Source organism: Bradyrhizobium tropiciagri (genome assembly GCF_001189845.1).
GTDB classification, from domain to species: Bacteria; Pseudomonadota; Alphaproteobacteria; order Rhizobiales; family Xanthobacteraceae; genus Bradyrhizobium; species Bradyrhizobium tropiciagri.
The window spans coordinates 1-46,400 of the sequence record NZ_LFLZ01000069.1 but is presented as its reverse complement, the minus strand read 5'-3'; the positions used below and the strand labels follow the sequence as shown (position 1 = coordinate 46,400).

Here is a 46,400-nt window from a genome sequence, read left to right as displayed (position 1 = left end):
CGGCTCTCTCGTGGGACCTGCGCCCCCTGACCCGCGCCTTCGGCGCGACCTCTCCCCGCTGGGGAGAGGTGGGAATTCGCGGCGCCGCCTAGTACATCAACCAACACCTTGCTCGTAAGGAGCGTAGCGCATGGACCAGTCGATCGGCGCGCAGGAGCAGCCCCGCTACATCAAGCTCAACGCGCGCGACAATGTCGCGATCGTCGTGAATGATTTTGGCCTGCCCGCCGGCTCGCGCTTCGCCTGCGGCCTGACGCTGCGCGCCTTCGTGCCGCAGGGCCACAAGACGGCGCTGGAGGACATCGCCGAGGGCGCGGCGATCATCCGCTATGGCGAGGTGATCGGCCATGCGCAGTCGCCGATCCTGGCCGGCGAGTGGGTCGACGAGGCGCGCATCCAGATGCCGGACGCGCCGCCGCTCGACCAGCTCGAGATCGCGACCGCGGTGCCGCCGCCACTGCCGCCGCTCGAAGGTTTCACCTTCGAAGGCTTTCGCAATCCCGACGGCTCGGTCGGCACCAAGAACATCCTCGGCATCTCCTCGTCAGTGCAATGCGTCAAGGGCACGATGGAATATGCCGTCAAGCGCATCCGCGCCGAGCTGCTGCCGAAATATCCCAATGTCGACGACGTCGTGCCGTTGACCCACGCCTATGGCTGCGGCGTCGCCATCACGGCGCCCGACGCCGTGGTGCCGATCCGCACCCTGCAGAACCTCGCGCTCAACCCGAATTTCGGCGGCGAGATCCTCGTGGTCGGGCTCGGCTGCGAGAAGCTCGCGCCGGAGCGGCTGGTGCCGGAGGGCGTCAATGATGCCATCGTGCGGATGCAGGACGAAGCCTTTGACGGCTTCGGCGCCATTGTCGATGCCATCATGACCCAGGCCGAGGCCCGGCTGAAGGTGCTCAACACCCGCAAGCGCGAAACCTGCCCCGCCGCCGATCTCGTGATCGGCCTGCAATGCGGCGGCAGCGATGCGTTCTCCGGCGTGACCGCGAACCCTGCCGTCGGCTTCGCCGCCGACCTGCTGGTTCGCGCCGGCGCCACCGTGATGTTCTCGGAAGTGACCGAGGTGCGCGACGCGATCCAGCTTCTCACCCGCCGCGCGGTCAACGAGGATGTCGGCCGCGCGTTGATCCGCGAGATGGAATGGTATGACGCCTATCTCGCCCGCGGCGGCGCCGATCGCAGCGCCAACACCACGCCCGGCAACAAGAAGGGCGGGCTCGCCAACATCGTCGAGAAGTCACTCGGCTCGATCGTCAAGTCCGGCTCCGGACCGATCGCGGGCGTGCTGTCTCCGGGCGAGAAGGCGCGGCAGAAGGGCATGCTGTTCGCGGCGACTCCGGCGAGCGACTTCATCTGCGGCACCTTGCAGCTCGCCTCCGGCATGACCTTGCAAGTCTTCACCACCGGCCGCGGCACGCCCTATGGCCTTGCCGCCGCGCCGGTCATCAAGGTCGCGACCCGCAGCGAGCTGGCGCGGCGCTGGAAGGATCTGATCGATTTCGACGCCGGCTGCATCGCGACCGGCGAGAAGACCATCGAGGAAACCGGCTGGGACCTGTTCCGCCTGATCCTCGACGTCGCCAGCGGCCGCACCAAGCCGTGGTCGGACAAGTGGGGCATCCACAACGATCTGACGCTGTTCAATCCGGCGCCGGTGACCTAAGCGCACCCAGTCCCGGGTTAACCGCCTGTTAGCCACGTCCTTGCTGGCCGGGGAACGTCGCAATTCGATTCAAATTGTCTGGGCATGGAGGCAGCCATGAGCCGGACATTCGACGATCTCAAGGACAAGGCCGACCGCGCTGAGCGGCTGGTACGTACGGGTTTGGACCCGCTGACCGCCGAGCGGCTGCGGGCATTCGCCGAGGAATGCCGCCGCCAGATGGCAGCGACCGAGCGGGACGAGCGCGGCGCACCGCACGCGGCGTGAGCCATCGCTTCATGCGAAAGCCGCGACGAGACGGTGCATGCCCTAGAACGGCTTCAGTCCGCGCACTTCCTGCGCGGCGATCTTGATCAGCGGCTTGACCGCCTGCTCCTCGCGGCCCAGTACCACGCCGGATGCGAAGGCACGGTCGCGTTCCCTGCGATGCGGTGCCTTGAGCGCAGCGTCGACCGCCAGCTTGCGGTGCGCGACGAAATCGTTGAGCGAGCCGAGCGCATCCTGGATCCGCTTCAGCTGCTTTGACAGCCGCTTGAGCTGCTTCCGCTCGCGCTTACCCGCGAACAGACTCTCAAAGAAGTCGATGGCGTATCTGATCTTCTTGGCCCTGATGCGCACCTTGTGCCGCTGCCGGGCCGACAGTTCGTCGATATGGCGGCCGTCCTTGCGCAGCTTCCTGATCCGGCGATGCAGCAGCGCGGCGGCGAACTCGCCGATCGGGCCGCCTTCGTCGTCGGCCGCGATCGTCTGCTTTGCTTCGATCCATTGCATGGTATCGATCAGCATCGACCGGTAATGCTGCGAATCGACCGCCTGCCTCGCGCGCGCGAATGCCCGGTCGCGGCGGACGGAGAATTCCTGCCGGATCGCCCTGCCGCCCCGTCGCAACAGCGCATCATGCGACGCAGGCTCGATATCTTCCTTGACTAACACGTCCAACTCGCGTGCCGGCGCGAGCGCGCTGGTCAGCCACTTCAACTGCGTCTTGACCTCTTCGGTCGAAGCCTTGGGCAGGATCTTCGAGAACAACGAGATCGCGGCGCGCAGCCGTCGCAGGCCGACCCGCATCTGGTGAACACCTTCGTGCTCTCCCTCGCGGACCGCATCCGCATTCGAAGAGAAGTGCCGGAACGCTAAACGCGCGATTACCCGAAAGGCCTCACCTGCCGTGAACTCGGAATCAAGCATGACGCTCTCGGCGGAGACGGAGCCATGCTGATCATGACCTGCGAGCTCATACCCACGCTCGGCCTTCGAGCAGAGATCGAGTTCAGCGCCGGACCGCCGCTCCAGCGCTCTGGCAACCCGGAACAGATCGAGCATCCGACCGCTCTTCAGCTCGAGCTCGACCTCCCGGATCGGACGGGACCGATGGCCAGCTGTCGTGTGACCGCGATCGATGGCGAGCTCGATCTCGCTGCGCTTGGTCCGAAGCGGCACCATGATACGCTGCACCGATGTCTCGAACACCGGCTTCAGCTTGCGGCGCAGTCTGTCCGACGCGAGCTCCTCGAGCGGCGTGCCCTCGGACTTTTCGAGGTCGAACGCATCATCCCTGAGCTCGCTCTCCCATTCGCCGCGCTCGAACTGTGGGCCCGCCCCGGACTTGATCGTCTGAACATAGTCATGGCCGTCATAGCGCACGCGCAGCGTAAGCCCATGCCGCTTTAGCTTGTGCTTCGCGGTATCAAAATAGGTCGAGACGAGATCGCTCGTGGACGGCTCGCCGCTCTTGGTGCCGGCGATCCGCGGCTTCTCCAGCGCCTTCAGCTTGCGTGCTGGAACGCGAAACTTGAGCTCTGTCTCAGCGGCCATGGCCTCTCCACAGATTAGCCGTCGCGATCAGGCTACACGCAAAAGTCCGCCGCGACGGGATCGCAGCGGACTTTGGATCACACGGCCGTTCAGCCGTTAATCGTCATCGTCATGATGAATGACGGTCTTGCTGCGATTGCCGAATTCATCCCGCTTCTTGATGACCGTGGTCCGGTCAGGACGCGGCTCACGCTCCCTGATCACCGTGGTGCGGTCACGATCGCGGTCGCGATACTCGGGGGCCCGACCCACTGTCACGTCGCGCGACGGGACCAGCACGAACACCGACATCATCGGCGAGCGCAGGCGAAGCGATCGCGGTCACCATGGCCGCGGCGAACAGATACTTCCTCATCGCGTCTCTCCTCCTCCAGTTGCGACGTGAAGGACGAACGTTGGGTGCGACATACAGTTCCTATGCCGGCTCTTCTGCGAACGCTCACGTGCAATGGGGGCATCTCGCAGGGAACTCAATGAACACCCATTCACCTGTGTGGCGAAATGCTCATGTTCCACGCGTTGAATAGCCTGATTTGATGTCCCACGTCCTCATTAACAGGAGGACGTTCCATGAAGCAATCACAGCACTTCCTCGACAATGCGGAGAACTGCGCGCAGCTTGCCGAGCGCGCCGACGACGAGCCGACCTATAATCGCTTCAAGCGAATGGAAGCGGCCTGGCGTGCGCTGGCCATCGAACAGGACTGGCTCGACGGCGAGACATCGCCATCGCAGACCGCAGCGTAATTCGGCGCTCGTGGCGGCGGATGCGGGCGCCGCCACGAGCCTCGCCTATTCGGCGCTGCGCTGCCGCTGCCAGCGCAAGAGATAGGCCTGCAGCCGCCAGATGATCGCCGACAGCACGACGCCGACCAGCATCAGCACCACGACCGCGACCATCATTCCGGAGGCCTCGCCGCGCGCCTCGGACTCGATGATGAGGCGGCCGATGCCGCGCTCGGCGCCGATGAATTCGCCGACGATGACGCCGATCAGCGCGAAGGAGATCGCTGGCGTCAGCGAGGCGAACACCCAGGCCATGGTCGAGGGGATCACCACCGTGCGGGTGATCTGCCATTCGCTGGCGCCGAGCAGCCGCGCCGCGTTGGTAAAACCCTCGTCGATCGAGCGCGCACCCTCGAAAGTGTTGAAGAACACCAGGAACACCACAACGATCCACGACGTCACGATCTTCGACATGTCGCCGATCCCGAACGCCAGCACGATGATCGGCGCCAGCGCGATCCGCGGGATCGAATTCACCGCGGTGATGAAGGGCTGAAAGATCGCGCTCAGGCGATCGGATCGTCCGAGGATCAGCCCGGCAACGAAGCCGCTGACCACGCCGGTGACGAAACCGAAGAAGGTGTTCTTCAAGGTGATCGCGGTCGCGGCCCAGAGATTGTTCTCGTTGCGCGCCAGGCACTTTGCGAACTCGCCGTTGAACCAGCCGTTGAAGACGCCGAGCTTGGAGGTCATGCAGCTCTGGATCAGGAAATTGTCGAAGATCATCGACGGCTTGGAGATGAAGTACGGATCGAGCAGATCGGGCACCAGCCACGGCAGTTTGGTGCGTAGGTCATAGCCCCATTGCCACACCGACAGCACGACGGCGCAGATCAGGACCTGCCAGCCGACCGTGCCGAGCGTGCCGTATCGCTTCATGTGCTGCGGCCCTTGACGAATTCCTCGCCGAGCGAGTGCCAGATGTGCTGGAACAGCTCGGCATAATGTGGGGTCTCGCGCACCTTGACCGCATCGCGCGGGCGGTCGAAGTCGACTTCGAACATGTCCTTGATGCGGCCCGGCCGCGCCGAGAACAGGATGATGCGGTCGGCCAAGGTCAGCGCCTCGCCGAGATCATGGGTCACGAACAGCACGGTCTGCTGCTCGCGCTCCCAGATCCGCAGCAGCACCTCGTGCATGTCGATCTTGGTGTGGGTGTCGAGCGCGCCGAACGGTTCGTCCATCAAGAGGATCTGCGGCTCGACGATCAGGGTCCGCATCAGCGCCGCACGCTGCCGCATGCCGCCCGACAGCGCCGACGGATAGGCGTGCTCAAATCCTCTCAAGCCGGCCTGCGCGACGCATTCCGCGATACGCTCTTTCCGTTCGTGCGCGGGCACGCCTGACAGCTCCAGCCCGTAACCGATATTGTCGGCAACCGTCCGCCACGGAAACAACGTATCGCGCTGGAAGACGTAACCGACATTGGGCGTCGCCTTGCCGGCGACGACGCGCTTGCCGTCGATCAGGATCTCGCCGCCGGTGGGACGGATCAGCGAGGCGATCATGTTGAGCACCGTACTCTTGCCGGAGCCCGACGGCCCGAGCAGCGCGACGAACTCGCCGCGGCGGACGTCGAAGCTGACGTCGCGGACGGCCTCAATCGTGGTCTTGGCGAGCTGGAACGACTTGCCCAAGCCCTTGACCTCGACGCGGCGCTCGGCCGAGGCGCGCGGCGATGTGGTTACGCTCGTCTCGAGCGCGCTCAACCCGGATAGGCCTTTCGCGCCGCGTCGATGAGATTGGAGTTGACCACGTCGGCAATCTTGAGCGGCTTGATGCCGGTCATCTCGCGGAACCAGACCTTCTCGCCCCGCGCAAAACTCGCCGCGTCGACCGAGCCTTCATAGTCCGCGACCTTCTGGATCGCCGTGATCTCGAGCAGGTTGGCGTCGCGCGAGGTGCTGCCGACATAGGGCTCGATGGCGTCGTAGACCTCGGTCGGCTTGTGCGCCTTGATCCATTGCGAGGCGCGCCACAGCGCCGTGACATAGGCCTGCATCTTGGCCGGGTCCTTGTCGATGGTGGCCTGCAACGTGAAATGCGCTGTCACCGGCACCTTGCCGCCGATATGCTTGTTCCAGATCGCCTCATCGGTGCCGTCGAACAGCAATTCGCCCCAGCCCTGCTGCTGCGCCTCGTTCAACAGCGACAGCGAGCTGACCAGGATATCGACCTGCTTCGACTTCAGCGAGCCCAGCATGGTGTCGACATTGCCGGTGCCGATCCAGGTCACCTTGTCGTCGAGCCCCATGGTTTCCATGTAGTAGGACGCCCAGACATGGTTGGTGCCGCCGAGCGATGAGACCGAGACGATCGGCTTGCGGCCGTCGGGCCGCTTCCATTGCGTGAAGGCCTCCAGCGAGTTGATGCCCTGGTCCTTCAAATCCTTGCGCAGGATGAACATCACCGAGCTCGACCTTGTGTCGACCGGCAGCAGCACGCGCGCGGGGCGGCCGTGATTGGTCAGCTGCATCGGATGGGTGACGTCGCCGATGCCGATGTCGCCCTGCGATGAGGCGATGATCTCGCGGGTCTTCACGCCGCTGCCGCCCTGCACCAGCTTGCAGTCGAGCCCGGCGTCCTTGAAGTAGCCGATACGATCCGCGACGAATTGCGTCTGATAGATCGGCACGGCGACCGGATAGATCGCGCGGCCCGCGGTCGCCTGCGCCTGTCCACGCCCGCTCGCCAGCGCGGCACCGCCGGCAGCGATCACCGTCAGCGCCGTTCGCCGCGAAATGTGGGGCGTGGCTGAGTGCGCCATCACGCGTGCTCCTTGGCCCATATCTTGTCCAGCGCGCTGAGCACCGCGTCGCCCATCTGGACGGTCGACAGTTTCTTCGCGCCGGCTTCCGCAATGTCGGCCGTCCGGGCACCGGACGCAAGCGCGGTCTGCACCGCCTGCTCCAGCAAATCCGCATCCTCGGGCCGGTTCAATGTCAGGCGCAGCAGCATCGCGACGCTGAGAATCGAGCCGAGCGGATTGGCGATGCCCTTGCCGGCGATATCGGGCGCGCTGCCGTGCACCGGCTCGTAGAGCGCCTTGCGCCGGCCGAAGCGGTCGACGGGGCCGAGCGAGGCCGACGGCAGCATGCCGAGCGAGCCCGAGGCCATCGCCGCGCAGTCGGACAGGATGTCTCCGAAGATGTTGCCGGTCACCATGACGTCGAACTGCCGCGGCTCGCGCACGATCTGCATCGCGGCGTTGTCGACATAGAGATGGGTCAGCTCGACGTCGGAGAACTCCTCCTTGTGCAGCCTGATCACCTCCTCGCGCCAGACCACGCTGGTCTCCAGCACATTGGCCTTGTCGACCGAGCAGACCTTGTTGCGCCGGGTCCGCGCCAGCTCGAACGCCGAGCGCGCCACGCGGCGGATCTGGTTCGTCGTGTATTGCTCGGTGTTGAAGCCGCGGCGCTGACCGTCCGGCAAGGTCTCGATGCCGCGCGGCTCGCCGAAATAGATGCCGCTGGTCAATTCCCGGATGATGACGAAGTCGACGCCGTCGAGCACCTCGGCTTTCAGCGGCGCCGACGCCGACAGCGCCGGGCTCGCCATGATCGGCCTCAAGTTCGCGTAGAGATCGTATTTGCTGCGTAGCCCCAGCAGGCTGCCCGCCTTGCGCGCCGCTGCCGGCACTTCGGTGGTCTCCGGTCCGCCGGTCGCGCCCCACAGGATGGCGTCGGCCTCGTCCATCGCCTCTGCGGTGTCCTCGGGCAGCACCTTGCCGGTCGCCAGATACGGGATCAGGCCGTACTGCGCCTCGCGCAAGGTCATCGGCACGTTGCGCTTCGCAGCGAACCAGTCGAGCACGCGGCGCGACTGCGCGGTGACCTCGGGGCCGATTCCCTCGCCGCCGACGACGGCCACCTTGACCATGTTGGATTGCGTGCTCATGCGGATATCCTTGTCGAATGAATCCAGGGCCGCGCGGTGCGGTCGGAAGCCTGGAAGGCGTGGATCTCGTCATCGCGCTGCAATGTCAGCGCCACCTCGTCGAGCCCCTTCAGCAGCCCTTCGCGCCGCCGCGGATCGATCTCGAACGAATGCCGCGCGCCTGACGGCGACACGATGGTTTGCGCTTCCAGGTCGATCGAGACCTTGCCGGCACCCTGTGTCGCCTCGATGTCGGCCGCAAGCTGATCGACCACCGCCTTGTCGACGATGACGGGCAGGATTCCATTCTGGAAGCAGTTGGCGAAGAAGATGTCGCCGAAGCCGGAGCCGACGATGGCGCGGATGCCGCGTTCCTGCAGCGACCACACCGCGCCCTCGCGCGACGAGCCGCAGCCGAAATTCGGTCCGGTCACCAGGATCTCCGCCTCCCGGTACGGCTCGCGGTTGAGGATGAAATCCGGATTCTCCGAACCATCTGGCAGATAGCGCAGCGAGCCGAACGCCCATTTGCCGAGCGTGCCGCGGATCGAATTGCCGACCAGCCGCTCGATGCGGATGATCACGTCGGTGTCGATGTTGCTGCGCATGATCGGCGCGGCGGTTGCGGTGAGTCTGTCGAACGGTTTCGGCATCACGAGCGTCCCATCATCCTGACATCGGCGATCGCACCGGCAATGGCCGAGGCCGCCGCGCTCGCGGGGCTCGCCAGATGGGTCCGCGCCCGCGGCCCCTGCCGGCCGACAAAGTTGCGGTTGGAGGTCGAGACCGAGCGCTGCCCCGGCGCCACCACCTCGCCATTGGCGGCAAGGCACATCGAGCAGCCCGGCTCGCGCCATTCGAAGCCGGCCTCGATGAAGATCTTGTCGAGCCCTTCGGCGACCGCCTCGCGCTTGACGTTTTCCGAGCCGGGCACCACCCAGGCTCGGACGCCGGCTGCGACCTTGCGGCCGCGCGCGACCTCGGCCGCGGCGCGCAGATCGCTCAAGCGGCTGTTGGTGCAGGAGCCGATGAACACCCAGTCGACCGGCGTGCCGGCGATCGGCGCGCCGCCTTGCAGGCCCATATACTCCAGCGCGGTTTCGATCGCGGCGCGCCGCGCGGGATCATCGACCGCCTTCGGATCGGGAATGATGCCGTCGACGCCGACGACATGCTCGGGGCTGATGCCCCAGGTGACCTGCGGAATGATCTTCTCGACATCGATCACAACCTCGCGGTCGAACACCGCGTCGGGATCGCTCGGCAATTCGCGCCACGCCTTGACCGCGAGATCCCACATCTCGCCTTGCGGCGCGTAGGGCCGGCCGCGCAGGAATTCGAACGTCTTCTCGTCAGGCGCCACCATGCCCATCTTGGCGCCGAGCTCGATCGAGAGGTTGCAGATCGTGAGCCTTCCCTCGATCGGCAGCGCCCGGATCGCACTCCCCGCATATTCGACCGCATATCCTGTGCCACCGGCCGCGCCGATCTGACCGATCAGCGCCAGGATCATGTCCTTGGCGGTGACGCCGAGCGGCAGCCTCCCCTCGAAGCGCGCGCGCATCGTCTTCGGACGGCGCTGGATCAGCGCCTGCGTCGCCAGCACATGGGTGAGCTCGCTCGATCCGATGCCGAAGGCGAGCGCCCCCAAGCCGCCATGGGTGCAGGTATGGCTGTCGCCGCAGACGATCGTCGCGCCCGGCAGGCTCAGGCCGAGTTCAGGACCGATGACGTGAACGATGCCCTGGCCGGGCTGATCGACATCGAACAGCGTGATGCCGCTCGCCGCGGTCTCGACCCGCAGCGCGGCCAGCAATTCCTGTCCGATCTTGCTGGTCCCCGCACGGCCGGGCGCCGTCGACAGCGCGTGATCCGGCGTCGCGAACGTCAGTTCGGGATTGTGAACCTTGAGGCCGCGGCTCTTGAGATCGAGCAGGCCGCGCGAGCCGCCGAGATCGTGCAGTAGATGGCGATCGATATGAAGGAGATCGGTGTCCTCGCTCAAACGGGCAATGACATGCTGGTCCCAGATCTTCTCGAGCAAACTTCGGCCGGGCATCCGCCTTCCCCTGCTCTCTGCGTTTCCATGCGGCTTGATCTTATTGGCGCCAATCTGTGCCAAACTTGTCGTCAAGTGAAGCAGTTTCGGCCTAACATCACATATGTGATGGAGGCGCGGTACCTGCCCCGCCGCGGAGACAGCCATGCCGAACGCGAACAAGACGGCGATTGTCAAATCGGCGATGCGGGTGTTTGCAGTTCTGGAGTTTTTTCGGGAAACCAAGCGGGCAGCTTCCGTGACGGAAATTGCTTCCGCGCTGGCGATGCCCCAATCGAGCACGTCGGTGCTGCTCCGCACGCTCGTTGAATTGAACTACCTCGAATACGAGCGAAAGACGCGGCGCTTCATCCCAAGCTACCGGGTCAATCTGCTCGGTGACTGGATCCGTCGTTCTCCGTTCCGCGACAAAAAGCTCACCGATCTGATGGAGGAGCTCTGGACCGCAACCGGCGGCGAAACCGTCATGCTTGGGCAACAGGCCGGCGCCGCCGGGATGCAATATCTGCACGTTGTCCCCGGCGGCTCTCAGCTTCAGTACACTGCGCATGCCGGTCAAATACGACCGATGGTTCGGACCGCGCTCGGACATGTGCTGCTGAGCCAAATGCCGAACACCAGGATTCGCGGCATTATCCGGCGCAACAACGCCGAGGAGCCGAACCAGCCGGCGCGGGTTCGCGAAGCGGCCTTTCTCGAGGAGGTCGAGCGCATTCGCCGCCGCGGCTTTTCCGAGTCAGGCGGCCGCACGACGCCGGGCGCAAGCACCATAGGCATGCTTGTTCCCCTGCCAAAGCGACGCGCTCCGCTCGCGATCGGCATCGGCGGACCAATCGAACGGATCGCAGCAAAGCGCGCGCACATCATCGAGGTGATGCAGAGAGGGCTGAAGGAACTGACAGATGAAGCCGGGTCAAGGCTCGTCGAGAAATGACCCCACGGATGCTTGACGCGTCGTGTGGATGACAGAAGCGTAGCCCGGATGGAGCGAAGCACATTAGGTGTCGTCCCGGCGAAAGCCGGGACCCATAACCACGAACGCCCATTGTCTTGCTCAGCTGTGTCGACGAATTCCCGTATCACATCCGCCGCGGAGTATGGGTCCCGGCTTTCACCGGGACGACAGCGGGAAAGCTGCGAAGGCTCGCAAATGTTACGACGCCAGCGCTTCCTCCGGCATCACGGCCGACAGATGCTGGCTCTCGGCGACGGCACGATTGGTGATGCGGCCGCGATGGACGTTGAGGCCCGCACGCAGATGCGGATCCTCGACCAGCGCGCGCAGTCCCTTCGAGGCCAGCGCCAGGCCGAACGGCAGCGTGGCGTGGTTGAGCGCGTGGCTCGAGGTCACCGGCACCGCACCCGGCATGTTGGCGACGCAATAATGCACGATGTCGTCGACCAGATAGGTCGGCGCCTGGTGCGTGGTCGGCTTCGAGGTCTCGAAGCAGCCGCCCTGGTCGATCGCGACGTCGACCAGCACCGCGCGGCGTTTCATGCCTGAGAGCTGCGCGCGCGAGACCAGCTTCGGCGCGCTGGCGCCGGGCACCAGCACCGCACCGATCACGACATCGGCGGCGACGATCTCCTGCTCGATCGCCTCCAGCGTCGCATAGCGGGTGCGGACACGACCGATGAACAGGTCGTCGAGCGCGCGGAGGCGCGGCAATGAACGGTCCAGAATAGTAACGTCGCTGCCGAGGCCTGCGGCCATCCGCGCCGCATGGGTGCCGACCACGCCGCCGCCGATGATCGCAACCCGCGCCGGCGGAACGCCCGGCACACCGCCGAGCAGCTTGCCCATGCCATCGGCGGATTTGCGCAGCGCGGCGCCCGCCGCCTCGATCGCAAGCCGGCCGGCGACTTCGCTCATCGGCGCCAGCAGCGGTAGCCCGCCATGCGCGTCGGTGACGGTTTCATAGGCGACCGCCGTGCAGCCGGAGGCGATCAGCCCCGTGGTCTGCGGCACGTCGGGCGCAAGATGCAGATAGGTGAACAGAATCTGTCCCTCGCGCAGCTTGATCCATTCGGACGGCTGCGGCTCCTTCACCTTGACGATCATCTCAGCGACGGAGAACACCTCTTCGGCGGTGTCGGCGATCCGTGCGCCGGCCTGGGTGTAGGCGTCATCGCCGGCACCGATGCCGTCACCGGCGCCGCGCTGCACCACGACCTCGTGGCCGTGCGCCACATATTCCCGCACCGAGGCCGGCGTCAGCCCGACCCGATATTCCTCGACCTTGATTTCCTTGGGCACGCCGACGCGCATGGTCCGCTCCTTGCAAAATTGGTTTCCGCCAACCACAAGGCTATGCCCCGTCACACGGCGTTTCTCAGCGAATTCCGGCTTGCTCACAACCAGATACGCTCATATCCTTCGTCATCGGCTTCGCTCTTGAAGGAAAACTGCGTGGACGGTCTCGATCGCATCGACCTCAGAATCCTCGCCGAGCTGGTCGCCGATGCCCGCGCCAGCCAGATCGAGCTTGCCGAGAAGGTCGGGCTGTCGCCGACCGCCTGCGCGCGGCGCATCCGTCATCTCGAGGAGATCGGCGTGATCCGCGGCTACCGCGTCGACCTCGAACCATCAGCGCTTGGCCTCGTCACGACCGTCGTCGTCACCATCACGCTGGGGAAGCAGAGCGAGGATTATCTCGCCGCCTTCGAGGCCGCGATCGCGCGCTGCCCCGACGTCGTGTCATGCCATCTGATGTCGGGCAGCGACGATTATCATCTGCAGGTGATCGCCCGCGACATCGCCGACTTCGAGCGCATCCACAAGCAGCATCTGTCGCGCATGCCGGGCGTCGCCCGCATCCATTCCAGCTTCGCGATGCGCGAGGTGGTCCGCCGCACCATTCCCGAAACCGCGCTGCGCGGTTAGTCCGAAACAGTGATGCCACGATGGGATTGCACTCCCTCTCCCGCTTGCGGGGGAGGGTTGGGGTGGGGCTCTCTCCACGAGTCATTTTTTTGAGAGACGCCCCCACCCGGCGCTACGCGCCGACCTCCCCCGCAAGCGGGAGAGGTGCAGCAAAGTTTGCCGCTACACTGATCTAACCTGAACTTCAGGATGGATTGCGGCTCGCGCGCGGCCACATCCGCGCCAGCGTCTCGTCCTTCTTCACGACGACATGCCAGAACGTCGCGGCGATATGCAGGGCGACCACGGCATAGACGACATAGGCGAGCGCGCCATGCGCAAGCTCGCCGGCCTCCGCCACCGCCTTGTTGTCGGCGAACAGGCGCGGCCAGTTGAAGGTCCAGAAATAGCGCAGCGAATAGCCGCCGGCCGACGAGAACATGTAGCCGGTCACCGGCATCACGAACAGGATGGCGTAGAGCGCCCAGTGATTGAGCTTTGCTGCAATCCGGACCAGCGGCGAGAACGATCCCGGCTCCGGCGGCGCCGTGGTCGCCGCGCGCACGATCAGCCGCAGGATCGCCAGGAAGAACAGGGGGACGCCGAGCGACTTGTGCAGCTCGAGCAGTTCGCGCCGCGGCGAGGTCCCCGCCGGCTGCAGCCCGCAATACAGCCCGATCAGCATCGCCGCGATGAACAGCACCGCCGTCGCCAGTGGATCCTGCGCAGCAGCGGGTCGTAACTGGCCGTCATGTCCGTCGTCACAAGGCGCCTTCGCGTGAAGCCAGCCCGTGCGGGTGCGGCCCGAAAAAGGAAGCCGTTCTGTAGAGGATCGGGCGGAGCCTGCCTACCCGCCGCCGATGTCACATTCGATCACGATCGCGAAGGCCGGCAGGCCAAGTCTCTCCCGTCGTCATTCCGGGGCGCGCAAAGCGCGAGCCCGGAATCCATCCAGCAGCAACACGGCGGCCCGATGGATTCCGGGCCTGCGCCTTCGGCGCACCCCGGAATGACGAGAGGAGGTTTAGCGGGCCGCTCGCTGTCACAAACGCCGGGCTGTCACAAACGCTGTCACAATCCGTAGCCGCCCGGCCGTGCCACACGCATTTTTTAGTCGTGATTCGCCGCCTTCTATGACAGAATTACTACAGTTCAATATCAATTCGGTTACACGCGGAGCGGTGAATGAGCATGGAACGGCGGGCACGGCCGGTTTCGCTGGCTTGGTCGAATCCAGTGGTCCGGTGGTGGGGTCTCTTGAGCCTCGTCAGCGCCGCCAATATCGCGATCTGGTTCGCGCTGTACCGCCAGTTCCATGAGCAGGCGAGCGGCAGCTTCAGCAACACGTCCGGCATCGGCCTGATGCTGCTGCTCTGCGCGGCCTATGTGTTCGGCTGCGCCTTCCGCTCGGTGCTGCCGCGTGCCGACGTGCAGCGCATCTGCCTGTTCGACACCTGGCTGTCGAGCGTCGTGGTCGGCCGCACCGTCGCTACCGTCGCCGAGGTCTGCTTCGCCGCGCAATGGGCGATCATCCTGCATCAGCTCGGCACCATGACCGGCGCCGAGACCACCGTGACCATCGCCTGGATCATCGTGCCGCTGATCGTGATTGCGGAATGCTTCTCCTGGTATGCGGTGCTGACCACGCATTATCTCTGCAACGCGATCGAGAATTCGATCTGGGCCGTTGTTTTCTTCCTGGTCGGGATCGCGCTGTGCCGGCTGCTGCCGGAGTTTCACGGTCCGGTGCGCTGGGCCTTCATCGTCGCGATCGTCGGCATCGCCGCGTTCCTCGCCTTCCTGATGACCATCGACGTGCCGATGTATCTGAACCGCTGGCGCGCCAACCTCGCCGCCGGCGGCACGCTGCTGCATCCGCTCGACGGCCTGCGCGACGTCAGCCGGCGCTGGGTCGTAACCCATGACATCGCCGAGTGGCGCGAGGAGATCGCCTGGATGTCGCTGTATTTCAGCATGGCGGTATGGTCGAGCCTCGCGCTCTGCGTCGGATATTCGCTCGAGGACCAACTGCCGCGCTACCGCACCGAGCCCGTCATCGTCAGCACTGGGCCGGCGAGCGTGACGACGCCTGTGATCGCCGGCACGACACCGGCAGCGCAGCATACCGCGACGATCGACGCGGCGGCACCGTCGCAGAATTGATCGGCGGCATCCCCGTCATTGCGAGGAGCTCGCGACAAAATTGCAAAGCAATTTTGCGCTGAAGCGACGAAGCAATCCATCTATCCGCTCGCGGAGCCATGGATTGCTTCGCTTCGCCCGCAATGACGGCTGTGCAGGGTGGCTTCTGCTTGTGTCTATCAGCGCTTTCGGAGTAAAGGCTGGGTCGTCCCCGCTCCTCCGTCAGCGCGTTTCATGCCCCGCATCACCATCATCGAAACCGGGCTCGTCAGCCCGCAATACCGCGAGCGCCACGGCAGCTATCCGCAGATGTTCCAGCGGATGGTGGCCGCATCAGATCCATCGGTGACTTGCGACGTCGTGAGCGTCGCCAAGGGCGAGGCGCTGCCGGATCCAGCCACATTGGACGCGATCCTGATCACGGGATCTGCGGCAGGCGTCTATGACGATGTCGAATGGATCGCGCCGCTCGAAGCCTTCGTGCGCGCGGCCCATGACAAGCATGTTCCGATGGTCGGCGTCTGCTTCGGCCATCAGCTGATCGCGCAGGCGCTCGGCGGCACCGTGCGCAAGTCCGAGAAGGGCTGGGGCATCGGCCGGCACGTCTATCAAGTCGCGCCGGACAACGGCCTGCTCGATGGCGAGACGATCGCGGTGGCCGCCTCGCACCAGGACCAGGTGATCACTCCGCCCGCCTCCGCACGCACCATCATGGCATCCGACTTCACGCCGCATGCCGGCCTGCTCTATGCCAACGGCACCACGCTGTCGGTGCAGCCGCATCCGGAATTCACCGCCGACTACGCCGACGCGCTGTGCGACCTGCGCCGCGGCCTCGCGCCCGATGCCGCGGTCGACACCGCCAAGGCGTCGCTCACCGAGCGGCTCGACCACGCCGCACTCGGCGGCGTGATCACGCGCTTCCTCACGCGCCGCACGCCTGCATGAGACCGCGCCTCAGGTCATGCTGCCCGGCATGAAGCAACGCACGCGCGGGTGGCCGTCGATATAGTGCTTCCACACCATGGTTCGCCCGATCTTGTTCGGCTCGGTGATCAGGGCCTCGTTCGGCACCACGACCCATTCGCTGTCGATGCGCACGCGGTAATGGCCGTGATCCGACTCCCAATCCGGATCGGCAACCACCGATCCGTCGGCGTCCGAGCAGCATTGTCCGTAGCCGCTGTGCAGGCTTTCAAACCAGGGCTTTAGGGGTGAATTGGCGTAACGGCCGTCGTCGCGCGCCAGGGTCGGCGATGCCATCCACATCGTGGATGTCAACCACACCGCCCCAAGCAGGACCGCCGCACGTGTGAGAACGTGCATGTTGTCGTCTCCGCAGATCTCGATCAGCTGCGGGCGCGCATCACCAACCATTCGCCCGCGACATTGCCGTCGCAGGCGAGACCACGAATCGGCGCCCCAGCACCTGAGATTCAGCTATGCAAGTGCAGCGCCAGACTGCATTCCGGGAGACTACTGCCAACGAAAGTATGGGGTGCGCGGACCGTCGCGTGCGACGCCCGCCTTCCGCGTAGCGCGATCAGCGGCTCGCTGCTGCGACCTCGGGGACGAGCGGCGGTGCGCTGCGCGATGCCGCCTGCAATGCGCATTCGACGAACCGGCGCGGCAGCAGCGAGGCGTTCGAGCGCATCGCCACCAGCATGCGGCTTTCGGCATCCGGCGTGTCCAGCGCTTTCGCGACGACGTTCATCACGCCGGCCTGCTGATAGCAGGACGGCAGGATCGAAAGCCCGATCCCGGCTGCGACGAGACTGAGCACGGTGCGCAATTCATGCGCCTCCTGCGCGATCCGCGGCGCAAAGCCCGCGCGGCGGCACAGCATCGCGGCCTGGTCGCCGACGCCGCAACCGCTCTCCGCCATGCCGACGAATTCGTGCTCGGCAAGGTCGGCAACGCTGAGCTTGCCTAGTGCTGTGGCGAGCGGATGATCGATCGGCAGGAACACCATCAAGCGGTCGCGCCAGACGACATGCACCTGCAGATCGGCGGCCGGCCGGAAGTCGAGCGGCGGCCGCATGATCGCGACATCGAGCTCGGCGTCGGCGAGGGCCTGGAGCTGCTTTGCCGTCGACATGTGCCTGAGCTCGATCTTCACCCGCGGATAGCTGGCGCGGAAGCTGCGGAACAGCTCGGCGAACATGTCGAGCATCGGAACAGAATCCGTGAAGCCGACACGAACCGCGCCCGCCTCACCGCGCGCGGCACGCCGCACGGTCTCCGATGCGAGGTCGAGCTCGCTGACGGCGCGGCGCGCGTGCTCCAGCAGCAACTGGCCGGCCTGGGTGAGCTCGACGGCACGCCGCGTCCGCGACAGCAGCTGCGTGCCGAGTTCCTCCTCCATCGCCTTGATCTGCGTGCTGAGCGGCGGCTGGCTGACATGCAGCCGTTTGGCGGCGCGGCTGAAGCTGAGCTCCTCGGCCACCGCGATGAAGTAGCGAAGCTGCCTGTAATCCATCGCTTATTCCGATTCCCTATAAGTGACGGGTCAAAGCGGTATTTGACCTCCCAGGACCGTTTCCCGATCTTGGCGCCAAAACGCGGTCCCTCCAAGGGGCTACACGCGCAGCCGGTCAGCCATGCGAAATCGCCGCGAATAACAGGCGCTCCGCCCGGCTCGGATCACAGGCGCGACAACAAAAAGCAAGGGAGGAATCCAATGGGCCAGGCGTCCGTCAGCGAGCTCGAACAGCAAACCATGCGCCGGGTCTATTGGCGGCTGATCCCGATCCTCTTTATCATGATGTTCTTCAACTATCTCGACCGCATCAATCTCGGCTATGCCGGGCTGACGATGAACAAGGATCTCGGCCTCAGCCCCGCGATCTTCGGCTTTGCCGCCAGCATCTTCTTCCTCGGCTACATGGTGCTCGAGGTGCCGAGCAATCTGATGCTGCACTGGCTCGGGGCGCGGATCTGGCTGGCGCGCATCCTGATCACCTGGGGCCTCGTCGCCACACTCACCGCCTTTGTCTGGAATCCGCTCAGCCTCTATGTGATGCGGTTCGGCCTCGGCGTCGCGGAAGCCGGCTTCATGCCGGGCGTGGTGCTGTATCTGACCTACTGGTTCCCCTCGCGCTACCGCGCCCGCGCGGTCGCCGGCTACATCATCGCCGGCTCGTTCTCGGCCGTCGCCGGCGGGCCGATCTCGACCAGCATCATGACCTGGTATGACGGCACGGCCGGCCTGCATGGCTGGCAATGGATGTTCATCGCCGAGGGCGTGCCGACCATTCTGCTCGGCCTTTTCACGCTCTATTATCTGACCGACCGCCCGGCCAAGGCGAGCTGGCTCACCAAGGAGCAGGCCGCCTGGCTGGAGGGCGAGCTCGCCGCCGAACGGGCCGAGATCGAACAGCAGGGGCAGCACAGGTTGATCGAATGCGTGCTCGACATCAGGGTCTGGCTGCTGGCGGCACTGTTCGGCTGCGCGCTGGTCGGCATCTACGGCCTGTTGCTGTGGCTGCCGCAGATCATCAAGAGCATGGGCGATCTCAGCAACATCCAGGTCGGCTTCCTCTCTGCGATCCCGCCGCTGCTCGGCGTCGTCGGCACCATCGTGGTCAGCCGCAGTTCGGACAAGACAGGCGACCGCAAGTTTCATCTCGCGGCCGTCTATCTGCTCGCCGCGGTCGCGATGCTCGGCAGCGCCTATGTCGCGAGCCCGGTGCTGGCCTTCGTGTTCCTATGCATCGTCGGCTTCAGCCTGAACGCCGGCAATCCATTGTTTTGGAGCATCAACGCTTCGCTGCTGACCGGCGCGGCCGGCGCCGCCTCGATCGCCATGGTCAACACGCTGGCGCAGTTCGGCGGGCTGATCGGCCCGTGGTGCATCGGCCTGATCAAGGATTCCACCGGCAGCTTCTCCTGGGCGCTGGTCGGCATCGCCGGTTTCCTGTTCGTCGCCTCCGCCATCGCCGCCACCATGCGCGTCAAGCCGCGCGAGACGGAACTTGCGGGCGCGATCCCGTCGACCGTCGCACACTGACAACCTCGTAAGGAACCAACCATGATCATCGACTGTCACGGCCACTACACCACCGAGCCGGCCAAGCTGCAGATCTTCCGCGACAAGCAGCTCGCCGGTCTCGCCGACAGATCGCGCCGGCCGCTCACCACCAATCTCGGCATCACCGATGACGAGATCCGCAGCAGCGTCGAGGGCGCGCAGCTTCGTTTGCAGAAGGAGCGCGGCACCGACGTCACCATCTTCTCGCCGCGCGCCGCCGGCATGGCGCACCATGTCGGCAAGGAAGCAACCAGCCGTGAATGGACCACGATCTGCAACGACCTCGTGCACCGCGTCTGCACGCTGTTTCCGCAAAACTTCGTTCCCGTGTGCCAGCTGCCGCAGAGCCCAGGCGTCAAGCCCGCCAACTGCATCGAGGAGTTGGAGCGCTGCGTCACCCAGCTCGGCTTCGTCGGCTGCAACCTCAATCCCGATCCCGCCGGCGGCTATTGGTGCGATCCGCCGCTGACCGACGAGTGGTGGTATCCGCTGTACGAGAAAATGGTCGAGCTCGACGTACCGGCGATGGTCCATGTCTCCTCGTCCTGCAATCCCTGCTTCCACGGCACCGGCGCGCATTACCTCAATGGCGACACCACCGCCTTCATGCAGTTCCTGACCTCGGACCTGTTCAAGCGCTTCCCGACTTTGCGGTTCATCATCCCGCATGGCGGCGGCGCGGTGCCCTATCACTGGGGCCGCTACCGCGGCCTCGCGCAGGACATGAAGCTGCCGCCGCTGTCGGAGCATCTGTTGAAGAACGTGTTCTTCGACACCTGCGTCTATCATTTGCCCGGCATCGAGCTGCTGACCCGGGTGATCCCGGTCGAGAATATCCTGTTCGCATCCGAGATGGTCGGCGCGGTCCGCGGCATCGATCCGGAGACGGGTCATCACTTCGACGACACCCGCCGCTACATCGATGTGCTGCCGCTGAGCGCCGAGGACAAGGCCAAGATCTTTGAGGGCAACGCCCGCCGCGTCTATCCTCGCCTCAACGCCCATCTCGACCGCCGCGCGCATTGAGCAATGTATGCAGCCCCGTCATTGCGAGGAGCTCGCGACAAAATTGCAAAGCAATTTTGCGCCGAAGCGACGAAGCAATCCATCGCGCCGCATAAGCGGAAGCATGGATTGCTTCGCTTCGCTCGCAATGACGGCGATAGTCCTGCGAGCACAGTATTTCCGTCATCTTGATTGCAAACGCGCAATCACGCCCAACACAAACTCCGGAGAAAACCGATGGCCATAGGATTTGCAATTCACAAGGCGAAGCGGAAAGTGTCGCCCGAGCTCGTCGCGCGCTACCGCACGCTGCCGGTCGCCAATATCAGCGATGTGATGTCGCGGATCGCCGGCACCAACCGGCTGCGGCCGATGCATAAGGGCGGCTGGCTCGGCGGCCCGGCGCTGACCGTGAAGACCCGGCCCGGCGACAATCTGATGGTGCACAAGGCGATCGACCTGGCTCAGCCCGGCGACGTGATCGTGGTCGATGCCGGCGGCGTGCTGGTCAACGCCATCATCGGCGAGATCATGTCGACGCTGGCCGAGAAGAGGGGCGTCGCGGGTTTCGTGATCGACGGCTCGATCCGCGACGCCGGCGCGATCCGCGCCGGATCGTTCCCGGTGTTCGCCGCCGGAGTCGCCCATCGCGGCCCCTACAAGGACGGCCCGGGCGAGATCAATTGCGCGATCTCGATCGACGGCATGATCGTCGAGCCCGGCGATCTCATCGTGGCCGACGATGACGGTGTGCTCTGCGTGCCCCATGACGACGCCGAAGCCATCTGCAAGCTGACCGAGGCCAAGAAGGCAACCGAGGAGAAGGCGATCCAGCAGATCCTCGCCGGCACCAGTGACCGCCGCTGGGTCGATGAAGCGCTGCAGCGGCTCGGCTGCGAGTTCAAGGACTAGACCGTCACCGTTGCCCAAGAGGCGGGAATGCCCGCTTCTTGAGCACGAATCTGCGTCAAGCTGGCCGGAATCACCCGCCCCGGCTGTCCGTCCATCGGCATCGGGAATTTTTCCCGATCATCGACGGAAAGAATCCCGCCCTCCCGGGACACATCTCGTTTGCCAAAGCACCGGCGCTCCCGCAGTCTCAACGCTAGGGTTCGTCGGGGACAACAGCCGAACCGCGACAACAGGGTGGGCGTTATGGCTGGTGCGTTGTTGCGTACGGCAACACGATTTCTGTCTTCTTCGGTCCATACGCGCGGCGCTGCGGCCGTGCTCACCGCCATCGGAGCCGCAGCGCCGCTGACCGCGGGCGCCCAGACCCCCGCCCCGACCGAGCTGCCGCCGGTTACCGTGATTGCCCCCTCGCCGCTGTCAGGCACGCGCAGCATCAAGCCGGCCTCGCGGCCGGTGGTGCGGACCTCGCGGACCGCCCTGACACGGGCCGCGCCGGTGCAAACCGCGGCGGCGCCGGAGGGCGGCGCCGGGGTGCCCGGCCCCTCCGAGCGCGACTCCAGCCTGCTCGACCGCGACAAGATCCCGTCCAACACCGAGGTGCTGACCTCGGCGGATTTCAGCCGCAACTACTCGACCAATTTTCTGGACTCGGTGAACCGCAAGCTGCCCGGCGTCACGCTCACCGACCAGACCGGCAACCCGTTTCAGCGCACGCTTGATTACCGCGGCTTCGTCGCCTCGCCGGTTCAGGGCACGCCGCAGGGCATCGCGGTCTATCAGAACGGCGTACGCATCAACGAATCCTGGGGCGACGTGGTGAACTGGGACTTCATCCCGGAAAAGGCCATCGACCGGGTCTCGCTGGTGCCCAACAACCCGATCTTCGGCCTGAATGCGATCGGCGGCGCGCTCAGCATCCAGATGAAGAACGGCTTCACCTATCAGGGCTCCGAGGTGGAACTGTTCGGCGGCTCCTACGGCCGCGTGCAGGGCAGCGTGCAGGCCGGCGGCCAAAGGGACAACATCTCCGCCTATGCAGCGTTCGAATCCGCTTACGATCGCGGCTGGCGCGACCATGCGAATTCCTCGCACATCAACCGGATGTATGTCGACGTCGGCGCGCGCAACGATGACACCGAATTCCACGTCAACTTCACCGGCGCCAGCAACCTGCTCGGCAACGTCGCGGCAACGCCGGTCGAGATGCTCAACCAGCGCTGGTCGAGCGTCTACACCTGGCCGCAATCGACGCTGCTGCAGCTGGCCTTCGTCAACGCGACGTTGAGCCACAATTTCTCGGACACCTGGTCGTTCCAGGGCAATGCCTACTTCCGCGGCTTCCGGCAGACCCACGCCGATGGCAACGGCACCGACGTTGCACCATGCGACGATCCCACGACCTTGTGCATCGGCGACGGCCTTCCGGTCTTCGGTCCAGCCGATGGCCCAGCCACTCCGAACACGCTCGGCAACGCCTTCCTTGGCGAAATCGACCGCAACCGGGCCGCCACCAACAGCTACGGCGGCACGGCGCAGTTGACCAACTCGGACAAGCTGTTCGGGCATGACAACCACGTCGTGATGGGTGTCAGCGTCGACCACGGCAATACGAAGTTCACGGCGACCAGCGAGCTCGGCACAATCGATCCCAACAACCTGTTCGTCACCGGCACCGGTGTCTTCATCAACCAGCCTGATGCAGGTCTCAGCCCGGTCGATCTGCGCGCCACCAACACCTACACCGGCATCTATCTCACCGACACATTCGATGTGACGAACAAGTTCTCGGTGACCGCAGGCGGGCGATTCAATTACGCCCAGATCGATCTGCAGGACCAGACCGGGACCAACGACCTGCTCAACAGCAGCAATCGCTTCCAGCGCTTCAACCCGGTGATCGGCGGCACTTACAAGATCACGTCGAACCTCACCGCCTATGCCGGCTATTCGGAAGCCAACCGCACGCCGACGCCGCTGGAGCTCGGCTGCTCCGATCCCAACCATCCCTGCATGATCGACACCTTCCTGGTCGCCGACCCGCCGCTCAAGCAGGTGGTGTCGCACACCGTCGAGGCGGGCCTGCGCGGCGGCTGGGGCCGCGATGCGAAGACGGGCGTGCTGAGCTGGGGGCTGGGCGCGTTCCGCACCCTGTCGGACGACGACATCGTTCAGGTGGCAAGCCCGCTCGGCGTCAACAATTTCGGATTCTTCCAGAACGCCGGACGGACCTTGCGCCAGGGCATCGAGGCCAAGCTCGACTATCGCATCGATCGATGGAACGCCTACGCCAACTACACCTATGTCGACGCGACCTATCAAAGCGCGATCACGCTGTTCTCGCCGAACAATCCGAACGCCCAAATCGACCCGAACAACGACAGCGTCTCGTTCGTCAACGTCAAGCCGGGCGACCACATTCCGGGCATTCCCGCGCACCGCTTCAAGGCCGGCGTCGACTACAACGTCACGGATGCATGGAAGGTCGGCGCCGACCTCAACGTCGTCGGCAGCCAGTGGCTGATCCATGACGACACCAACCAGAGCCCGAAAGTGCCGGCCTACTCGGTCGTCAATCTGCACACGTCATATCAGATCACGAAGAACATCGAGGTGTTCGGCCTGATCAACAACGTGTTCAACCAGCATTACTATCTGAACGGCGCGTTCTATCAGACCGGCGGCTTTGTCAGCGCCGGAGGTGCCCCCAACCTGATGGCACAGCTGAGCGATCCCCGCGCCTTCGTACCCGGCATGCCGCTCGCCGCCTATGCGGGTATCCGGGCGAAGTTTTAGCCCAGACCCGCGACACTTTCGACGCTGTCATTGCGAGGAGCGAAGCGACGAAGCAATCCATCTCTCGTTTGCGGCGCGATGGATTGCTTCGCTGCGCTCGCAATGACGTGGATGGAGCAACGCACTCCGCCCTCTGATTGATGCCACGCGTCACGCCACCGTCCCGCCGTCGACCGGCATCGCGATGCCGGTCACGAACGAGGCCTTGTCCGACAGCAGGAACACCGCGACCTCGGCGATCTCCTCGGGGCGCGCGGCGCGGCCCATCGGGTTGCGGGTGATCGCGGCCTTGATCAGCTCTTCCGGATCGGCCTCGTTGTGGCCGGGCTGGTCGGGCCGGTTGACGAACACCCGCAGCATCGGCGTGTCGATTGCGCCGGGACAGATCGCATTGACGCGCACGCCGTCCTTGGCGTGGCGCTTGGCGAGCGCCCGCGCCAGACCGATCACGCCGGCCTTGGCCGCCGAATAGGTCGGACTCCAGGGCGAGCCGACCAGGCCCGAGGTCGACGCGGTGAACAGGATGCTGCCCTTGCGCCGCGCCGTCATCTCGGCGAGCGCCGCATTGGTCGTGATCAGCTGCGAGCGCAGGTTGAGATCGACGCTGAGATCCCAGCCTTCGAGATCGTCGATGACAGACGGTCCGGGGATGCCGAGGTGATTCCAAACGCAGTCGAGCGTGCCGAATTCCTTCACCGTTGCGGCGACGATGTCGCGCGAGAACTTGTCGTCGCGAAGATCGCCGGTCAGCGCCAGCGCGCGTCCGCCGCCTTTCTTGATCTCGTCGACCACCGCCTTCGCGCCGGCCTCGTTCTGGTCGACCACCGCAACCGCCGCGCCCTCGCGCGCGAGGATGAGCGCACCGGCGCGGCCGGCGCCCGATGCTGCGGCGGTGACGAGTGCGATCTTGCCCTGCATGTCCATGTTTCGATCCTGATTGTGCCCGTGAGCCCGAGCCTTCTTGGTGCTGGTTGGTTGAATCAGGACCGCGGCGCCGCAGTCTTGCGCTGAAGCGCTAGCGGCCGCCGAACAGAACCGGGGACTGGCCGGGCAGCAGCTGCGAATGAATGTCGCTGTCCATGCGCTCGGCCCCTTGCTGGGTGAAGCTCGCTCCGAACGACAGGCTGACATTCGAGCTCGGGCGGAACTCGACACCTGCACGCGCCGAATAGCCGGCGTTGACGCCGGGATTGCCGCTGAACGGCGCGAGCGGGCCGCCGGCGCCGGGAGGATTGTATTTCAACGAGTCGAAGCCGGCGAAGAACGTCACGGGTGTATTGCCGACGCCCTTGAAGTTGTAGCCGACCTGCGCGCCCTGGTATTCGAGCCCACCGAACGCCGCCGATTGGCCGAGCGTGCTCCAGCCGGCGCGGCCGCCTTCGCTGCCGACGAACCAGCCGTCCGGCCGGCCGTTCAGATACGAGAAGTCGCCGCCCTGCGCACCGGCGGCGTCAAAGCTCGGAAAATTGCCGTAAGTGTCGGCCTTCTGGCCATCGGCCAGGCTGCCGCCGAAGCCGAACAGCGAGCCCGGGGTCCAGTAGCGCACCGGTCCGGCCTGGGCATCGGCCTGCTGAGCGCCGAGGCAGAGCACTGCGGCGATGACTGCGAGACCGGTTTTGCTTGCGAGGGACATTCCGACTGACCGCCACGTTGGGCTCAAATTATACGTCCCGAACGCCGGGAATGCCAGCGCGGCACGCTGATCTTGGGCCGTCAGCCCAGGAACAGCCCCGCAACGATCATGAGAATGCCGATCGTAGGCACGTTCCAGACCAGCGAACGGAGCAGCACGATATTCCGCCAGATACACAATGGCGTAAACGAGGCGACCCCAGAAATAGCAATGGGCTCCCCACATTGTGAGCCCGTTGTGCGTGCCAGTCACCGCGGCCGCAAGAATTGCCGCCGCGAACAATGGAAACGTCTCGAGGAAATTGCGAAGGGTCCGCTCAGCTCTTCCGGCAATGCCGGTGAGCGGGGCAACAGGCTGCTCCCGCGAGCTGGCCGTCCATCGATACCCCCGCTGCTAGCTCTGCAGATGCGACGCGACGAGGATGTGCGCAATGCCAAGTACAACGCTTGCCGCAAGCAGCTCAAGTTCTACACTCATGCAGGCAGCATCGCATCAGCCACGCCGATGCACGATGTACGCTCGACTTCCGCCGCGCCCATCGCATAAGGCGCACCTAGAGAGCGCTTTGCCGCCTCTAGCGCGATGTTGCAAAATCGTCCGATCGCCCGGAAATTGATCGCATTGCCCAGCAATGCGGATTGACAGGCTGGTGGGTTTTCGAAACTGTGCGGCATTGCGCCGCATGGGGCTGTGGGCTTCACGCCAACTGGCCGATCCCGCCTGGCGCCGAATGGCATCGTCATGAAGTGGTTTCGTTCGAACATCAGGCACGGGACTCGGCTGGCGCTGTTGGCGCTGTCGATCCAGTTCGTGCTGTCGTTCGGGCATTTTCATGCCATCGCGGCGGCGCAGGCGACGCCGAATTCGTCGTTGCAGCGGTCGCACGCTTCTATCGAGGCCGCCGTCACTTCGCTCGCGGCGCATGTCGAGAGCGCCTCGCGCGACGAGCCGCGCTCGAATCGCGATTCCGATCAGGCCGCGGACCTCTGCGCGATCTGCGCCGTCGTGGCGATGGTCAATTCGGCGATGCCGGCACCGGCGCTGCCTCCCTTGCAGCTGCCGGATTCCGCAGCTCTGCTCTCTTGGCACATCGACAATTATGCGGCTCCGGTCGACATCGGCCGGCTGCACCATCAGCCGCGCGCGCCTCCGGTCGCCTGACATCCCAGCACGACTGAACTTCGAACGCTGCCGTTAGTTCGGCTGCTGCTTGATCGATGGGAATCTGGCCGTCGCGCAGCGACGGCGGGCTCGACCGCGTCTTCCTCAGAAGGATCCGGATCGCCGCCTGACGAGATCGGGAACCAACATGTCAGGATATATCAGACGACACGCCGCCGGTGCGGCCTCACTCTTGTTCTACGGGATGAACGGCGCCGCACTCGCGCAGACGACGGCGCCGACCACCACCCTTCCGGACGTCACGGTGACGGCGCCGCAGAGCCACGCCGCGCCATCAGGGCCGAAAAAGCCGAAGACGCGCGTTGCGGCCGGTGGCGGTCACCGCGCGCGCAGAACAGGTGCGGTGGCGGCTTCGCCGGAATCTCCAGAACAGACCGAGACTCAAGCCGTAGCGAGCCAGAACACGCGGCTCGACCAGGCCCGCGCCGCCCTGCTCGCGCCGACCGGCGCCAACAGCTACCAGATGAGCCAGCAGTTCCTTCAGTCGCTGCCCCAGGGCACCAACACCACGCTGGACAAGGCCCTGCTGCAGGCGCCGGGCGTCTCGCAGGACTCCGCTGCCAGCGGCGAGTTGCACGTGCGCAACGAGCACGCCAACCTGCAATACCGCATCAACGGGATCATGCTGCCGGACGGCGTCGGCGCCTTCGGCCAGATCATCGACACCGGCATCGTCGGCAGCATGGCGCTGATCACCGGCGCGCTGCCCGCGCAATACGGCCTGCGCACCGCCGGCGTGCTCGACATCCAGACCAAGACCAATGCCTTCAACAATTCCGGCAGCATCAGCGTCTATGGCGGCAGTCATGGCAACTTCACCACCAGCGTCGACTATGGCGGCACGGTCGGACAGACGCAGTACTACGTCTCCGGCCGCTATTTCGGCAGCGACGTCGGCATCGAGAACCCGACACCGGCCTACAACGCGATCCACGACCGGACCGATCAGGAGAAAGGCTTTGCCTATATCTCGACGACGATCGATCCGACCAGCCGGCTGACCTATATCGGCGGCGTCTCCAACGGCAACTACCAGATCCCCAACAATCCCGGCCAGACTCCCGCGTTCACCGCTTACGGCGTCTCCAATTTCGATTCCGCGCTGCTCAACGAGCGGCAGCACGAGTTCAACCAGTTCAACGTCGTTGCCTATCAGAAGTCGGGCGACGGCTTCGACTACCAGGTCGCCTATTTCAATCGCTACAGCCAGCTGCACTTCATGCCTGACCCGGTCGGCGACCTCGTGTTCAACGGCGTGGCCTCGGATGTTTACCGCCAGAGCTTCATCAACGGCATCCAGGAGGACACCTCCTACAGGCTGGGCTTCGCGCACACGCTGAAGTTCGGCATGGCCTTCAGTGCCGAGCGCTCGCTCGTCAACAACGGCTCGACCGTGCTGCCGCTCGACGATTCCGGCAACCCGATCGACGCACCATTCTCCGTGTTCGATTCCAACACCAAGACCGGATACCTGTTCTCGACCTACATTGCCGACGAGTGGAAGATCACCAACCAGCTGACGCTCAATGCCGGCCTGCGCTTCGACCAGATGTGGCAATTTGTCGACGCCAACCAGCTGAGCCCCCGGGTCAGCCTGACCTGGAAGCCCGTCGAGGGCACGACCTTCCATGCCGGCTATGCGCGCAACTTCACGCCGCCCGAGCAGGTGCTGGCCGCCCCGACCAATCTTTCGCTGGTGCAGAACACGACGGCGCAGCCGGCGATCTCGACCAACGATCCCGTGCTGCCGGAGCGCTCGCACGTGTTCGACATCGGCGTCACGCAGAAGGTCTATGCGATCCCCGGCCTCGAGGTCGGCATGGACGCCTATTACAAGATCGCGACCGACCTGCTCGACGACGGCCAGTTCGGTCAGGCCTATGTCCTGACCGCCTTCAACTATGCGAAAGGCACCAATGAAGGCGTCGAGCTGACGGCGAGATACGACCACGACAATCTGCACCTCTACGGCAATGTCGCGATCGCAAGGCAGGTCGCCACCAACGTCGTGTCGAACCAGTATCTGTTTGATCCGGACAAACTGGCCTACATCGCCAACAATTACGTCAACACCGATCATGCCCAGGCGGTGACCGCATCGGTGGGCGGCTGGTATCAATGGCACGACACCAAGTTCAGCGCGTCGCTGATCTACGGCTCAGGCCTGCGCGACGGCTTCGCCAACACCGGCACGGTGCCGCCCTATTCGCAGGTCAACGTCGGCGTTTCGCACGACTTCAACATCGTCGCGCCGAACAAGCCGACAACGCTGCGCCTCGACGTGATCAACCTGTTCGACACCGTCTACCAGATCCGCGACGGCTCCGGCATCGGCGTATTCGCGGCGCAATACGGCCCGCGCCGCGGCGTCTATGCCGGCATCACGCAGAAGTTCTAGCCCGCGACAAGCAGCTTCTCTTTCAACAGAGCCGTCAGCCAATCGGCAAATACCTGCAGCCGCCGCGACAGATGCTGGCGGTGCGGATAGAGCAAGGTCATCGGCATCGGTGTGGCGCGGTGCTGCGGCATCACCTCGACGAGGTCGCCGGCATCGAGGTGCCGCTTCACGTCGTAGGCGGGGATCTGGATCAGGCCGAGGCCGGCGAGGCAGCACGCGATATAGGCCTCGGCGTTGTTGACGGTGACGCGGCCGCGCATTGCGATGCTGCGTGCCGCGCCCTGCTCGCGCCATACCCACTCCTCGATCCGTCCGGTGGATGGCGAGGCGTAGTTGACCGCCCAATGCGCGGCGAGATCATCCGGCGTCTGCGGCGTGCCGTGGCGCGCGAGATATCCTGCGCTCGCGACGTTGATCAGCGTGAGGTTGCCGAGCGGCCGCGCGATCAGGCCGGAATCGCCGAGCGGGCCGACGCGCACCACGCAATCGGCGGAGTCCTCGATCAGATTGATGGCGCGATCGGTGACGCCGAGATCGATGTCGATCTGCGGATAGCGATCGAGGAAGGCCGGCAGCGCCGGCGCGATGATCAGACGCCCGATCCGCCCGGGCACGTCGACCCTGAGCCGGCCCGACGGTTCGGCGGCGGTATGGCGGAACAGGGTCTCGGCTTCCTCGACGTCGGCAACGACGCGCAGGCACCGCTCGTAGAACGCCGCGCCATCATGCGTCGGCGATACTTTCCGTGTCGTGCGATGCAGCAGCCGGGCGCCGACGCGCTGCTCCAGCTCCGCGACGGCTGACGAGACCGACGAACGCGGCAGCCCCAGCGTGTCCGCCGCCCGAGTAAAGCTCGCGCATTCGACGACGCGGGCGAAGATGCGGAAGAGATCGATGCGGTCCAAGATCGGGCCCAGATTGTTCGCCATTCCTGACAAGTGACGTCAGAATGCACAGCTTTATCGGCAAATCCTAGACGATATCGTTGTCTCCAGAAAGCGGCCGCAGGGCGTAGCCGCGAAACTCTGGAGAAGCGAACGCCATGACCGACCACAGCATCAAGGACAAGACCGTCATCATCGCCGGCGGTGCCAAGAATCTCGGCGGCCTGATCGCACGCGATCTCGCGGCGCACGGCGCGAAGGCGATCGCGATCCATTACAACAGCGCCGCAACCAAGGCCGATGCCGATGCGACCGTCGCCGCGATCAAGGCTGCGGCGCCAACGCGGTCGCCTTGCAGGCCAACCTCACGACAGCGGGCGCGATGGAGAAGCTGTTCGCAGATGCCGTCGCCGCGATCGGCCGTCCCGACATTGCGATCAACACCGTCGGCAAGGTGTTGAAGAAGCCGATGGTCGAGATCTCGGAGACGGAGTACGACGCGATGAGCGCGGTCAACGCCAAGTCCGCGTTCTTCTTCCTCAAGGAAGCCGGCCGTCACGTCAACGACAATGGCAAGATCTGCACGCTGGTGACGTCGCTGCTCGGTGCCTACACGCCGTTCTACGCCGCCTATGCCGGCACCAAGGCGCCGGTCGAACATTTCACCCGCGCGGCCTCGAAGGAATTCGGCGCACGCGGCATCTCGGTCACCGCGATCGGCCCCGGCCCGATGGACACGCCGTTCTTCTATCCGGCCGAAGGCGCCGACGCGGTCGCCTATCACAAATCGGCAGCGGCGCTGTCCGGCTTCTCGAAGACCGGCCTCACCGACATCAAGGATATCGTGCCCTGGATTCGCCTGCTGGTGTCGGAGGGCTGGTGGATGACCGGCCAGACAATTCTGGTCAACGGCGGCTACACGACGAAGTGAACTGCTGCCGTTCCCTGCAGCGGCCCCTCGCGCATGTTTCCTTGCAGCGGCGCCCTCGCAAAGGGGGGGCCGCAACGCCCCAAAAGCAGAGCGCAACGCGCGCCGTCCTGGCTTGTTGGCACCGTGCACAATGCTGCATTTGTTACAGCCGTAACAGGCCGATGACGGAATTTGACCGCCACTTCGGCCGGCGATATCCTTCGAGCGCTGGGGCCTTGTGACATTCTATTCGAGGCGCGCATGGAATGGTCGACCAGGCCGGCCCGTCCGGATCAACCCTTCGGCAGTTGGGCGGACGACCTCGCCGCTGCCTTCGTGCGATTGGAGCCGCGCAGGATTGCAGAGGATTCCTTTGCAGGCGCGATCTCCAAGGTCGACGCTGCTCCGCTCCAGATATCGCTGGTCACGGCGAGCGGACACACCGTGCACCGGCTCGCGTCGCACATCGCTTCAAGCACGGATGACCTCTGCTTCGTCAACCTCCAGCTCGAAGGACTGGGACGCACCTCGCAGCGCGGCCATGAGCAGATCAGCGCGCCCGGTGATCTCGCGATTGCGGATACGACCCAGCCGTTCGAGATCGCCCACCGCCACGCCTTCAAGCTTTTTTGCTTTGCCGTGCCGCGCCGTCTGTTGCCGGACGCGCTGTTCGATCACCCGCAGCTCGGCCTGTCCGCGACAGAAACCGGCCGCGCGCTGTCCCGAACGCTGGCGAGCTACGCCGAGCTCTGCCTGAGTGGCGGTCAACACGCAAAAACCTCCGCGCTGATCGGCGCGCACGTCGCCGAGCTGATTGCCCATGCGCCGGATATCCTCGCCGACCTGCCGGCGGAGCACGTGCATACGCCGGTGCTTTTGTCGATGATGCTTGAGCATATCGCGCGTCACAGCGATGCTCCCGAGCTCACGCCCGGGTTCTGGCCACCAGGTTCCGCTGCTCCGAGCGCTACGTGCATCGCCTGTTTGAGACCACCGGCCGTTCCGTGGGCGAACAGGTCAACGAGGAGCGGATTGCCGCGTGCACGCGCGCGCTGCTCGATCGCAACTCTGCTCACAAGACCATTGCCGAGATTGCCTTCACCGCCGGGTTCCGTGACATCTCGCATTTCAACCGCCTGTTCAAGCGCCGCACCGGCCTCGCCCCGCGCGAATTTCGCCGCGCCGTCGCGAATTGAAGCGCCGAGACCAGGTTCACTCCACGCCAAGGATTCGGGCGCTGCCGTCCAAGATTTCCTGATCGCGCCAAGCTAGCGATAGCCAGGCGGCCGACACGGAGCCGGAGGGCATTGGCATGGCGATCGATTTCACGCTCACGGCGCAGCAACGCGAGCTGCAGCTGGCCTCCCGCAAATTTGCCGGAGAGGTACTGGCCGAGGCCCGGGCGGCCGAGTTGCTGGCGACGCCGGAGCAGCGCTTTCTCGCGACCAGGCCGACCTACGAGGCGATGGTCGCGGCCGGCTATCTGCGCAAGTGCATTCCGGCACCGGCAGGCGGCGACAATGCCGGAATGATCGACATGGCGATCCTGGCCGAGGAATTCTACAGCGTGAATCCGAGCGTGACCCTCACCATGCTCGGCACCGTGCTCGGCCTGCTGCCGCTTCTGCTCGGCGGCACGCCGGACCAATGCAAGCGGCTGCTGGCGCCGTTCCTGAAGACCGGTGGCGCGCCGCTGGCCGCCTTCGGTTCCAGCGAACCGGGCGGCAGCGCCAACGCCGCCTCGCCGCCGCCCGGCGAGGGCGTCCGCACCACTGCCCGGCGCGAGGGCGACAATTGGGTAATCAACGGCCGCAAGAAATGGGTGTCGTCGGCGACCGGCTGGAATCGCGAGGGCGCGGATCTGCTGACCATCGTATGCCGGACCGATCCGGCGGCCGCGCCCGACGCGGCGATCTCGATCATCGCCGTGGAAGGACCGGTGGCCGGGCTGGTCTTCGAACGCGCGATCGACAGCATCGGCCATCGCGCCCATCTCGTCCCGCAGTTTGGCCTTCAGAACGTCGTGGCGCCGCACCACAATCTGCTCGGACAACAGGGTGCCGGCCTGGCGCTGACCGCGGCGGCATTCACCGGCACCGCGGCACTGGTCGGCATCTTCGGCGTCGCGCTGATGCGGGCGGCCTTCGCGTTCGCGCTCGATTTTGCCCGTACTGAAAAGCGCGGCGGCGTTCACCCGATCATCGAGCATCAGGCGGTCGGATACGCGCTGGCCGATGCCAAGACCACGATCGAGGCGGCGCGTTATCTCAGCTGGCGCGCCTGCCACGCTCTCGACACCCAGTCGCCGGCGGCCGAGGAACTGGCGGTACAGGCCAAGATCTTCGGCTCCGAGGCCGCCGTCCGCGTCATCACCGATCTGATGCGGGTGGTCGGGATCGACAGCTACGATCATGAGACGCCATTTGGCGGCTTGCTCCAGGACGCGCTCGCACTGCCGATCTTCGACGGTGGCAATCTGGGCATCCGGCGGCGGCAATTGCACACGATGTTCAAGAGCCGCGACTACAGCCCGCTTGCTGCAAGCGGGGCGGCTTAGCGCGAAATCTTGAAGGAGTTGAATCATGAGCACCGAGCGGAAAGTGGCAATCGTCACCGGCGCATCGCAGGGGATCGGCGCCGGCATCGTTCAGGCCTTCAGGGATCGCAATTGCCGGGTCGTTGCGACATCCCGTACGATCAAGCCGTCCGCCGATGCGGATATCGTCACGGTGGCGGGTGACGTCGGCGCAGCCGATACGGCTGAGGACGTGTTCAAGGCGGCGCTGGAGCGTTTCGGCCGCGTCGACACGCTGGTCAACAACGCCGGCATCTTCATGGCGAGACCGTTCACGGCCTACTCACAGAACGACTACGACACCTACATCTCGACCAACGTGACCGGCTTTTTCCACATGACCCGGCGCGCGCTCGAACTGATGAGCAAGCAGGGCCACGGTCACGTCGTCACGATCACGACAAGTCTCGTCGACCAGCCGATGAGCAGCGTTCCGGCCGCCCTCACCTCGCTGACGAAGGGGGCCTTGAGCGCCGCGACCCGCGCGCTCGCCATTGAATATGCAAAGAGCGGAATCCGCGTCAACGCGGTGTCGCCGGGAATCATCAAAACCCCGATGCACCCGCCCGAGGCGCATCAGGCAATGGCGGCCCTGCACCCGGTCGGCCGGATGGGAGACGTATCCGACATCGTCGATGCGGTGCTTTACCTCGATGGCGCAGGATTTGTGACCGGAGAAGTGCTCCACGTCGACGGAGGACAGGCGGCCGGCCATCATATGCCCAACGCTATTTGAACGTGCGTCAGATTCACGCCCGTCATCCTGAGGTGCGAGCGGAGCGAGCCTCGAAGGATGCACGGCCCCCTGGTGACCGTCGATCCTTCGAGACGCGCGGAGCCTGTCATCGGGCCGCGCTTCGCGCGGACCCGGTGGCGCTCCTCAAGATGACGGGTCTGATAGCGTCGCAGGGACGACATCGAGAATGTATCCGCAAGCCCTCCGCACCGAGAGAACTCCGCGACATTGCGCCGCGAAGCTCGTTGCGGCGCAACAATCAAAATGAGACTGCCCGTTAAGCACCCCCGCCGCGACGACATCCGCGCCGCGCCTCCCTTCGGCTAGCTTTGCCGGCAACAACCGGACGCCCATCAGCCTTCTCGCCACGTGGACGCCGGCGACAACACAGAGGGAGGAAGCGATGTTGAAAAGCAGTTTGGGACTGATTGCGTTGAGCAGCCTGTTGCTTTCGGGCACGGCGTTCGCCCAGGAGAAGATCAAGGTCGGCGTCACCGCAACGCTGGAGGGCACCTATACGGTGCTCGGCGAGGACGGCATGCGCGGCCACCAGACGGCGCTCAACGTGCTCGGCAAGAAGATCGGCGACAAGGAGCTCGAATTCATCGTCGCCTCGACCGACGCGACGCCCGACTCCGCGGTACGCGCGGTGCGCAAGCTGATCGAGCAGGACAAGGTGCAGATCCTGCTGTCGCCGCTGTCCGGCGACGAAGGCATCGCGGTGAAGAATTTCGCCAAGACCCATCCGGAGCTGACCTTCGTCAACGCCGCCTCCGGCGCGCAGGAGACGACCTATGTCGATCCGGCACCGAACTTCTTCCGTTACAACATGGACGGCGCGCAGTGGCAGGTCGGCCTCGGCAAATACGCCTATGAGACCAAGGGCTATCGCAAGATCGCGACTGTGGGCGAGGATTACTCCTTCATCTACACCCAGGTGTTCGGCCTGGTGCTGGAATTCTGCGGCGCCGGCGGCCAGGTCACCAACCGGCAATGGGTGCCGCTCGGCACCAAGGACTTCGCCTCGGTCATTGCTGCACTGCCCGACGATGTCGATGCGATCTATCTCGGCCTCGGCGGCGCCGACGCGGTCAATTTCCTCAACCAGTACCAGCAGGCCGGCGGCAAGGCGCATCTGATGGGCGGCTCGATCATGATCGACCAGACCATCCTGTCGTCGAAGGGCAGCGCCAAGAACGCGTTGATCGGCACCATCGCGGCGAGCGGCCAGGCCGATACCTGGGAGGATCCGGGTTGGCAGAAATTCGTGAAGGCCTATCAGGACTCGTTCCCGGAGAGTAAACGCTTCCCGAGCCCGTCGCTGCTCGCCACCAATTATTACGGCTCGACCATGGCGCTGATCCTGGCACTGCGGCAGGTCAATGGCGATCTCTCCAACAACCAGGCCAAGCTGAAGGACGCGCTGGCCAAGATCGAGATCGACGCGCCGAACGGCAAGATCAAGCTCGACGCCAACCGCCAGGCGATCGGCACCAATTTCGTCACCGAGGTGGTCGATGACGGCAAGGGCGCGCTGTTCAGCAAGGTCGTGAAGGTGATCCCGAACGTCAACCAGACGCTGGGCTACGATCCGGCTGTTTTCGCCAAGATCGGCCTGCCGAGCCGCACGGTCCCGGAGTGCAAGAAGTACTGACGTATTTGTTGCAGTGCAGGCAGAGCGGCCGCGGCACGGCGCGCGGTTGCATCAAGAGCCCTGCTCGCCCTTGCTTTCCGCGGGCGGATGATGAACGCTTGTCGAAAAGACAAGAACATCCCGCGGGAGGGGAGGCATGAGCAGGGCGCTTGCCGTCTTCCACGGCCGGTTCGGTCGCGCGACGGTCTATCAGTTGAACCGTCCCTTCAACGTGCATGCGCACCGCGAGGGGCACCTGATCTTTCATGTCGGCGGCACGCCGGCGCAGATCGATGTCGCCGAGCAGCGCTGGCTGCTCAAGGACGACACTGTGGTTGCGGTCAACCCGTGGGAACCGCACAATTTCCTGCCGACCGATATGGACCACGGCGCGATCTTCTTCGTGCTCTATGTCAACGCCGAGTGGTTCGCCCCGCAGCCCGCCAGCGCGCAGGGCCTGCGGTTCGGCCGCACCTTCTTTCCGCGCACCGAGGCGCTCGACCGGCTGATCCGCCGCACCGCAGCACTGGTCTGCGGCGCGCCGTCGCTGCGCAGCCTCGACTGCGAGCTCAGGCAGCTGATCGACTCCTGCTACGAGGAGAGTTGGCAGGCGGCCGAGGGCGCGCCCGCCGCCGCTGCGGTGACCGATTTCCGCGTCCGCAAATCGATCAAGCTGATGTCGGAAAGCCCCGGCGCCGAGATCGAGCTCGACGCGATCGCGCGCGAAGCGGGGCTGTCGCGGCCGCATTTCTATCGGCTGTTCCGGACGCAAACCGGCGTCACCCCTCACCTCTACATGAACACGCTGATCATGGAGCAGGCGCTGGATGCGCTGGTCGCGACCGAAGCGCCGATCGCCGATATCGGCTTCGATCTCGGCTTCTCCTCGCAGAGCGGCTTCACCCGCTTCTTCGCCGCCAATGTCGGCATGGCCCCGACCGACTATCGCCGCGCCGCCAAGGTGTTGCGGCCGTGAGCAGGTTCCAGATCAAACGATAAAAGATACTCTCGATCAAATCCGACGCTTTCGCCCTCGGTAGGATGATGGATACGCGGCCCGCCAGACGGTCGCGACCGACTGAGGGAACGCGACTGACATGGCCAGGTTCATCGAACGCCATCCGGCCTGGGCGCTGATCGTGATCATCGCGGTCGCAGTACTGGCGTGGCTGGTGTTCGCGATCTGGCCGCCGGGGCTGGAGGCCGCGATCGGCCGCAAGCGCGTGTTCCTCAACGCCGTGCTCAACGGCATCACGCTCGGCGGGCTGTATTTCCTGGTGGCCAGCGGCTTCACGCTGATCTTCGGCCTGATGCGCAACGTCAACCTCGCGCACGGCTCGCTCTATCTGTTCGGCGGCTATATCGGCTACGCCATCAGCACCTGGACCGGCTCGTGGATCCTCGGCTTCATCATAGCCTTCATCGCGGTGGCGCTGGTCGGGGTGATCCTGCAGCTCGCCGTGTTCCGCCGCATGGAGGGCCAGGACCTCAGGCAGACCATGGTCACGATCGGGCTCTCGATCGTGTTCGCCGATCTGATGCTGTGGGTGTTCGGCGGCGACTTCTACCAGGTCCAGACCCCAAGCTGGCTGATCGGCCCGGTGCAGCTGCCGCTGCTCACCGCGATCAAATCGTCCGGCGAGCCGGTCTATCTGCAGTATCCGCTGGTGCGGCTGGTGATCTTCTTAGCCTCCGTCGTGATCGGGATCGCGATGTGGCTGGCGCTGAACCGAACCCGGATCGGCATGATCGTGCGGGCCGGCGTCGACGACCGCGACATCCTGGCTGCGACCGGGGTGCGGATCCAGCTGGTGTTCGTGCTGGTGTTCGCGCTCGGCGCGGGGCTTGCCGGCATCGCCGGTGTGGTCGGCGGCACCTTCCAGTCGCTGTCGCCGGGCGAGGATACGCGCTTCCTGCTCGCCTCGCTCGTGGTCGTGATCGTCGGCGGCATGGGCTCGATCCCGGGGGCGGCGCTCGGCGCCGTCATCATCGGCCTCGCCGAGCAGCTCGGCTCGGTCTACATCCCGACCTACGCCATCGTCGTCACCTTCCTGATCATGGTGCTGGTGCTGGCGCTGCGGCCGCAGGGCCTGCTCGCGAGGCGATGAGATGTCGTTGCTGCAGAGCACCCAGTTCCGCCCCGACCCATCGACGTCGACGACGCGCCGCGCCCTGCTCCGCGCCTGGCCGGAATTCCAGAATCCGGCGGCCTGGCTGGTCGCGCTGATCCTCGTGATCATGCCGCTGATCGCCAACGGCTTCTTCCTGATCGAGATCTTCGCCACCACGCTGATCCTCGGCGTCATCGCGCTCAGCCTGATGTTCCTGGCCGGCTATGGCGGCATGGTCAGCCTGATGCAGCTCACCATCGCGGGCTTCGCCGGCTACATGGTCGCGGTGTTCGGCGTCAGCGGCAACGCCAATATCAGCCTCGGCTGGCCGTGGTGGCTGGCAACCCCGATGGCGCTGGCACTGGCGACGCTGTTCGGCACGCTCGGTGGCGCGCTCGCGGTGCGCACCGAGGGCATCTACACCATCATGATCACGCTGGCGATCGGCGCGGCGTTCTACTACTTCACCAACCAGAACTGGGCGATCTTCAATGGCCACACCGGCATCAACACCGTCGCGACGCCGCACTTCTGGGGCGTCGACTGGCGCACCGATATCGCCTTCTATTACGTGACGCTCGGCGTCGCTGCGATCTGCTATTTCGCCGTCCAGTATGTCTCCCGCGCGCCGTTCGGTCTCGCGCTGCAGGGCGTCCGCGACAACCCCCGCCGCATGGCCGCGCTCGGCTTCAACCCCAATGCGCACCGCATCGCGGCTTACGCCTTCGCGGCCTTCATCGCGGCGCTCGGCGGCGTGCTGCAGGTCTGGAACTACCGGCAGATCTCGCCCGGCTCGGTCAGCGTCGGCGCGTGCATCGACGTCCTGATCATCGCCGTGGTCGGCGGCATCACAAGGCCGATCGGCCCGTTCATCGGCGCGCTGATCTTCGTCCTGCTGCGTACCTTCGCGCTTGACGTGCTGATCAAGCTCGGGCTCGACGGCAACCGGTTCCGCCTCTTGATCGGGCTTGGCTTCCTCGCCATCGTGTTCTGGTCATCCGACGGCGTGATCGGCCTCTGGGAACGCTGGCGGCGCCGCAACGCATCCTCGACGCAACGTTCGGGCGGAGGCCGCCATGGATAGCGTCGCGCACCGCCTGTCCGCGGTCGGCGCCAGCGCGGCGCTGGAGCTGCGCGGCGTGACGCGGCTGTTCGGTGCGCTGGCGGCGCTGACCGATGTCACCATCACCGTGCGACCGGGTGAACGGCGCGCGGTGCTCGGCTCGAACGGCGCCGGCAAGACCACGCTGTTCAACTGCATCACCGGCGACTTCCCGCCCTCCTCCGGCACGATCCGCTTCTTCGGCGAGGACATCACCCAGTTCCCGCCCTATGAGCGCATCCGCCGGGGCTTGCGCCGTACCTACCAGATCTCGGCGCTGTTCCCCGGCCTCACGGTGCAGGACAACGTCTATCTCGCCTGCCGCGGCGTCTCGCGCGGCCGCTTCTCGTTCCTGCGCCCGGGCCAGAACGATGCGCTGATGCACGCAACTGAAACGCTGGTGCAAGCCGTGCATCTTGCCGGCGTCAAGGACCGGCGCGTCGCCGAACTCGCGCATGGCCAGCAGCGCCAGCTCGAGATCGCGCTGGCGCTCGCCGGCGCGCCGCGCTTCATCCTGTTCGACGAGCCGGCGGCGGGACTGTCGCCGACCGAGCGGCGCGAGCTGATCGAGATCCTGACCTCGCTGCCGGCGCATATCGGCTACATCATCATCGAGCACGACATGGACGTCGCGCTGCGCGTCGTCGAGAGCGTGACGATGATGCACAACGGCCGCATCTTCAAGGAAGGCCTGCCGCGCGAGATCGAATCCGATCCCGAGGTGCAGGAGCTCTACCTCGGAGGCGGCCATGAATGACCGCCGCGCCGCGCCCGGGCTCGAGGTGAAGGGCCTCGACGTCTATTACGGTCATTCGCATGCGTTGCAGGGTGTCGATCTCACGCTCGATACCGGCGTGTTCTCGGTGGTCGGCCGCAACGGCATGGGCAAGACCACGCTGTGCAAGGCGATCATGGGGCTGGTGCGCGCCAGCGGCGGCTCGATCCGGATTCGCGGCGAGGAGGTCACACGGCAGAACCCGGCGCGGATCGCCCGGCTCGGCGTCGGCTATGTGCCGCAGGGGCGGCGGCTGTGGCGCTCGCTGACCGTCGACGAACACCTCGCGCTCGCCGGCGGCCTGCGCCGCGGCGCCTGGACCATTGAGCGCATCTACGACACCTTCCCGCGCCTCGCCGAGCGCAAGAACAACGGCGGCAACCAGCTCTCCGGCGGCGAGCAGCAGATGCTCGCGATCTCGCGCGCACTGCTCACCAACCCGCATCTCCTGATCATGGACGAACCGACCGAGGGCCTCGCGCCTGTGATCGTCGCCCAGGTCGAGGACATGCTGCTGCGCCTCGGCGACGAAGGCGACATCTCCGTGCTGGTCATCGAGCAGAACATCGGCGTGGCGACGGCGGTGTCGCGCAACGTCGCCATCATGGTCAATGGCCGGATCAACCGCATCATCGATTCCGCCCGCCTCGCCACCGACCGCGAGCTGCAGCAGCGGTTGCTCGGCGTCGGCACCCATGGCGCCGATGAGACCGACGCCGAGGCGGCGCCGGCGAAAGCTGATGCTGCAAGAACGCCGCAGCCGGAACGCAAGGGTCCAACACGCGTCTACATCTCCAATCCGGTGCTGCCGACCCGCTGGTCGCAGCCGGTGCCGATCGCCCGGATCGAGGCCGCCGCGCGCACGCAATCCGCCGCCGTCACGCGTCTCGAGGAGACGGCCCGCACGCGGCGAGAGCCCGCGACGTCGAAGACATCGGGGCCTCCCGTCGTGCTGGTGGTCGGCACGCTCGACACCAAGGGCGCCGAGCTGCGCTTCATCCGCGACCTCATCGCGGGCAGCGGTCTGCGCACCCGGCTGGTCGATGTCTCGACCAGCGGCAAGGCGGCGAGCTGCGACGTCACCGCGCAGGAGATCGCGCTGAACCACGGCCGCGGCGGCTCTGGCGTGTTCGGCACCGATCGTGGCGCCTCTGTCACGGCGATGGCGGAGGCGTTCGAGCGCTGGCTGCGCCGCCAGGGCAACGTCGCCGGCATCATCTCCGCCGGCGGCTCGGGCGGCGCATCGCTGGTCGCGCCCGGCATGCGCGCGCTTCCGGTCGGCGTCCCCAAGCTGATCATCTCCTCGGTCGCATCCGGCGACGTCGGTCCCTATGTCGGGCCCGCCGACATCACCATGATGTATTCGGTGACCGACGTGCAGGGCCTCAACTCGATCTCGCGCGCCGTGCTCGGCAACGGCGCCCATGCGCTGGCCGGCATGGTGAAGGCCCGGCTCGACGAGCAGGCCGCCAAGCAGCGTGAGGCGGGCGCAAGTCTTCCCGCGATTGGCATCACTATGTTCGGCGTCACCACACCGGCGGTGCAGAAAATCGCAGCCGACCTGCGCGAGGATTTCGAGTGTCTCGTGTTCCACGCCACCGGCGTCGGCGGCCGCTCGATGGAGAAGCTGGTCGAATCCGGCCAGCTCGCCGGCGTCATCGACCTCACCACGACCGAAGTCTGCGATCTGCTGATGGGCGGCGTGTTTCCGGCAACCGAGGATCGCTTCGGCGCCATCATCCGCAGCCGCGTGCCCTATGTCGGCTCGGTCGGCGCGCTTGATATGGTGAACTTCGGCGCACCCGACACCATCCCGGAACGCTACCGGCAGCGCAAATTCCACGTCCACAATCCGCAGGTCACCCTGATGCGGACCACGCCGGAAGAGAACGAGCGGATGGGCCGCTGGATCGGCGAGCGCCTCAACCAGATGGACGGGCCGGTGCGCTTCTTCCTGGCCGAGGGCGGCGTCTCCGCGCTGGATGCGCCCGGCCAGCCGTTCTGGGACCCGGATGCCGATGCGGCGCTGTTCCGCGCGCTGGAGCGCACCGTGCGCCAGACCGGCAACCGGCAGATCATCCGCGTCAAGCGCAACATCAACGATCCCGAGTTCACCGCCGCCATCGTCAGCGCGTTCCGTCCGCTGCTCGGACGCGCCGGTGGCCGGCGAAGAGTGGCGAGGTGACCCATGCCCAGGTTTGAACGCGCGGCGCTGCTGAAGAAGTTTCACGCCATGATCGACCGCGGCGAGCCGATCGTCGGCGGCGGCGCCGGCACCGGACTTTCGGCAAAATGCGAGGAGGCCGGCGGCGTCGACCTGATCGTGATCTACAATTCCGGCCGCTACCGCATGGCCGGCCGCGGCTCGCTGGCCGGACTGATGCCCTATGGCGATGCCAACGCCATCGTCGTCGAGATGGCCGGTGAAGTATTGCCGGTCGTGGCCAACACGCCGGTGCTCGCCGGCGTCAACGGCACCGATCCGTTCCGCGACATGGACGTGTTCCTCGACCAGCTCAAGGCGCTCGGCTTCGCCGGCGTACAGAACTTCCCGACCGTCGGCCTGATCGACGGCATCTTCCGCGCCAATCTCGAAGAAACCGGCATGTCCTATGCGCTCGAGATCGACATGATCGCGAAGGCACATGACAAGAACATGCTCACCACGCCCTATGTGTTCAGCGAGCAGGAAGCGACCGCGATGGCGATCGCCGGCGCCGACATCATCGTCTGCCATATGGGCCTGACCACCGGCGGCACGATCGGCGCGCAGACCGCGCCGAAGCTCGAAGACTGCCCTGCCCGCATCGAGGCCTGGGCCGAGGCCGCGCTCAGTGTCAATTCGAACATCATCGTGCTCGCGCATGGCGGTCCGATCGCGGACCCGGCGGATGCCGATTTCATCATGAAGCAGACCCGCAACTGCCATGGCTTCTACGGCGCCTCCTCGATGGAGCGCCTGCCGGTCGAGCGGGCGCTGACGGAACAGGTTCGCAAATTCAAGGCGATCGGCGCGCGCTAGAGCCGCCGTGACCAAGGGAGGAAGAGATGTCGGGGATGTTGGTCGGTGAATTGATCCTCTGGCTCATCGTCGCGATCGTCGCGATCGTCATCATCGTCTATGTCGTGAACTGGCTGTATCACCGCTCGTCGAAGGAGGTCTCCTTCGTCCGCACCGGTTTCATGGGTGAGCGTGTGGTGATCAATGGCGGCGCCTTCGTGCTGCCGTTCATCCACGACTATACGCCGGTCAACATGAACGTGCTGCCGATGGGGATCGTGCGCTCCCGGCAGGACGCCGTGATCACCCGCGACCGCATGCGCGTCGATATCGAGGCCGATTTCTACGTCCGGGTCCAACCGACCCGCGAGGCGGTCTCGATCGCCGCCGCGACGCTCGGCCGCCGCACCATGGAGCCGCAGCAGCTCCATACCCTGCTCTCCGGCAAGTTCATCTCGGCGATCCGCTCGGTTGCGTCAGAGATGACCATGGAGCAGATGCACGAGCAGCGCGGCGACTATGTCGCGCGGGTCAAGGCCAATGCAGCGGAAGCGCTGGCGCAGAACGGCTTGGAGCTGGAATCTGTCGCGATCACCGATCTCGACCAGACCGACCTCGAATATTTCAACCCCTCGAACCGCTTCGACGCCGAAGGCCTGACCCGCCTGATGGAGGACATCGAGGCCAAGCGCAAGCTGCGCAACGACATCGAGCAGGACTCGATGATCAAGATCCGCTCGCGCAACCTCGAGGCGGAGCGGCAGGCGCTGGAGATCGAGCGCGAGAGCGAGACCGCTCGCCTCGAGCAGGAGCGCGACATCGAGATGCGGCGCGCCCTGCAGCGCACCGAAGTTGCCCGCGAGCGCGCGCTGCGCGAGACCGAGTCCGAGCAGGCCCAGATCGCCGCGCGCGAAGCCATCGAGAAGGCGCGCATCGCCAATGAGCAGGCCATCACCGAGGCCCGCATCGCCTCGGAGCGCGAGACCCGGCACAAGGAGATCGAGCGGACCCGTGCGGTCGAGGAGAAGGAGCTGCTGGCCCGCGAGGAGATCGAGAGGGTCCGGATCGCCAACCAGCGCTCGGTCGACACCACCCGGATCGCCTCCGAGCGCGAGGTGCGCCAGCGCGAGATCGAGCGGACTGCGCACGGTCGAGGAGGCCGAGATCGCCGCCCGCGAGGCGATCGAGAAGGCCCGCATCCAGCAAGACCGCGTCGTCACCGATGCCCGCATCGCCAATGAGGAAGAGACCCGCCGCCGCGAGATCGAGCGCACCCGCGCGGTCGACGAGGCCGAGATCGCGGCCCGCGAGGCCACCGAGAAGGCGCGCATCGCCCAGACCATGACTGTGAATGTCGAGCGCATCTCATCCGACGAGCGCACCCGCGCGCTGGAGATCCAGCAGGTTCGCACCATCCAGGAAGCCGAGATCGAGGCGCAGAAGGCAGTCGAGGCCGCCCGCATTGCGCGGGAGAAGACGCTGGCCGCCGAGCGCATCGCAGCCGACCACACCACCCGAAAGCTCGAGATCGAGCGCAACCAGGCGGTCGAGATTGCCGGCATCAGCGCCCGCGAAGCCACCGAGGCCTCGCGGATCGCCCAGGAGGAGCACGTCCGTGCGCTCGAGATCGCGCGCACCCGCACGATCGAGGAGGCCGACATCGCCTCGCGCGAGGCGATCGAGGCGGCGCGGATTTCGCAGGAGAAATCGGTCGCCGCGCAGCGGATCCGCGCCGAGCGGGAGACCCGCGGGCTCGAGATCGAGCGCACCGGGGCGATCGAGGCCGCCGAGCTGAAGCGCCGCGACGCCGTCGAGCGGCAGCGCATCGATGTCGAGCTGGCGCTGGAAAGCGAGCGGATCGCCTCCTCCCGTACCCGCGAAGTGCTCAACATCGACCAGAAGAGGGCGATCGAGCTCGCCGACGAGGAGCGCGTGATCGCGCTCGCCGCCAAGCGCTCGGAGCGGATCGATGCCGACCGGCAGGTCCGGCAGGCCGAGATCGTGGCGCGCAAGGACATCGACACGACTGACGTCTCGCGCGAGCAGGCCCTGGAGGCCGCGCGGATCGAACGGCGCCGCGCGATCGAGCAGCTCGAGGTCGCCCGCAACCAATCGCTGCAGGAGGCCGAGATCGTGGCCCGCGAGGAGGTCGAGCGCGCGAGGATTGCCTCGGACCGCGGATTGGACGAGGCTCGTATCGGCCGCGAACGCGAGCTGCGCAAGCTCGAGGTCAACCGCGAGAAGGATGTCGAGACCGCGCTGATGGAGAAGGCCATCGCCCTGCATCAGAAGTCGCTGGAAGAATCCGCGGCGCGCGCCGCCGCCGAGGACGCCCGGATCCGCGCAACGGAAGCCGCCGAGCGCGTCGTCACCGCGCGCGAAAGCGAGATCGCCAAGCGCCGCAAGACGGTCGAGGTGCTGCTGGCCGAGAAGCAGGCCGAGGAGACCAGGATTGCGGCGGAAGCCGAACGCGTCCGGGCCGCAGTCGAGGCCGAGGCGCAGCGCATGCTCAACGAGGCCGAGAACGTGCTGACCGACCAGGCGCGCTACTCGCTGTTCCGCCGCAAGCTGCTCGACCGCATCGAGGGCATCGTGCGCGAGAGCGTCAAGCCGATGGAGAAGATCGAGGGCATCCGCATCCTCCAGGTCGACGGCCTCAACGGCAACGGCAATGGCGGCGGCAACGGCCGCAGCGCCACCGACGAGGTGATCGACTCGGCGCTGCGCTACCGCGTGCAGGCGCCGCTGATCGACTCGATCTTGTCGGATATCGGCGTCGAGGGCGGCAGCCTCGCCAAGATGCCCGGCCTGATCCGCGAAGCGCGCGACATGCAGGGCATCAAGGATTCCGCACGCAAGAGCGGCGGCGACGCCAAGCCGGCAGCGCCCGAGGGCGGCGGCGAGCCGGCGCGCCCCGAGCGCACCCCGCGCAAGAAGGACTGAGCGCACGCCATGGCACGGGTTTACGTCTCCACTGTCGTCAACGCCCGCAACGACCGGGTCTGGGCCCGGGTCCGCGACTTCAACGGGCTGCCGAACTGGCACCCCGCGATCGCGGAAAGCCGGATCGAGGGCGGCGAACCCTCGGACAAGATCGGCTGCGTCAGGGATTTCCGGCTGCGCAACGGCGACCGCATCCGCGAGAAGCTGCTCGGCCTCTCCGACTACGACATGTTCTGCACCTACTCGATTCTGGAATCGCCGATGGGCGTCGAGAACTACGTCGCGACCTTGCGGTTGACGCCGGTCACCGACGGCGACCAGACCTTCCTGGAATGGACCGCCGAGTTCGATTGCGCGCCGGAGCGCGAGGCCGAGCTCGTCAACAATATCGGCGGCGGCGTGTTCCAGGGCGGCTTCGACGCACTGAAGCGGGCATTCGGAGGGTGAAGACATGATCGCGACTGGTCCGATCAAGGCCCACTGCGCTCCCTCGCCCCGCTTGCGGGGAGAGGGTTGGGGTGAGGGGGAGTCTCCGCGAGGACGGAGCGAGTTTGACTCGTG

40 protein-coding genes and 4 pseudogenes are annotated in these 46,400 nt (G+C 65.6%); 27 read left to right on the top strand and 17 right to left on the bottom strand.

Going from position 1 to position 46,400, the window contains the following annotated elements; all coding sequences use genetic code 11:
• Positions 1-130 precede the first annotated feature (130 nt).
• The gene (gene garD / locus AKN84_RS35680; RefSeq protein ID WP_050425121.1) at positions 131-1,672 is read left to right on the top strand and encodes a galactarate dehydratase; all 1,542 of its coding nucleotides are present in this window, start codon (positions 131-133) and stop codon (positions 1,670-1,672) included.
• 96 nt (positions 1,673-1,768) lie between these two features.
• Positions 1,769-1,939: a hypothetical protein gene (locus tag AKN84_RS35675; protein WP_167351894.1), complete on the top strand. Its 171-nt coding sequence runs from the start codon at positions 1,769-1,771 to the stop codon at positions 1,937-1,939.
• 42 nt (positions 1,940-1,981) lie between these two features.
• Here AKN84_RS35675 and AKN84_RS35670 read toward each other — a convergent pair whose 3' ends face one another.
• Positions 1,982-3,487, bottom strand: a complete 1,506-nt coding sequence (locus tag AKN84_RS35670) for a CYTH and CHAD domain-containing protein (RefSeq protein ID WP_050425119.1) — start codon at positions 3,485-3,487, stop codon at positions 1,982-1,984.
• A 96-nt stretch (positions 3,488-3,583) separates the two neighbouring features.
• On the bottom strand, positions 3,584-3,781 hold the full coding sequence (locus AKN84_RS35665) for a hypothetical protein (RefSeq protein WP_244485678.1): 198 nt from the start codon (positions 3,779-3,781) through the stop codon (positions 3,584-3,586).
• A 276-nt stretch (positions 3,782-4,057) separates the two neighbouring features.
• Between AKN84_RS35665 and AKN84_RS48245 the strand changes: the two genes are divergently transcribed.
• Entirely contained in the window at positions 4,058-4,234 is a 177-nt protein-coding gene (locus AKN84_RS48245; RefSeq protein ID WP_165445954.1) for a hypothetical protein, read from the top strand.
• 45 nt (positions 4,235-4,279) lie between these two features.
• Here the strand turns inward: AKN84_RS48245 and AKN84_RS35660 are convergent, their stop codons facing one another.
• From AKN84_RS35660 to leuC, 6 genes are read right to left on the bottom strand one after another with little or no spacing between them, the layout of a single operon-like run.
• Positions 4,280-5,152, bottom strand: a complete 873-nt coding sequence (locus tag AKN84_RS35660; RefSeq protein ID WP_050425118.1) for an ABC transporter permease — start codon at positions 5,150-5,152, stop codon at positions 4,280-4,282.
• Positions 5,149-5,982 carry an ABC transporter ATP-binding protein gene (locus tag AKN84_RS35655; RefSeq protein ID WP_050425117.1) on the bottom strand — a complete coding sequence of 278 codons (834 nt, stop codon included), beginning with the start codon at positions 5,980-5,982 and terminating at the stop codon, positions 5,149-5,151. The genes AKN84_RS35660 and AKN84_RS35655 overlap by 4 nt, the downstream gene beginning before the upstream one ends.
• Positions 5,979-7,040, bottom strand: a complete 1,062-nt coding sequence (locus AKN84_RS35650; protein ID WP_050425126.1) for an ABC transporter substrate-binding protein — start codon at positions 7,038-7,040, stop codon at positions 5,979-5,981. The genes AKN84_RS35655 and AKN84_RS35650 overlap by 4 nt, the downstream gene beginning before the upstream one ends.
• The gene (leuB, locus tag AKN84_RS35645) at positions 7,040-8,173 is read right to left on the bottom strand and encodes a 3-isopropylmalate dehydrogenase (RefSeq protein ID WP_128971456.1); all 1,134 of its coding nucleotides are present in this window, start codon (positions 8,171-8,173) and stop codon (positions 7,040-7,042) included. The genes AKN84_RS35650 and leuB overlap by 1 nt, the downstream gene beginning before the upstream one ends.
• Positions 8,170-8,805 carry a 3-isopropylmalate dehydratase small subunit gene (leuD, locus tag AKN84_RS35640; protein WP_050425116.1) on the bottom strand — a complete coding sequence of 212 codons (636 nt, stop codon included), beginning with the start codon at positions 8,803-8,805 and terminating at the stop codon, positions 8,170-8,172. Before leuD ends, leuB begins: the two co-directional genes overlap by 4 nt.
• A complete protein-coding gene (gene leuC / locus AKN84_RS35635) occupies positions 8,805-10,211 on the bottom strand; it encodes a 3-isopropylmalate dehydratase large subunit (RefSeq protein ID WP_050425115.1) in 1,407 nt (468 codons plus the stop codon). The genes leuD and leuC overlap by 1 nt, the downstream gene beginning before the upstream one ends.
• 145 nt (positions 10,212-10,356) lie before the next feature.
• On the opposite strand from leuC, the gene AKN84_RS35630 reads away from it, so the two are divergent.
• Entirely contained in the window at positions 10,357-11,145 is a 789-nt protein-coding gene (locus AKN84_RS35630) for an IclR family transcriptional regulator (RefSeq protein ID WP_050425114.1), read from the top strand.
• A gap of 219 nt (positions 11,146-11,364) precedes the next feature.
• On the opposite strand, the gene ald is transcribed toward AKN84_RS35630, so the two are convergent.
• Positions 11,365-12,480 (bottom strand): alanine dehydrogenase, encoded by a 1,116-nt coding sequence (gene ald / locus AKN84_RS35625; protein WP_050425113.1) that lies wholly within the window; start codon positions 12,478-12,480, stop codon positions 11,365-11,367.
• Between the two features lie 126 nt (positions 12,481-12,606).
• Here ald and AKN84_RS35620 point away from each other — a divergent pair, with 126 nt between their 5' ends.
• On the top strand, positions 12,607-13,095 hold the full coding sequence (locus AKN84_RS35620) for an Lrp/AsnC family transcriptional regulator (protein WP_050425112.1): 489 nt from the start codon (positions 12,607-12,609) through the stop codon (positions 13,093-13,095).
• 184 nt (positions 13,096-13,279) lie between these two features.
• Here the strand turns inward: AKN84_RS35620 and AKN84_RS35615 are convergent, their stop codons facing one another.
• The gene (locus AKN84_RS35615) at positions 13,280-13,777 is read right to left on the bottom strand and encodes a cytochrome b (protein WP_244485677.1); all 498 of its coding nucleotides are present in this window, start codon (positions 13,775-13,777) and stop codon (positions 13,280-13,282) included.
• A gap of 488 nt (positions 13,778-14,265) precedes the next feature.
• Here AKN84_RS35615 and AKN84_RS35610 point away from each other — a divergent pair, with 488 nt between their 5' ends.
• Together AKN84_RS35610 and AKN84_RS35605 are read left to right on the top strand one after the other, a co-directional pair.
• A complete protein-coding gene (locus AKN84_RS35610) occupies positions 14,266-15,237 on the top strand; it encodes a hypothetical protein (RefSeq protein ID WP_244485679.1) in 972 nt (323 codons plus the stop codon).
• A gap of 213 nt (positions 15,238-15,450) precedes the next feature.
• Entirely contained in the window at positions 15,451-16,164 is a 714-nt protein-coding gene (locus AKN84_RS35605; protein WP_050425110.1) for a type 1 glutamine amidotransferase, read from the top strand.
• A 9-nt stretch (positions 16,165-16,173) separates the two neighbouring features.
• Here AKN84_RS35605 and AKN84_RS35600 read toward each other — a convergent pair whose 3' ends face one another.
• Complete coding sequence (locus AKN84_RS35600; RefSeq protein WP_430649959.1) at positions 16,174-16,542, bottom strand: hypothetical protein; 369 nt, start codon at positions 16,540-16,542, stop codon at positions 16,174-16,176.
• Between the two features lie 217 nt (positions 16,543-16,759).
• Positions 16,760-17,695 carry a LysR substrate-binding domain-containing protein gene (locus AKN84_RS35595; protein ID WP_050425109.1) on the bottom strand — a complete coding sequence of 312 codons (936 nt, stop codon included), beginning with the start codon at positions 17,693-17,695 and terminating at the stop codon, positions 16,760-16,762.
• 201 nt (positions 17,696-17,896) lie between these two features.
• On the opposite strand from AKN84_RS35595, the gene AKN84_RS35590 reads away from it, so the two are divergent.
• From AKN84_RS35590 to AKN84_RS35575, 4 genes are all read left to right on the top strand, one after another.
• Positions 17,897-19,225, top strand: coding sequence for an MFS transporter (locus AKN84_RS35590; RefSeq protein ID WP_050425108.1), 1,329 nt, complete (start codon positions 17,897-17,899; stop codon positions 19,223-19,225).
• Positions 19,226-19,246: 21 nt separating this feature from the next.
• Positions 19,247-20,272, top strand: coding sequence for an amidohydrolase family protein (locus tag AKN84_RS35585; protein ID WP_050425107.1), 1,026 nt, complete (start codon positions 19,247-19,249; stop codon positions 20,270-20,272).
• Positions 20,273-20,488: 216 nt separating this feature from the next.
• Entirely contained in the window at positions 20,489-21,163 is a 675-nt protein-coding gene (locus tag AKN84_RS35580) for an RraA family protein (RefSeq protein WP_050425106.1), read from the top strand.
• 495 nt (positions 21,164-21,658) lie between these two features.
• The gene (locus AKN84_RS35575; protein ID WP_430649960.1) at positions 21,659-23,956 is read left to right on the top strand and encodes a TonB-dependent receptor; all 2,298 of its coding nucleotides are present in this window, start codon (positions 21,659-21,661) and stop codon (positions 23,954-23,956) included.
• Between the two features lie 150 nt (positions 23,957-24,106).
• Here AKN84_RS35575 and AKN84_RS35570 read toward each other — a convergent pair whose 3' ends face one another.
• The 4 genes and pseudogenes from AKN84_RS35570 to AKN84_RS46480 form a co-directional block, all read right to left on the bottom strand.
• Positions 24,107-24,880, bottom strand: coding sequence for an SDR family NAD(P)-dependent oxidoreductase (locus tag AKN84_RS35570; RefSeq protein ID WP_050425105.1), 774 nt, complete (start codon positions 24,878-24,880; stop codon positions 24,107-24,109).
• A 91-nt stretch (positions 24,881-24,971) separates the two neighbouring features.
• Positions 24,972-25,589 (bottom strand): hypothetical protein, encoded by a 618-nt coding sequence (locus AKN84_RS35565; RefSeq protein WP_050425104.1) that lies wholly within the window; start codon positions 25,587-25,589, stop codon positions 24,972-24,974.
• A gap of 174 nt (positions 25,590-25,763) precedes the next feature.
• A pseudogene (locus AKN84_RS50850) lies at positions 25,764-25,964 on the bottom strand (MAPEG family protein); the annotation flags it as partial.
• A 98-nt stretch (positions 25,965-26,062) separates the two neighbouring features.
• The gene (locus AKN84_RS46480; protein ID WP_128971454.1) at positions 26,063-26,332 is read right to left on the bottom strand and encodes a hypothetical protein; all 270 of its coding nucleotides are present in this window, start codon (positions 26,330-26,332) and stop codon (positions 26,063-26,065) included.
• Between AKN84_RS46480 and AKN84_RS35560 the strand changes: the two genes are divergently transcribed.
• Both AKN84_RS35560 and AKN84_RS35555 read left to right on the top strand, forming a co-directional pair.
• Positions 26,331-26,750, top strand: coding sequence for a DUF2946 family protein (locus AKN84_RS35560; protein WP_128971453.1), 420 nt, complete (start codon positions 26,331-26,333; stop codon positions 26,748-26,750). The two genes, AKN84_RS46480 and AKN84_RS35560, sit on opposite strands and share 2 nt — an antisense overlap.
• Before the next feature lie 148 nt (positions 26,751-26,898).
• The gene (locus tag AKN84_RS35555) at positions 26,899-29,169 is read left to right on the top strand and encodes a TonB-dependent receptor (protein WP_050425102.1); all 2,271 of its coding nucleotides are present in this window, start codon (positions 26,899-26,901) and stop codon (positions 29,167-29,169) included.
• Here AKN84_RS35555 and AKN84_RS35550 read toward each other — a convergent pair.
• Entirely contained in the window at positions 29,166-30,074 is a 909-nt protein-coding gene (locus AKN84_RS35550) for a LysR family transcriptional regulator (protein WP_050425122.1), read from the bottom strand. The genes AKN84_RS35555 and AKN84_RS35550 overlap by 4 nt on opposite strands.
• A gap of 137 nt (positions 30,075-30,211) precedes the next feature.
• Here AKN84_RS35550 and AKN84_RS35545 point away from each other — a divergent pair.
• The 14 genes and pseudogenes from AKN84_RS35545 to AKN84_RS35480 all read left to right on the top strand — a co-directional run bounded on the left by AKN84_RS35545 (position 30,212) and on the right by AKN84_RS35480 (position 46,286).
• Positions 30,212-30,984: pseudogene (locus AKN84_RS35545) on the top strand (SDR family oxidoreductase).
• A 240-nt stretch (positions 30,985-31,224) separates the two neighbouring features.
• Positions 31,225-31,725 (top strand): annotated as a pseudogene (locus tag AKN84_RS50845) (AraC-like ligand-binding domain-containing protein); the annotation flags it as partial.
• 176 nt (positions 31,726-31,901) lie between these two features.
• Positions 31,902-32,159, top strand: coding sequence for a helix-turn-helix transcriptional regulator (locus AKN84_RS47545; RefSeq protein ID WP_283805563.1), 258 nt, complete (start codon positions 31,902-31,904; stop codon positions 32,157-32,159).
• Between the two features lie 116 nt (positions 32,160-32,275).
• Complete coding sequence (locus tag AKN84_RS35530; protein WP_050425099.1) at positions 32,276-33,520, top strand: acyl-CoA dehydrogenase family protein; 1,245 nt, start codon at positions 32,276-32,278, stop codon at positions 33,518-33,520.
• Between the two features lie 25 nt (positions 33,521-33,545).
• Complete coding sequence (locus AKN84_RS35525) at positions 33,546-34,274, top strand: SDR family NAD(P)-dependent oxidoreductase (protein ID WP_050425098.1); 729 nt, start codon at positions 33,546-33,548, stop codon at positions 34,272-34,274.
• Positions 34,275-34,677: 403 nt separating this feature from the next.
• Positions 34,678-35,928 carry an ABC transporter substrate-binding protein gene (locus tag AKN84_RS35520; RefSeq protein WP_050425097.1) on the top strand — a complete coding sequence of 417 codons (1,251 nt, stop codon included), beginning with the start codon at positions 34,678-34,680 and terminating at the stop codon, positions 35,926-35,928.
• Between the two features lie 136 nt (positions 35,929-36,064).
• Positions 36,065-36,883 (top strand): AraC family transcriptional regulator, encoded by an 819-nt coding sequence (locus AKN84_RS35515; RefSeq protein WP_050425096.1) that lies wholly within the window; start codon positions 36,065-36,067, stop codon positions 36,881-36,883.
• A gap of 121 nt (positions 36,884-37,004) precedes the next feature.
• Complete coding sequence (locus tag AKN84_RS35510; protein ID WP_050425095.1) at positions 37,005-38,015, top strand: branched-chain amino acid ABC transporter permease; 1,011 nt, start codon at positions 37,005-37,007, stop codon at positions 38,013-38,015.
• 1 nt (position 38,016) lies between these two features.
• Positions 38,017-39,102, top strand: coding sequence for a branched-chain amino acid ABC transporter permease (locus AKN84_RS35505; RefSeq protein ID WP_050425094.1), 1,086 nt, complete (start codon positions 38,017-38,019; stop codon positions 39,100-39,102).
• Positions 39,095-39,877, top strand: coding sequence for an ABC transporter ATP-binding protein (locus tag AKN84_RS35500; protein WP_050425093.1), 783 nt, complete (start codon positions 39,095-39,097; stop codon positions 39,875-39,877). The genes AKN84_RS35505 and AKN84_RS35500 overlap by 8 nt, the downstream gene beginning before the upstream one ends.
• Positions 39,870-42,080: an ABC transporter permease gene (locus tag AKN84_RS35495; RefSeq protein WP_050425092.1), complete on the top strand. Its 2,211-nt coding sequence runs from the start codon at positions 39,870-39,872 to the stop codon at positions 42,078-42,080. The genes AKN84_RS35500 and AKN84_RS35495 overlap by 8 nt, the downstream gene beginning before the upstream one ends.
• Positions 42,081-42,083: 3 nt before the next feature.
• Complete coding sequence (locus AKN84_RS35490; protein WP_050425091.1) at positions 42,084-42,917, top strand: phosphoenolpyruvate hydrolase family protein; 834 nt, start codon at positions 42,084-42,086, stop codon at positions 42,915-42,917.
• A gap of 26 nt (positions 42,918-42,943) precedes the next feature.
• A pseudogene (locus AKN84_RS35485) lies at positions 42,944-45,839 on the top strand (flotillin family protein).
• 9 nt (positions 45,840-45,848) lie between these two features.
• Entirely contained in the window at positions 45,849-46,286 is a 438-nt protein-coding gene (locus tag AKN84_RS35480) for an SRPBCC family protein (protein WP_016847814.1), read from the top strand.
• The last annotated feature ends 114 nt before the right edge of the window (positions 46,287-46,400 follow it).

Excerpts from the sequence above, each read along its gene's own strand:
- garD (WP_050425121.1), top strand. The coding sequence starts at position 131 with ATGGACCAGTCGATCGGCGCGCAGGAGCAGCCCCGCTACATCAAGCTC.
- AKN84_RS35675 (WP_167351894.1), top strand. The coding sequence starts at position 1,769 with ATGAGCCGGACATTCGACGATCTCAAGGACAAGGCCGACCGCGCTGAG.
- AKN84_RS35670 (WP_050425119.1), bottom strand. The coding sequence starts at position 3,487 with ATGGCCGCTGAGACAGAGCTCAAGTTTCGCGTTCCAGCACGCAAGCTG.
- AKN84_RS35665 (WP_244485678.1), bottom strand. The coding sequence starts at position 3,781 with ATGATGTCGGTGTTCGTGCTGGTCCCGTCGCGCGACGTGACAGTGGGT.
- AKN84_RS48245 (WP_165445954.1), top strand. The coding sequence starts at position 4,058 with ATGAAGCAATCACAGCACTTCCTCGACAATGCGGAGAACTGCGCGCAG.
- AKN84_RS35660 (WP_050425118.1), bottom strand. The coding sequence starts at position 5,152 with ATGAAGCGATACGGCACGCTCGGCACGGTCGGCTGGCAGGTCCTGATC.
- AKN84_RS35650 (WP_050425126.1), bottom strand. The coding sequence starts at position 7,040 with ATGGCGCACTCAGCCACGCCCCACATTTCGCGGCGAACGGCGCTGACG.
- leuB (WP_128971456.1), bottom strand. The coding sequence starts at position 8,173 with ATGAGCACGCAATCCAACATGGTCAAGGTGGCCGTCGTCGGCGGCGAG.
- leuD (WP_050425116.1), bottom strand. The coding sequence starts at position 8,805 with ATGCCGAAACCGTTCGACAGACTCACCGCAACCGCCGCGCCGATCATG.
- leuC (WP_050425115.1), bottom strand. The coding sequence starts at position 10,211 with ATGCCCGGCCGAAGTTTGCTCGAGAAGATCTGGGACCAGCATGTCATT.
- AKN84_RS35630 (WP_050425114.1), top strand. The coding sequence starts at position 10,357 with ATGCCGAACGCGAACAAGACGGCGATTGTCAAATCGGCGATGCGGGTG.
- ald (WP_050425113.1), bottom strand. The coding sequence starts at position 12,480 with ATGCGCGTCGGCGTGCCCAAGGAAATCAAGGTCGAGGAATATCGGGTC.
- AKN84_RS35610 (WP_244485679.1), top strand. The coding sequence starts at position 14,266 with ATGGAACGGCGGGCACGGCCGGTTTCGCTGGCTTGGTCGAATCCAGTG.
- AKN84_RS35605 (WP_050425110.1), top strand. The coding sequence starts at position 15,451 with ATGCCCCGCATCACCATCATCGAAACCGGGCTCGTCAGCCCGCAATAC.
- AKN84_RS35600 (WP_430649959.1), bottom strand. The coding sequence starts at position 16,542 with ATGCACGTTCTCACACGTGCGGCGGTCCTGCTTGGGGCGGTGTGGTTG.
- AKN84_RS35595 (WP_050425109.1), bottom strand. The coding sequence starts at position 17,695 with ATGGATTACAGGCAGCTTCGCTACTTCATCGCGGTGGCCGAGGAGCTC.
- AKN84_RS35590 (WP_050425108.1), top strand. The coding sequence starts at position 17,897 with ATGGGCCAGGCGTCCGTCAGCGAGCTCGAACAGCAAACCATGCGCCGG.
- AKN84_RS35585 (WP_050425107.1), top strand. The coding sequence starts at position 19,247 with ATGATCATCGACTGTCACGGCCACTACACCACCGAGCCGGCCAAGCTG.
- AKN84_RS35580 (WP_050425106.1), top strand. The coding sequence starts at position 20,489 with ATGGCCATAGGATTTGCAATTCACAAGGCGAAGCGGAAAGTGTCGCCC.
- AKN84_RS35570 (WP_050425105.1), bottom strand. The coding sequence starts at position 24,880 with ATGGACATGCAGGGCAAGATCGCACTCGTCACCGCCGCAGCATCGGGC.
- AKN84_RS35565 (WP_050425104.1), bottom strand. The coding sequence starts at position 25,589 with ATGTCCCTCGCAAGCAAAACCGGTCTCGCAGTCATCGCCGCAGTGCTC.
- AKN84_RS35560 (WP_128971453.1), top strand. The coding sequence starts at position 26,331 with ATGAAGTGGTTTCGTTCGAACATCAGGCACGGGACTCGGCTGGCGCTG.
- AKN84_RS46480 (WP_128971454.1), bottom strand. The coding sequence starts at position 26,332 with ATGACGATGCCATTCGGCGCCAGGCGGGATCGGCCAGTTGGCGTGAAG.
- AKN84_RS35555 (WP_050425102.1), top strand. The coding sequence starts at position 26,899 with ATGTCAGGATATATCAGACGACACGCCGCCGGTGCGGCCTCACTCTTG.
- AKN84_RS35530 (WP_050425099.1), top strand. The coding sequence starts at position 32,276 with ATGGCGATCGATTTCACGCTCACGGCGCAGCAACGCGAGCTGCAGCTG.
- AKN84_RS35525 (WP_050425098.1), top strand. The coding sequence starts at position 33,546 with ATGAGCACCGAGCGGAAAGTGGCAATCGTCACCGGCGCATCGCAGGGG.
- AKN84_RS35520 (WP_050425097.1), top strand. The coding sequence starts at position 34,678 with ATGTTGAAAAGCAGTTTGGGACTGATTGCGTTGAGCAGCCTGTTGCTT.
- AKN84_RS35515 (WP_050425096.1), top strand. The coding sequence starts at position 36,065 with ATGAGCAGGGCGCTTGCCGTCTTCCACGGCCGGTTCGGTCGCGCGACG.
- AKN84_RS35510 (WP_050425095.1), top strand. The coding sequence starts at position 37,005 with ATGGCCAGGTTCATCGAACGCCATCCGGCCTGGGCGCTGATCGTGATC.
- AKN84_RS35505 (WP_050425094.1), top strand. The coding sequence starts at position 38,017 with ATGTCGTTGCTGCAGAGCACCCAGTTCCGCCCCGACCCATCGACGTCG.
- AKN84_RS35500 (WP_050425093.1), top strand. The coding sequence starts at position 39,095 with ATGGATAGCGTCGCGCACCGCCTGTCCGCGGTCGGCGCCAGCGCGGCG.
- AKN84_RS35495 (WP_050425092.1), top strand. The coding sequence starts at position 39,870 with ATGAATGACCGCCGCGCCGCGCCCGGGCTCGAGGTGAAGGGCCTCGAC.
- AKN84_RS35490 (WP_050425091.1), top strand. The coding sequence starts at position 42,084 with ATGCCCAGGTTTGAACGCGCGGCGCTGCTGAAGAAGTTTCACGCCATG.
- AKN84_RS35480 (WP_016847814.1), top strand. The coding sequence starts at position 45,849 with ATGGCACGGGTTTACGTCTCCACTGTCGTCAACGCCCGCAACGACCGG.